Genomic DNA, 55,135 nt, shown 5'->3' on the forward strand with positions numbered 1-55,135 from the left:
CTAGGCCCTCCGCAGGAGGACTCCGTCCTCCGTCGATGACGCTCCGGTCTCATCCGGTCGTGTCGTCCCGCCTGCTTCGCGCTGCGCCCCGCCTCGACGCCCCTCCGGCGTGTTCCGGGGGGCATCTCGTGTCGCCGCAACCCGTTCGCCTCGGCGCGGGACGCGCCGTCCTTCCGCCATCTCCGCCACCCTCCGGGCACACCCTTCTCACGAAAGAGCATCACCATGCAGAACACGCTTCATCACCATCCGCCGCAACAGGCGCTGTCCGATGTGCAGGACGTGCGTCCGGCCATCGCCGCCGCGGAGCGCGGATCGGTCCTCGACCGGCTCTCGCTCCGGCTCGGCCTCTGGCTGCTCCTGCGCTCCTCGCGCCGGGCGCAGCAGCGGGCCCAACTGCGTGAGCGATACGCGGCCCGCGCGCATCGGGAGATCCGCGACCAGTACGAGCGGGAGGCCGCTCACGCACGGCTCCTGCTCGCGACCCGCTCGTGGCGCTGATCGCGCACGAGCTCACGGTGTGCGGGTCCGGCCCCGTCCGGACCCGCACACCGCACCTGAACTGAACTGCACCGCACCGCACCTCACGCCTCGAACGAAGGACACCGTCATGTCGAACACCGCGCCGACCGCACCGCGCGGAGTGGAGTTCCGGCTCCTCACCATCCCCCCGACCATGGACGGCAGCGATGCCGCCCGCGACTTCGCCGACCATGTGGCGGTCCGCAACGCCGTGTACCGCGAGATCTCCGGCCACGATGACAACTCGCTGCCGCCCGACGAGCTGCTGCCCATGTACCAGCCCGATGACTACCAGCGCCGCCACCTGTGGCTGGTGCTCGAGGAGGGCCGGCCCATCGGGCGGGTCGGCTGCGACATCCCGCTCGAGGAGGGCTCGAAGGTGTCGTTCTGGCTGATCGAGCTGCTGCGCGAGACGTGGGGTCGCGGCATCGGCAGCGCCGGTCACGACCTCGTGGAGCAGACGGCCCGCTCATTCGGACGCACCGTCCTGCAGGCGTGGGCGGAGCACCCGGACGCACCGGGCAGACGGCTGCAGCCGCCGACCGGGTTCGGCAGCATCCCGGAGGACCACGGTGCCCGCTTCTTCCTGCGTCACGGACACACCCTGGAGCAGATCGAGCGCTGCAGCGTCTTCGACCTGACCGGCTCGTTCGACCGGGTGGACGCCCTGGCCGCCGACGCGCGCGCCGCGGCCGACGGCTATCGCACCGTGCACTGGATCGCCCCGACGCCGGAGGAGTTCGTCTCGGGCTACGGCTGGATGAAGTCGCGCATGATCACCGACGCGCCCTCGGCGGGCATCGAGTTCGACGACGAGGTGTGGGACGCGGCTCGCGTCGCGGCCCATGACGCCAAGTACACGCAGGCCGGACGCAGGCTGCAGGTCACCGCGGCGCAGCACATCGCCACCGGCGAGCTGTGCGCGTTCAACGAGCTCGTCATCGGCAAGGACCGCACGGCCGCCACGCAGCAGGAGGACACCCTCGTGCTGTCCGAGCACCGCGGGCACCGGCTCGGCATGCTCGTGAAGACCGAGAACCTCCGAGCCTGGCGCGACGTGGCCCCCGCCTCGCCGCGCGTCATCACCTACAACGCAGAGGAGAACCGTCCCATGCTCGACATCAACGAAGCCATCGGCTTCGTCCCCCTCACCTACGAGGGCGCCTGGAAGAAGGTGCTCGCATGACCCGCCCCGCCACCGCACTCGCCCTCACCAGGATCCCCGTCCCGCAGACGCTGGACGGCGACGACGCTCGCCTCTTCCGCGCGATCGCCGAGATCGGCACCGCGGTCTGCCGGCACGACGCCGGACACGACCACCTCGACCACACGGCCCAGGAGCTCCTCCCGTCGTGGCAGGAGCAGGTCGACCGCACGCAGGTCGGCTACGCCGTCGAGGCCGGGGACGAGGTGCTCGGCATCGTGACGACCGTCCACCAGAACGGCGACGCGCCCCGCAGTCTCGAGTTCGACCTTCTGGTCTCGCCCGACCGGTGGGGCGAGGGCATCGAGGAGATGCTGCTCGCGGCCGCCGAGGACGAAGCACGTCGTCACGGCATCCCCGTCGTGCAGACCTACTCCCTCCACCGGGCGGACACGCCCGGCGAGAAGCTGGTGCCGGGGACGGGGTGGGGTTCGGTGCCCGCCGACGACCGGCAGACCCGGCTGATGGTCGCGCACGGCTACGCGCTCGAGCAGGTGGAGCGCAACAGCGTCCTCGACCTGCGGGAGCCCCTCCCCCTCGTGGAGGCGATGCTCGCCGAGGCCCTCGCCGCGGCCGGACCGGACTACCGCCCGATCGCGTGGACACTGCCGACGCCCGACGAGTGGGTCGAGAAGATCGCCTACCCGATCTCGCGGATGTCGACGGACGTTCCGGCGGGTGATCTCGTCTGGGACGAGGAGGTGTGGGATGCCGCGCGCGTGCGTCGTCGGGACGCACGCCTCCAGGCGGCCGGCACCACCGTGTCGGTGTCCGCCGTGCTGCACGAGCCGTCGGGCACGATCGTCGCCTACAACGAGCTGGCCCTCGCCGGTCCCGCCGATTCCGCGACGAGCCAGTGGGGCACCCTCGTGCTGCGCGAGCACCGGGGTCACCGCCTCGGCACGGTCGTCAAGTGCGCGAACCTCCTCCGCTGGCGCGACATCGCGCCCGAGTCGCCCTTCGTGTCGACCTTCAACGCGGAGGAGAACCGGCCGATGCTCGACATCAACGAGGCCATCGGCTTCGTCGGCGTCTCGGTGGCCGGAGCGTGGCAGAAGACGCTGTGATGACCGGATGCCGCGGGCCGGTCGTCACGCGACGGCCGGCACCCGCGGCATCCGCTGGCATCTCGGGCAGTAGTGGCTCGAGCGGTTCATGAAGGAGACGCGGGTGATCGGCCGCCCGCAGCGCGGGCAGGGCTGTCCGGTGCGACCGTATGCGTTCAGCGAGTGGGCGAAGTACCCCGCCTGGCCGTTCACGTTGACGTACTGCGCGTCGAAGCTGGTGCCGCCCTCGGCAAGCGCACGCTCGAGCACGGCGCGGATCTCCGCGAGGAGGCGCGTGACGGCACGGGGCGCGAGGTCACGGGCGGGCGTCTCGGGATGGATCCGCGCCGCCCACAGTGCCTCGTCGGCGTAGATGTTGCCGATGCCGCTCACCGTGGTCTGGTCCAGCAGCACGCGCTTGATCGCCGAGCCCTTGCCCCGGAGCGCCGATCGGAACACCGTGTCGCGGAATGCGGGGTCGAGCGGGTCGCGCGCGATGTGCGCGACCTGCCGCGGAACCGCGGCGACGTCGGTGCCGCGGCCGCCGGCCGCCCCGTCCGGCGTGGCGGTGAGCGTGTCGAGCGCGAGCGAGCCGAAGGTGCGCTGGTCGGCGAAGACGACCGCGAGTTCGCCGTGCTGGGGATGCTCGACGTCGAGCCGGATGCGCTCGTGCCGCTCGGGCGCGGCGCCGGCCGGCCGCAGCAGCAGCTGTCCGCTCATCCCGAGGTGCGCCACCAGCGCGGTCTGCACCTCCTGCTCTGCCAGCGGCATCCAGAGGAACTTGCCGCGCCGCGCCGCGCCCGCCAGACGACGGCCGGTCAGGGCGCTCTCGAAGTCGAGCGCTCCGGCGGTGTGTCGCGTCAGCGCACGCTCATCCACGACGGTGACGGCCAGGACGGTCGCGCCCGTCACGGCGGGCTCCAGCCCGGCGCGGACGACCTCGACCTCGGGGAGTTCGGGCACCGACGCTCAGACCGCGTCGCTCATGGTGCGCCACGCGAGCAGCGCGGCGGCCATCTCGGCCTGCTTCTTGCTGGATCCCACACCCATGGCCGAGACTCCGCCCACCTTCACGGTCGCGGCGAAGCGTCGGTCGTGGTCGGGACCGGACGACTCGATGGCGTAGGTCGGGGGCGCCACGCCGGCGCGGGCCGCCAGCTCCTGCAGGCTGGTCTTCGGGTCCATCGCGGCGCCGTGCCGCTCGGGGTCGGCGAGCAGCGGCTCGACCAGACGCAGCACGAGGGCGGTGGCCGCATCGGGTCCGGCCGACAGATAGGCGGCGCCGAGGACGGCCTCCATGGTGTCGGCGAGGATCGAGTCCTTGTCGCGACCGCCGGTCTGGTCCTCACCCCGGCCGAGCAGCACATGCTGCCCGAGACCGATGCCGCGGGCGACCTCTGCGAGCGCGACGGTCGAGACGACGCTGGCGCGGCGCTTGGCCAGCGAGCCCTCGTCGAGCTCCGGGTGCGCGGTGAAGAGGCGCACCGTCACGGCCTGGCCGAGGATGGAGTCGCCGAGGAACTCGAGCCGCTCATTGTGGGGCACCTGGCCGTGCTCGTAGGCCCACGACCGATGCGTGAGGGCAAGCGACAGAAGCTCGGGGTCGATGATGACCCCGAGCTTGTCGGTGAGCGCCGAGCGCTCGGTGGTGACGTCGGTCACAGTCTGCCGCGCGAGCGGATCAGACGTCGGCGACCTTGCGGCCCTTGTACTCCAGGAAGAGTTCGGTGCCCTGCGAGTCGGTGACGACCTTGGCCTGGTGGGGACGGCTGTAGACGACCTTGCCGTTCTCGACGGTCTTCACCAGGGGGGTGGGCTCCGCCTTCCACTGCGCGCGGCGCGAACGGGTGTTCGAGCGCGAGACTTTCCGCTTCGGGGGGTTACCTGCCATTATCAGCTCTCTTCTGTGTTCCGGACGGCGGTGTCCCCGGGCGCGGAGCGCGGGGAGTCGTCGTCGTGGTCTCGGGTGTAGTCCTGGAGCGCGGCCCACCGGGGATCCGGGGCGCCGGTCTGCTCTGAGACGGGGCTGGTGGCCAGACGCTCGCCCGTGGCCGGATCGAGGCCGGGGCAATCCGGCTGACACACCGGCTGAAACGGAAGCGACAGGACTATCGCATCTCTGACCAGACTTTCAAGATCCACGTGGTCGTCTTGAACTTCGAAATCAGCTGTCTCGTGTCCAGGATACGTGAAAAGCTCCTGGATCTCGACTTCGACAGGCTGGACGATGTCGGTGAGGCATCGTCCGCAGATGCCGGAGTACTCGCTGTCGATGGTGCCGGAGACGAGCATGCCCTCATGCACGGACTCGACGCGGACGTCGATGTCGACGGGCTCGCCCTGCTTCACGGAGACGAGGCCCTCGCCCCATTTCTCGGGCGCGGGCACCGAGAACGCGAACTCGCGCATCTCGCCCGGAGCGCGCACGATGTCGCGCACATGCAGCGCGAATGGTCCTGGTCGATACCTGCTCACGACAGACAATCGTACCGTCCGGTCGGAGAAGCCGGATCAGCGGGCGGCGGCCTCGGGGTCGAGGAAGCGGGCCACGGCCGGCGGGACGAACGGTGACACGTCGCCGCCTAGGCCGGCCACCTGGCGCACGAGCGAGCTCGACACCATCGCATGCGCCGGATCGGGCAGGAGGAACACCGTCTCGACGTGGGCGAGGTGACGGTTCACGATCGCCATGGGCGTCTCGTACGCGACATCGACCTGCGAGCGGATGCCTTTCACCAGCACACCGGCATCGACGTCGGTCGCGTAGTCCACCAGCAGGCCCATCGACCAGGAGGCGACGACGACGTCGCCCTCGACGTCGCCCTCCGCGATCGACTGCTCCAGCAGCGCCAGACGCTGGGCGATGGGAAGCATCGCCTCCTTGCCCGGGTTGTGCACGACGAGCACGTGCAGCCGGTCGTAGAGCGCCGCCGCCCGGCGGATCACGTCGAGGTGTCCGAGCGTCGGCGGGTCGAACGACCCCGGGACGACGGCGATCCGGCTGTTCATGGACTCAGCCTACCCAGGCCGTCTGTCAGTTCTTCGCGAGGGCGGCGCGTTCCTGCGACCCCACGCGCCGCTCGATCGCCGCCGCCAGCTCGCGGTGCCGCTGCAGGGCGGGGTCCTCGTCGAGCACCTGCTCCGCCTCCGCGCGCGCCTCGGCGATGATGTCGGCGTCGGCCACCACCCGCAGCAGGCGCAGGGACGACCGCACGCCGGACTGACGGTCGCCGAGCACGTCGCCCTCGCCGCGCAGGGTGAGGTCGACCTCGGCGAGCTCGAACCCGTCGGTCGTCGCGGCGACGGCCTCCACGCGCTCGCGCGCCGGGGTGCCGAGGGGCGCCTCGGTCACGAGCAGGCAGAGGCCGGGCACGCCGCCACGGCCGACGCGACCGCGGAGCTGGTGGAGCTGCGAGACGCCGAAGCGGTCGGCCTCGAGGATGGCCATCGTCGAGGCGTTGGCCACGTCGACGCCGACCTCGACCACGGTCGTGGCCACGAGCACGTCGATGTCGCCGCGGGCGAAGGCCTGCATGACCGCGTCCTTCTGGTCCGAAGGCATCTTGCCGTGCAGGATCTCCACGCGGATCGACGAGAACGCCGGATGCCGCGACAGCACGTCCGCGGCCTGCACGACGCCCCAGCGCATGCGGGTGGGCTCGCCATCGTCCTCGTCCTCCGGCGCCGCGGGCTCGTCGGCGCCGTCCTTCGCGGCCGTGTCGGAGTCGATCGCCGGGCACACCACGAACGCCTGGTGGCCCTTGCCCACCTCCTCCGCGATGCGGTCCCAGACGCGCCCGAACCACGCCGGCTTCTCGGCGAGGGGGGCCACGAAGCTCTGGATGCCGGCGCGTCCGGCCGGCAGCGTGCGGATGGTCGAGACGTCCAGGTCGCCGAAGACCGTCATGGCGACGGTGCGCGGGATCGGCGTGGCGGTCAGCACGAGCGCGTGCGGAGCCATCCCCTTGGCGCGGAGCACCTCGCGCTGCTCGACGCCGAAGCGGTGCTGCTCGTCCACGACGACCAGTCCGAGGTCGGCGAACGTCGTCGACTCGCTGAGGAGCGCGTGGGTGCCGACGACGATGAGCGCCTGCCCGGACGCGGCGCGCAGGGCGGCCTTGCGGCGCTCGGCGGCCGGCTGCTGGCCGGTGAGCAGCGTGGGCATGAGCAGCGGGGCCAGCTGCGGCCCCAGCATCCGGGCGATGGATCGGACATGCTGCGCGGCGAGCACCTCGGTGGGGGCGATCAGCGCCGACTGACCGCCGCTCTCGGCCACCTGCAGCATGGCGCGGAGGGCGACGAGCGTCTTGCCGGAGCCGACCTCGCCCTGCACCAGCCGGTTCATCGGCCAGTCGCCCACCAGGTCGCGGGCGATGCGGTCGCCGACCGACTCCTGGTCGGGCGTGCGGGAGAAGGGCAGCGCCGCGTCGAAGCGCTCGAGGAGACCGCCCTCGGCCGCCGCGCGGCGGGTCGCGGACATCGCCCGCACGAACTGCCGCTGCTGCAGCAGCGCCGCCTGCAGCACGAACGCCTCGTGCATGCGCAGCGTCGCCCGAGCTGGCTCGATCTCGTCCTCGAAGCCGGGACGGTGGATCTTCTCGATGGCCGTGCGCGCCGGCAGCAGGCCGCGGTGCCGGCGGAACTCGTCGGGGAGCGGGTCGGGAACGGGCCCGAGGCCGTCGAGCACGAGCTGCACGATCTTCGCGATCTGCCAGCTGGCCACGGTGCCCGTGGCGGGGTAGATCGGGATGGGGAGGTTCGCGTTGGCCTCCGCGGTCATCTGCGCGGTGGCCTCGTCGTCGAACAGCTCGTAGTCGGGGTTGGTCAGCTGCAGGGAGCTGCGGTACTCCCCCACCTTTCCCGAGAAGATGCCGCGGCGGCCCGGGCGCAGATCCTTGATCCGCCAGGCCTGATTGAAGAACGTCAGCGACAGCTCCCCCTGCCCGTCGCTGATGACGACCTCCAGCAGGGAGCCCTTGCGGTTCTGCATGCGCCGTTCCGAGGAGCGCCTCACCTCGGCGACGATCGTCACCGGCTCGCCCACCGGAAGCGACGTGATGGCGGTCAGCTCGCCGCGGCGGGCGTAGCGGCGCGGGTAGTGCGCGAGGAGATCGCCCACGGTGTGCATCCCGAAGGCCCGTTCGAGGGCGCCGGCCGTCTTGCCGCCGACCGCGCCGTCGAGGCGCGATTCGAGGGCGAAGTCCGGCATGCACACGAGCATAGATCGGGCGTCCGACCCGGCCGGCCCGTTCGACCCGGCCGACCGCCGGCTGACGGACGCGGGCGCCGACCCTCAGTGCGGGCTCATCCCCACAGCTGGGTGGAGATGTTCGAGAGGTAGCCCCGCCCGTTGCGGTTCGACGTCGACATGTAAAGCCAGACGTCGTCACGGGCGACGATCATCTCCTCGGTGTCGGCCGACGTACCCGGCTTGCTGCAGAACTGCGCGCCGAAGTCGTCGGAGAACTGGCACTGGTAGCCGAGACCCGCCAACGTGCCCACCGCCGTCGTCACGGCGTCCGCGGGAGCAGTGCTGAGGAGCACGAGGATGCCGGTCGCGTCGCCGATGATCCAGTCGCATCCCAGCGCGAGGGTGGCCCCCTCCGGTGCCGGGCGCACGAAGCCGACGCCGTCGCCCTGGAGCCGCAGGTCGCCGACCGCCTCCTGGCGCTCGGGACCGCTGCCGAGGGCGTCGCAGCTGGTCGGGATGTTCGCCGGCACGACGGTGGGTGTCGGCGTGGACGTCGGGGTCGCGGAGGGCGAGGGCGTGGGCGAGGGGGTCTTCGTCGGCGTGACCGTCTGCGCCGACGTCGTCGGAGCGGCTGAGGGGTCGCCCGCGCATCCCGCGAGGCTCAGGGTGAGCACGACGGCGACGGCTGCGGCGGCGAGGTGGGCGGTGCGGTGCACGTCGGTCTCCTTCCGACGGCGGCCCTGGGCGCCGGCGAGCGGATGCCGCGACGACGAGCCTGAGGCTGAGCATAGGGATCGCGCCGATATCGTGGGAGGGGTGACGCGCATCATCTCGGGCCGTGCCGGCGGCATCACGCTGGACGTGCCCGGCAGCGGCACCCGGCCGACCAGCGATCGGGTGCGCGAGTCGCTCTTCGGGTCGCTCGAATCGGCCGACGCCCTCGACGGCGCGCGGGTGCTCGACCTCTACGCCGGGTCCGGCGCCCTCGGCCTCGAGGCGGTCAGCCGCGGCGCGGCGTCGGCCGACCTCGTCGAGCGCGACGCCGCTGCGGCGGACGTCGCGCGGCGCAACGCACGCAAGGTCACGGCCCCGGGAGCCGCGGCATCCGCGTCCGTCTCGGTCCACCGCGCGGCGGTCGCGGCCTTCCTGCGCACCGCGCGCGGGCCGTACGACCTGGTGTTCCTCGATCCCCCCTACGACGTGACCGATGCCGCTCTCGACGAGGTCCTCGCGGCCCTCGCCCCCCTGCTCTCCCCCGACGCGGTGGTCGTCGTCGAGCGCGGACGCCGCTCCCCGCGCCCGGATTGGGAGGCCGCGGGTCTGCGCGCGGAGCGCGACCGCTCGTACGGCGACACCACGATGTGGTGGGGCGGACCCTGACGCAGGCCGCTGCTCAGCCCCGGGCGGCGTCCCAGTCGCGGTAGGGGTCCCAGCCGCCGCGGCCGGACGGCGCGGTGCCGTCGACGAGCACCCGGTCGGCCCCCCCGGCGATGACGTCGCCGACGACGCGGAAACCCTCCGGCAGCGCCGCTCCCGCCGGGAAGACGGCGAGCAGCGCGTGGTCCTCACCGCCGCGCAGAGCGAGGTCGGGATCGTCTCCCAGCGTGTCGGCTCGGAGGGCGAGCGTGACACCGGATGCCGCGGCCAGCCGTCGCGCGTCGAGCAGGAGTCCGTCCGACACGTCCATCATGGCCTTCGCGCCCGCCGCCGCCGCGGCGACGCCGAGCAGGATGGGCGGCGCGGGCCGGAGCTGAGCGCGGAGCGCCGCGCGCTCGTCGTCGCAGAGCAGCGACGGGTCGACCGCGACCGGGGTGCCCGCGGCATCCCGGAACCGCTCGAAGAGCACGTCGAGGCCCCGTGCCGCTCGGCCCAGGTCGCCGGCGATCGCGACCACATCGCCGGGCCGCGCGCCGGCGCGCGTCACCGGGGCCCGGCCGTCGAGGGAGCCGAGCGCCGTCACCGCGATCGTCAGCGTGTCGGAGGCAGTGAGGTCGCCGCCCTCCACCCGGCACCCGGGTGCGAGCGTGTCGCACGCGTCGCGGAGGCCCCGGGCGAGGTCGACGGCGAAGGAGAGACGCGTCCTGTCGGGCATCGCCAGCGCGACGAGGAGCGCCACCGGCCGCGCGCCCATCGCCGCGACGTCGGCGAGGTTCACGGCCGCGGACTTCCATCCCAGTTCGAGCGCGCTCGACCACGCCAGCCGGAAGTCGGGACCGTGCACGAGCGTGTCGGTGGTGGCGACGACCCTGCCGTCGGGCATCGCGATGACGGCGGCGTCGTCCCCCGGGCCGAGCTCGGCCGCGGAGGGTCCGAGCTGCGCCAGCACCGCGGCCAGCACCTCCGCCTCGCTCAGCTCGCCGACGGTCGGATCGGCGGCTGCGGCGGAGGTCATCCGACGACCCTAACGCGCGCGGCACCGAGGGCGTTCTCAGGGGGACGCGCGGCCCGCCGGGTAGCCTGGAGGGATGCTCCGACTCGCCCGTCCGCTCGTCGCCCTGCTGCTCGTGGTGACCGCGGCATCCGTGTCCGGGTGCGCATCGACGGTGTCGATGGCGGCGGCCCCGAGCGCGAACGAGACGGGATGCGCGGAGATGATGGTGCGCCTCCCGGACACGCTCTCGGGTCAGTCGCGCCGTTGGACGGATGCGCAGAGCACCGCCGCGTGGGGCGACCCCGCCACCGTGCTGTTCACCTGCGGTGTGACGCCTCCGGGACCGACCACGCTGCGGTGCGACACCGTCAGCGGTGTCGACTGGATCGTCGACGAGTCGCAGGCGCCCACCTACCGGGTGACGACCTTCGGTCGCACACCCGCGATCGAGCTCTTCCTCGACACCCAGAGCAACGACCGAGTGCAGGGCGTCTCGAGCCGTGAGGTGCTCGACGCGCTGTCGCCGATCGTCTCTCAGCTGCCGGTCGACGGGCAGTGCGTCGACCGGGAGGACGCGACGCTCGTGCCCGACCCGGAGACGACGCCGGCGCCCGCGGACACGTCGACGCCCGCACCGACTCCCGCGTCGTGAACGCTCAGCCGCGCTCGAGCGCGGTGTCGATCAGCTCGGAGATCAGCTCGGCGTAGGTCATGCCGGTGGCGATCCAGCACTTGGGGAACATCGAGACGGGCGTGAAGCCGGGCATGGTGTTGAGCTCGTTGACGACGGGTCCTGCGTCGGTGAGGAAGAAGTCGACGCGGGCGAGCCCCCGACCGTCCACCGCGTCGAAGGCGCGGAGCGCCATCTCGCGGCACGCGGCCGCATCGTCGTCCGACATCGTGGCCGGGCAGACGACGTCCACCCCGTCGCCGCCGAGGTACTTGCCCTCGAAGTCGTAGAACGAGCGTCCGGTGAGGACGATCTCGCCGGGGAGCGACGACCGTGCGGGTTTGCCGCCGCGCCCCTCGAGCACGCCGACCTCGATCTCGCGGCCGTGAAGGCCCTGCTCGACGAGCACCTTGTCGTCTTCGGCGAAGGCGATGTCGAGCGCCTCCGCGAGCTCGTCGACGGTGTCGACCTTCGAGACGCCGACGCTGGAGCCCGCGCGGGCGGGTTTGACGAACCACGGCAGCTCGAGGCCGGAAGCGCGCTCGGCGATGCGCGCGGCGCCTGCGCTCCGGTCGCCCGACCAGTCGGCGGCGCGCAGCGTGATCCACGGCGCCACGGGCACGCCCGCGGCCTGCAGCGCGATCTTCATGAAGTGCTTGTCCATGCAGAGGGCCGAATCCAGCACCCCGCCGCCGGCGTACGGCAGCTCGACCGTGTCGAGGAACCCCTGGATGGTGCCGTCCTCGCCGTGCGGACCGTGCAGGATCGGCAGCACGACGTCGACGCGTCCGAGGTCCTCCTCCCGGCCGTCCGCGCGGCGGACCCGCAGCGTGGACGATCCCGCGGCCTCCGGCCAGACGATGCGCGTGCCGTTGTCCTCGACCCGCGGCATCCGCTCCGGATCGAGCGCGAACTTGTCGGGGTCGTCGTCCTCGAGGATGAAGGCTCCCGCCGGGGTGATGCCGACGGGGATCACCCGGAAGCGGTCACGATTGATCGCGCGAAGGACGCCCCCCGCCGTGGCGGAACTGATCGAGTGTTCGCTGGAGCGACCTCCAAAGAGCACCACCACCACCGGCTTGTCCATTCTGCGTCCTCTCCCCCTTCGGGGTGTCGTCGTCCGTCGTGAGATGCGGCGCGATGTCCCGCGGCTTCATGGTCCCGTCCAGCACCCTCTTCACCTGCTCGACGATGGGCATCTCCACGCCGGCCTCGCGGGCGAGCTGGAGCACCGGCGCCACCGACGCCAGGCCCTCGGCCGTCTGGTTCATCTGCTTGACCACGTCCTGGAAGGAGTAGCCCTGGCCCAGCAGTCGGCCCGCGGTGTTGTTGCGGCTGAGGGGCGACTGGCACGTGGCGATCAGGTCGCCGAGTCCGGCCAGACCCTGCAGCGTCTCGGGGTGCGCGCCCTGGGCGACGGCGAAGTCGGTCATCTCCACCAGTCCGCGGGTGATGATCGACGCCTTCGTGTTCTCGCCGTAGCCGACGCCGTCGACGATGCCGATCGCCACGGCGATGAGGTTCTTGAGCACGCCGCCGAACTCGGTGCCGATGACATCCGTGTTGACGAACGTGCGGAAGTAGCTGTTGCGTGCGCGACGCGCGACCGCATCGGCCGTCTCCTGGCTGACGGAGGAGATGACCGCGGCGGTGGGCTGCTCGCGGGCGATCTCGAGCGCGAGGTTCGGCCCGGATGCGACGGCGATGCGGGCCGGATCGCAGGCCAGCTCCTGCTCGATGACCTGGCTCATCCGCAGTCCGGTGCGCTTCTCGACGCCCTTCATGAGCGAGACGAGCGGGGCGTCCGTGCCCTCGACGAGTGAGCGCAGCGCCGTGAGGTTCTCGCGCAGCGCCTGGCTCGGGATGGAGAGGTAGACCTGCTCGGCGCCGTCGAGCGCCTCGGACAGCCGTGCCGTGGCCGTCATGGAGCGCGGCAGGTTGATGCCGGGCAGATAGCCGCTGTTGCGCTTGGCCTCGTTGATCTCGGTGGCCAGCTCGGGGCGCCGCGCCCACATCGTCACGTGCGCGCCGCCGTCGGCCAGGATCTTGCCGAAGGTCGTGCCCCAGCTGCCGGCTCCGATGACGGCGACGCGGGGAAGGACCGCGGATTCCGCTCTACGGCTCAAGGCGCCCCGTCTCCCTCTGCCCGTGCGCCGACGGGTTCCAGCGCTCGGCGGGAGCCTTCTCGTCGCGCAGCTCCTCGAGCAGGACGGTGATGGCGTTCATCAGGCGCGTCGTGGCCTCGTTGAGGACGGCGGGAGACATGTGCCGGCCCTGCAGGTCGGAGAGGTCGACGGGAGCGCCGACGGCGACGGTCACGGGCTTGCGCGGCGGCCAGAGGCTCACCTTCTTGCCGTAGCGGGCCATGACGGCCTGAGCTCCCCAGTGGGCCATCGGGATGAGCGGGATGCCGGCCTCGAGCGCCAGGCGGACGGCACCGGTCTTGCCGCGCATGGGCCACATGTCGGGGTCGCGGGTGAGCGTGCCCTCGGGGTAGACGATCACGCCGCGGCCGTGGCGCACCAGCGACTCGGAGGCCTGCAGCGTCTGCTTCGCCGACGCGCTCGAGCTCGATCGCGCGACGGGCACCATGCCGGTGGCCTTCAGCGCCCAGCCGAGCACGGGAGCGCGGAAGAGGCTCTCCTTCGCGAGGAAGCGGGGCGGGCGGCCCAGGCGCCAGACCGCGACCGCCACGATCAGCGGGTCGATCTCGGTGTAGTGGTTGGGGGCGAGCACGTAGGCGCCGGTGCGCGGCATCTCGTCGCCGGGCCGGACGCGGATCCTGGCCAGCACCGACACCAGCGGCACCACGATGGCGGCCAGGAAGCGGAAGACGAAAGGACGGGGCTCGCGGGCGTCGCTCTGTTCGGTCCGGGCCATGGCTCAGCCGATGACGTCGAAGTCGGCACCGAGCGCGTCGAGCTTGGCGAAGAACTTCTCGTACCCGCGGCGGATGATGCCCATGTTCGACACGACCGACTCGCCCTGCGCGGCGAGGGCGGCGATCACGTAGCTGTAGCCGCCGCGGAGGTCGGGGACGACGACCTCGGCGCCGTGGAGCGGCGTCGGGCCGGTGACCACGGCGGCCTGCTCGAGTGCGCGCCGCGGCACCCGCCGCTCGGGGCTGTCGATGCCCTGCGGATGCACGACGATGTCGGCGCCCATCTGGACGAGCGCCTCGGTGAAGCCGAGACGGTTCTCGTAGACCGTCTCGTGCACGACGGAGGTGCCCTGGGCCTGCGTCAGCGCGACAATCAGCGGCTGCTGCCAGTCGGTCATGAATCCGGGGTGCACGTCCGTCTCGACGACGACGGGCGTCAGGCGATCGCCGCGGCGGAACTGGATGCCGTCCTCGCGGACGTCGAACCAGCCACCGGCCTTGCGGAAGACGTTGAGGAAGGTGAGCATCTCCTGCTGGCGCGCTCCGCCGACGAAGATGTCGCCGTCGGTGGCCAGCGCGGCGCAGGCCCACGAGGCCGCCTCGTTGCGATCGAAGATCGCGCGGTGGTCGTAGCCGCGTAGCGAGTCGACGCCCTCGATGAGGAGCACGCGGTTCGGCTCGTAGGAGATGATGGCGCCCATCTTCTGCAGCACGGCGATCAGGTCCATGATCTCGGGCTCGATGGCCGCGTTGCGCAGCTCGGTGGTGCCCTTTGCGCGCACGGCGGTCAGCAGCACCTGCTCGGTCGCCCCGACGCTCGGGTACGGCAGCTCGATGTTCGCGCCGTGCAGGCCGTCGGGGGCGGTGATGCGGATGCCCTCGTAGCTCTTGTCGACGATGGCGCCGAACGCGCGGAGCGCGTCCATGTGGAAGTTGATCGGACGGTCGCCGATGCGGCAGCCGCCGAGATCGGGGATGAGCGCCTCGCCGAGGAGGTGCAGCAGCGGGCCGCAGAAGAGGATCGGAATACGGGATGCGCCGGCGTGCGCATCGATCTCCTCGAAGTGCGCGGCGACCGCACCGCTCGGGTCGAAGTGGAGCGTGCCCTCCTCGGCGCCGGACTCGACGCGCACGCCGTGCACCTCGAGGAGCGAGCGCACGACCTTGACGTCGCTGATGTCGGGGACGTCGCGCAGCGTGCTGGGCGTGTCTCCGAGGAGGGCGGCCACCATCGCCTTCGTGACCAGGTTCTTCGCGCCCTTGACCTCGACACGCCCGCGCAGCGGCCGACCGCCGCGGATGCGGATGGTCTCCCCCGACAGCGCCGCCTCGGGTCCTCCTGCGGAGTCGGCGTCGTTGAGCAGTGTCTTCATAGGAGGAACCTCATCTGTGTGGTCGAGGGCGGAGCGGAGGGGTGGAGCGCTCTCGTGGAGCGGACCCCGGGTCAGGGAACGGGCAGCGTCCGAGGCCGCCACGCCTCCCGGCGCGCTTCGAACTGCGCGATCCTGTCCTCGTTGCGCAGGGTGAGCCCGATGTCGTCGAGCCCTTCGAGAAGCCGCCACCTAGTGTAATCGTCGATGTCGAAGGGCACCTGGAGGTCGCCCAGGGTGGCCACGCGCTGCTCGAGGTCGACGGTCATCCGCACGCCGGGCGCAGCATCCACCGCCTCCCAGATCCGGTGCACGTCCTCCTCGGAGATGACGCCGGCCAGCAGACCCTGCTTGCCGGAGTTGCCGCGGAAGATGTCGGCGAACTTCGGGCTGAGCACCACGGCGAAGCCGAAGTCGCGGAGCGCCCAGACGGCGTGCTCGCGGCTGGAGCCGGTGCCGAAGTCGGGACCGGCGACGAGCACGGATGCTCCGGCGAAGGCCGGCTGGTTCAGCACGAACTCGGGGTCCTGCCGCCAGTTGGCGAAGAGCGCGTCCTCGAAGCCCGTCTTGGTGACGCGCTTGAGGTAGACGGCGGGGATGATCTGGTCGGTGTCGACGTTCGATCGCTTCAGCGGGGCGACGACGCCGGTGTGGGTCAGGAACTTCTCCATGCTCAGGCCTCGACCTTCTCGCGCACCAGATCGCTCGGACTCGACAGCGTGCCGCGGATCGCGGTCGCCGCGGCGACGAGGGGCGAGACGAGGTGGGTGCGACCGCCCTTTCCCTGCCGGCCCTCGAAGTTGCGGTTGCTCGTGGAGGCGCAGCGCTCCCCCGGGGCGAGCTGGTCGGGGTTCATCCCCAGGCACATCGAGCAGCCGGCGAAGCGCCACTCGGCGCCGAAGTCGGTGACGATCTTGTCGATGCCCTCGGCCTCGGCCTCCAGGCGCACGCGCGCGGATCCGGGCACGACCATGACGCGGACGCCCGGCGCCTTGGTGCGGCCCTGGATGATCGACGCGAAGGCGCGGAGGTCCTCGATGCGGCTGTTGGTGCAGGAGCCCATGAACACCGCGTCGACGGCGACGTCCTTCAGCGGCGTGCCGGGGACGAGGTCCATGTACTCGAGGGCACGCTCGGCGGCGGCCCGCTCATTGGGGTCGGCGATGTCGGCGGGCGTGGGCACGACGTCGGACAGCGAGACGCCCTGGCCGGGGTTGGTGCCCCAGGTGACGAAAGGCTCGAGCTCGGCGGCATCCAGGAACACCTCGGCGTCGTAGACGGCGCCCTCGTCGCTCGGAAGGGTGCGCCAGTAGGCGACGGCGTCGTCCCAGTCCTGCCCGGTGGGCGCGTGCGGACGCCCCTTCACATAGGCGAACGTCGTCTCGTCGGGCGCGACCATGCCGGCGCGGGCGCCGGCCTCGATCGACATGTTGCAGATCGTCATGCGGCCCTCCATCGAGAGGGAGCGGATCGCGCTGCCGCGGTACTCGAGCACGTAGCCCTGCCCGCCGCCCGTGCCGATCTTCGCGATGACCGCCAGGATGATGTCCTTCGCCGTGACGCCCTCGCGGAGTTCGCCCTCCACGGTGATCGCCATCGTCTTGAACGGCGTGAGCGGCAGCGTCTGGGTGGCCATGACGTGCTCGACCTCGCTGGTGCCGATGCCGAACGCCATCGCGCCGAACGCGCCGTGCGTGGAGGTGTGCGAGTCGCCGCAGACGACGGTGATGCCCGGCATCGTGAGGCCCAGCTGAGGACCGACGACGTGGACGATGCCCTGTTCCTTGTCGCCGAGCGAGTGCAGGCGCACGCCGAACTCCGCGGCGTTGCGCCGCAGCGTCTCGATCTGGGTGCGGCTGGTGAGGTCGGCGATCGGCTTGTCGATCTCGAGCGTCGGGGTGTTGTGGTCCTCGGTGGCGATGGTGAGGTCGAGGCGGCGCAGCGGCCGGCCCTCGGAGCGGAGGCCGTCGAAGGCCTGCGGGCTCGTGACCTCGTGGACCAGGTGGAGGTCGATGTAGATGAGGTCGGGCTGGCCGTCCTCGCCCTTGACGACCAGGTGGTCGTCCCAGACCTTCTCCGCCAGCGTGCGGGGGCGATCCGAGATGACGGATGCCGCGGGGGTGGGGGTGCTCATTGTTCTGGTGCTCTCCTCAGAAGGGATCAAGCCCGCGAAAGAACTCCGCGACGAGGGAGGCCTGGAAACTAGGACTCGTCGCGGCCGCTAAGAAGAAGTCGGGCGATGTGCACCCGGTCACATTACCACCGTGTTACGCCGCGCCCGGGTCGTCACGCGCGGTGGAGCCGCGCGTTGCCCTCCCCGCGAAACGTCGCAACACGCCGTCGCCTCCGCGTTGCGCGCGGCGTGTTGCGACGTCTCGCCTGGGTTGTGACATCCGCGCGAGACCCGTGCGGCGAGGCGCGCGTTGCTTCGGCGTTCGGGCGTCTCCCGGCGGCCGCGCAGACGGCCGCGACCGTCGCTCGAGAAGTCGCAACACGCCGTCTGCGCGGCTTTCGGAACGGCGTGTTGCGACTTCTCGTTCTTGCGGAGGTTCCTCCACAGTCGCCGGGGAGATGAATCGATCCCTGAATGCGTGAGGTGAGCCTGGTGGCAGCTCGGCGACGCAGCAGGCTCGGGTCGTGACAGCACCCCGGCCGCTCCCCCGCGAGCTGGGAGGACGAGCCTTCAGCGTGTGGGAAGCGCGCCACCTCGGTGTCGCCTCGCAGAGGCTCCGACGACGGGATGTCGTCGCCCCGTTCTTCGGCGTGCGCGCGCCGAAGGACGGGGTGGTCGATCTGATCGACCTCTGCAGGGCCTACGCAGTTGTTGAGCGACGCGACTTCCTGTTCTCTCATGTGACGGCGGCGCGGCTGTGGGGCGTGCCGCTCCCCCGATTCCTCGAAGTCGACGCGCGCCTCCATGTGCTGCTGCCGGGCGGATCGAACCGCCCGCGAGCCGACGGCGTCGTCGGACACACCACGCTGATGACGGTGACAGCCGCGCGACTGCACGGGCTGCAGCTCACCGGTCCGGCGACCACCTGGTCGGCGCTCTCGAGCACACTGTCACTCGATGCGCTCGTCGTGGCCGGCGACCGGCTTCTGCACTGGCGGCAGCCGCTCTGTTCGGTGGACGACCTGCACGAAGCGGTGTGGGCTCTCTCCGGCCGCCGAGGAGCGCGCACCGCGAGAGCGGCCCTGGAGGAAATCCGCCCCCGTTCCCGATCTCCGCGCGAGACGCGGTGCCGACTGGCGCTGACCCGCGCCGGACTTCCCGAGCCGGAGCTGAACGCCTCCATCGAGATGGTCGGCGGCACGGTGATCTTCGGAGACCTGGTCTACCGTCGCGATCGGGTGCTCATCGAGTACGAAGGCACGCAGCACCGCACGGACGACGATCAGTGGTCGAGGGACCTGCGGCGCTACAACGCCCTGAGCCTCGCAGGCTGGAGGGTGGTGCGCGTGACGAACGCCATGAGCGACGGGGAGATCGTCGCCCTCGTGCGCCGGGCCTTCCAGCCTCGCTGACGAGCGCAGCCGATCAGGGCTCACCTTCGTCCCACGCGAGACGTCGCAACACGCCGTTCGAGCGAGGCAGCGCGCGGCGTGTTGCGACGTCTCGCGAAGAGGCGGGAGGTCAGACGGCGGCGACGGTAGCGCGACGGCGGCGCGCGGCGGCGGCGAGCGACGGGAGCCGCGTCAGATGGTGGGTGGGGTCCGCTTCTCCTCGGCGACGACGGATGCCGCGGCATCCGGTGTGGTAGCCGTGCGCGAGTCGCGCGACGAGGCCACCAGGCTTGCGATCGTCGCCACCGCCATCGAGGCCACGATCACGCCGAGGGAGACCCACGTGGAGATCTCCGGAGCCCACTCGATCGGCTCACCGCCGTTGACGAACGGGAGCTCGTTGACGTGCATGGCGTGCAGCACGAGCTTCACGCCGATGAAGGCGAGGATGAACGCGATGCCGTAGTGGAGGTAGCGCAGTCGGTCCAGCAGGTCGCCGAGGAGGAAGTACAGCTGGCGGAGGCCCATGAGGGCGAAGAGGTTCGCCGTGAACACGATGAACGGGCTCTCGGTGATGCCGAAGATCGCCGGGATGGAGTCGATCGCGAACAGCAGGTCGGTGACGCCGATCGCGGCGAAGACGATGATCATCGGCGTGAAGATCTTCTTGCCGTCGACGACGGTGCGCAGCTTCTTGCCGTCGTAGTGGTCGCTGATGTCGACCATCCGGCGGAGGGTGCGCACGATGAAGCTCTCGCGCTGCACGTCGTCGGAGTGGTCGTCGCCGGGGAAGGCCTGGCGGAACGCCGTCCACACCAGGAACGCGCCGAAGACGTAGAAGATCGGGCTGAAGTTCTCGATGACGGTCGCGCCGACCAGGATGAACGCGCCGCGCAGCACGAGGGCGATGATGATGCCGACCATCAGCACCTCCTGCTGAAAGCGGCGCGGCACGGCGAACTGGCTCATGATCAGCACGAAGACGAAGAGGTTGTCGATCGAGAGGCTGTACTCGGTCAGCCAGCCGGCCACGAACTGCCCGGCGTACTCCCCGCCGACGAACGCCCACATGATCCCCGCGAACACCAGTGCGAGGGTGACGTAGAAGATGACCCAGAGGGTCGACTCCTTCGTGGAGGGGATGTGGGGGCGCTTCAGGATCAGCAGCAGGTCGGCGGCGAGGATCAGCACGAGCACGACGAGCGAGCCGATCTCGAACCAGGCGGGAAGTTCCACAGCGGCTCACGGCCTTTCGAGGAGGGGATGACGGATGCCCGAAAGTCTCTCCCCGCGGCACCCGTCGAACCGGATGCGGCGTCGCGACCCGGGCGGCCGTCTGCGGCCTCCGTGATGACGGGCGCGCGATGACGGGATACTCCCTCTCGCGGGTCCAGGATACAGCCGCACGGGATCTGAGACGATCGGACCGGTGCCGACACTGGTGTGGTGAGAGACGAATGCGAGACAGTGGTCACCGCCCGGTGACCACCCCGATCGGACGGACGACATGACCGAGCAGCATCCGCGCGACGACGCCGCGCTCGTGGCCCTGGCCGCGGGCGGCAGCGAGCGTGCGTTCCGCTCCCTCTACCGCGCGTACGTCCGCCCGGTGTACTGGACGGCGCACGCCCTGGTCGGCGACCCCGCCGACGCGGAGGACGTGACCCAGGAGACCTTCCTGGTGGCGTGGCGGAAGCTGGGGGGCCTCGAGCTCGCCGGCGACTCGCTGCTCCCGTGGCTGGCGACCATCTGCCGGTTCCAGGCGGCCAACCGGGTACGACGCCGGCGACGCGACCGCGCCCACACCACCGCCCTGGTGGAGGATGCGCTGCCGGCGACGGTGGACGTGGCGCAGCAGGTCGTGGACGCGGAGACGACCGCGGCGATCCTGCGCGAGGTCGACGGGCTTGGAGACCTCGATCGGGAGATCTTCCGTCTGTGCGCCGCCGAGGGTTACGCCTACCAGGCCGCCGCCGACGAGCTCGGCGTCGGCCACGGCGTCGTGCGCAACCGTCTCTCCCGGATCCGCACGCGCGTGCGGACGGCGATGACCGAAACGGAGAGCACACCATGACCACTCCCACCCCGCCGTCCGCCCCCGGCGCGCTCCCCGTCCTCAGCGACGAGCGCGTCGACGCGATGGAGGACGCGCTCTTCGCCGACATCGCCGCCGAGCGCTCGACGTCGCAGCACCGCCGCGCGCGTCGCGGGCGTGTCTGGTGGGGGGCGGGTGCCGCGGCCGCCGTGGTGGTCGTCGCCGCCCTTATCGCCCCTGCCGTCGGCGGCATCGTCGCGCCGGTGCGTGAGGAGAGCGCGGTGGCTCCGGCATCCGGGTTCGATTCCGGGTCCGCCGGCTCCGACTCCGCCGGTTCCGGATCCGCCGGGAGCGTGGCGACGGACGGTGTGGCCCCCGAGGCCGCCGCTCCGGATGCCGCGCGGGGATCCGCAGGCGCCGAATCCTCCGCCGGCCTGTCCGGTCAGTCCGCGGTCGGCCAGGCGGGCGATGCCACGCGCGAGATCATCGCGTCGGGCTCGGCCACCGTCGTGGTCGACGACGTGCGGGCGGCGCTGCGCCAGGTCAGCGATGCGGCCGTGGCCGCCGGGGGCTTCGTCGAGTCGTCCACGCTCGGCCGGTCCGGTGCAGCCGTTCCCTACGAGGGCGGCATCGCCGACACCACGTACGCGCCGACGCCGACCGACGGCGGCTGGGTCACGGTGCGGGTGCCGTCCGACCAGCTCGCCGGCGTGATGGATCGGCTCGCGGACGTCGGGGAGGTCACCGAGTCCTCCACGAGCAGACAGGACGTCACGGACCAGTCGATCGACCTCGACGCCCGGATCGACGCCGCGCAGGCCTCCGTCGATCGCCTCACGGCCCTCATGGCCGAGGCGGGCAGCGTCGGCGACCTGATCGCGGCCGAGTCGGCGCTCTCCGAGCGTCAGGCCACCCTCGAGTCACTGCAGCAGCAGCTCCAATACCTCGACGCGCAGGTGGACATGTCCTCCCTGTCGGTGTCCGTCCTGCCACGCACGGTGGCGGTGGCCGCCGATCCCGCCGGCTTCGGCGACGGTCTGGCCGCCGGCTGGAACGGCCTGATCGCCGCGCTGAACGGACTGGTGGTCGCGCTCGGGTTCCTGATCCCCTGGGTGGTCGTGATCGCCGTCATCGGACTCGCCGTGTGGGGCGTCGTGAGGCTGATCCGGCGACGCCGCACCGACAGCGCCGGCGGCCCGGATCTCGCCGGCCGCGCGCCGGCCGGCGAGGACGCGTCGCGCTCAGTCGGCGAGTGACGCGAAGACGACGAGGTTGTCGGTGTAGTGCCCGATGGACGTGTCGAAGGCTCCCGCGCAGGTGATGAGCCGGAGCTCGGGGGTCGGCACGTTGCTGTAGACCGCGTCCGTCGGGAACTCCGACTTGGCCGACTGGGTCGTGCCCGTCACGATGAAGCGGTGCTCCGAGCCGTCCGCGGCCACCGTGAGCACCTCGTCACCCGGGGCGAGCTCGCCGATGCGCGCGAAGACGGCCGGCGCGGTGGGCGAGTCGACGTGCCCGGCGATGATGGCGGGGCCGATGTCTCCGGGCCGCACTCCCCCGGCGTACCAGCCGGCCAGGTCGTAGTCGACGGGCGCGGCGAGCCGGCCGTCCGCGTCGATGCCGAGATCCTCGAGCGCCGAGTCCACCCCGAGAGCGGGGATCACGACGCGCACGGGAATCTCCGCCGGGGCGAATGCCGCGGCATCCCGTTCCCGCGGATCCTGCAATCCTCCGGCGGCGAGGGGATTCGCCGACGCGGTCGGCGTCGGCGTGGAGACGGGCGCCGGCACGCTTCCGGCGGTCGAGGCGCAGCCGGCCGCCGTGAGCGCGATCGCGGCCGCGAGGACGACCGCGGCGAGGCGCGGTCGTCCTGCGGTCGGCGACGGCATCAGGAGAGCAGCGCGTGCAGACCGGCGCCGCCGACGCCTCGCGCCTGCGCGGAGGCGAGGAAGCCGCCGCCGGTCTGCACACCGCCGACCGGGGTCAGTCCCACATCGGCGCTGTCGAGGATCGGGACGATCGTCAGTCCGCCCTGCGCGTTGTCGAGCACGAAGAGCGTGGTGACGCTCCCGTCGGCGACGTTCACGTCGACGCGGTCGGTCTTGCCCCCCGCGGCGGTGAGGTCGAGAGTCCACGGACCGGCCGGCACCTCGGCATAGGTCGTCGCCGTACCCGACTTCGCTCCGGTCGCGACGGCGAGGCCGGTCGAGGTCTTGACGTCGACGCTCGGCGACAGCGTCGAGGCCTGCACGACGCGGATGCGCGCGTTGCCGGGGGTCGGCGTGGTGAGGTCGTCCTCGAAGGCACGCACCTGCAGCGCCGAGTTCGGTCCGTAGGCGGCGACGGTGGTGGCGTCGGCGGAGGCGACGGACACCGTCGCGGAGATGGCCACCTTGCTCCAGTCGCCGGAACCCGCCGAGATCATGCTGACGGTGTAGGTGCCCGCGGGCAGAACGCGGTAGTCGGACACGTCGCCGTAGCCCACGGAGTTCAACTCGAGCACGGGGTCGCCGCCGCTGATCGAGGCGACGCGCACGTCGACCTGCTTCGTGTCGGGCGAGAAGTGCCCGAGCCGGAGCCAGCCCGGCTGCTCGACCGCGGACGGGGCGGCTGCGGTGGAGGGCGAGGCCGCGGAGGCGGGCGCGGCGATGGAGACGGTGACAGCGAGAGCGGTGAGAGCGGCGACGATGCCCGCACGCACGATTCGGGTGGTGCTCATGTGCTTCTTCTTCCTGTGTTGTGGGCGGTCATTCGATCGTGGTGCCGATCGAGACGGGGTAGCGGAGGATGAGGTCTTCGCCGTCGGCGGCGACGAGGGACGGCGTGAAGGTGCCCCGGAATCCGTCGACGAGTGCGCGCGCGTCGGCCGTGGGCTGTCCGTCGGACACGAGGGCGACGCCGCCGAGGCTGCGCACGGCCACCGTGCGGATCACCCCGTCGGTCTCGCCGTCGACCAGCGGGAAGCCGCTGACCCGGACGTCGGCGGCGGACGCCATCGTCGCGAGGATGACGACGATGCGGTCATCGACTCGACCGGATGCCACGACTGCGCGCTCTGCGTCGGACATCCGGACCGCGGGGTTCGCCAGGAGCTCTCGGCCGACGCGCAGTCGCACGTCGGAGGCGTGCTGCTGGTCGGAGGCGGCGAGGACGGTGCCCTGGGGTGCGACGGCGCGGATGTCGGCGCCGTCGAAGGCGGCGACGGGAACGGACGAGTCCAGCGCCTGCTGCGCACCGACGCCCGGCTCGAGCTGGGCGCGGAGGGACTCGGTGTCGACGAGGTAGCCGATGGAGCGCCAGTCCGCATCGGCGGCCGCCGCGCTGGACGCGTCGACGATCCGCGCGGAGGCGATGCCGGCGAGGAACAGCTGCTCAGCGACGTCGCCGTCGACCAGCACGGTGGCGGAGGTGCCGAGGTTGTCGCGCAGCCAGGTCGTCACCGATGCCATCGTGGCGTCCTGCAGGGCCGTACCGGCGGGCTCCTCTGCTGCGGGTGCTTCTGCAGCCGGTGCCTCTGCCGCGGGAGGAGCGACGGCGGAATCAGCCGGGCGGGCGGTGGAGAGCGAGAGCACGAGACCGCCGGCCAGCAGCACCACGAGGACGGCGAGGGGCGCGAGGCTCACCAGGAGGGCGCGTTCGCGGACCCACGCACCGACGCGCTGCGTCGTCGAGGGCTCGGGCGCCTTCTGGGCCGGGAACGGCGCTGCGACCGGAGCAGCGGCGGCGGCCGCCCGCGCGGTCTTCGACGTGGCGACGTAGGCCGGCTTCGTGATGGGCGGGGTGGTGCGCGGGGCGGGCAGTCCGCTCGTCGGCCGCGGCGGGGGCGTGCTGACCGGTGCCCGTCCGAGTGACGCGGGCTGCCTCCAGTCCGTCGATGCCGCGGCAGTGGCCGACGTGGGCCTCGGCGCCGTCTTCTTCTCCCCCGCAGGCTTCTTGTCCCCCGAAGGCTTCTTCGCCGCGGTGGGCTTCTTCGCCGAGGCAGGCTTGTCCGCCGAGGCAGGCTTGTTCGCCGGTGCGGGCCGATTCGAGTCGGCTCCGTTCAGCGTGACGGGAGCCTGAGGGTCGGTCACCGGCTTCGGCGATCCGACGCCGGCCTCCGGCGCGATTCCGGGACTCTGCGGGGCGATCGCCGGCCTGTCGGCACGTCCGGGAGTCTTCGCATCGGCCGGTTTCTGCACGCCCGCGGGCCTGCTGGCCGTCGCGGGCTTCTTCCCCGCGGCAGGCTTCTGCGCCGCGGGAGGCTTCTTTCCCACGGGAGGCTTCTTCCCCACCGCAGGCTTCTTGGAGGTGGTCGGCTTCTTCGAGCCGAGCGGGGTCCGCGCGCCGGTCGGCTTCGTCGTGCCGTCCTGAGCAGCGGTGGGGGTTGCGGCGCCGGCGCCCCCCGGTGTCGTCGCCGCAGAACCGAGACCGCCGGCATCCGTCGTCGACGCGCGGTCCGCGCTGCTCGCGGGGCGCTTCCCACCCTTCGACGTCGCGCGCGGCGTGGGGCGGGCGGGCTTCTTCGACGGCCGCACGCCGGGCGGCGTGGTGGCCGGCCGGGACGCGCCAGGGTCCGGCCGCGGAGTCATGACTGCACTCCGCGGTGTCGGTTCCTGCGTCGGGGGGTCAGGACGCGGGTCATACGCGCTATTCGTCGCTCTCTCCCTATCGGATGGGGGGTGCGACGGGATCGACGGTCAGCGCTTCCCCGCGCCGCCCTCCCCCAGTGCCTCCCCTTGGCGACTCGAGGCTATACCCGGAGCGACACCTGCGGGGTCGGAAACGTGCTCGGGATCGGTCGCGCCCCCCGGAGCGACACCTGCGGGGTCGGACGCGGCTCGAGATCGGTCGCGCCGCCCGGTTCCTGCGTCCCCCTGTCGACGTGCATGCCGGAAAGCTACTCCGCGCCGCCGCCGGGCGACAAGGGCGCCGGTGCGCAGCCGGCTCGTGTCACGGCAGCGGCAGAGGCAGGACGCGCTCCCGGTCCCAGGGCTCCGTCCAGCCGAGACGATCGAACAGGGCGTCGAGGATCAACCCGGTGAAGCCCCACACGATGTGCCGGCCCACGGGGGTCCGCACCGTGAAGCCCGGGCCGCGGAACACCTCTCCCCCGCGCCGCAGCACGGTCACGCCGCGATGCGCGGGATCGAGGAGGTCGGCGACGGGCACCCGGAACACGTCGGCCGACTCGGCCGTGTCGACCACGCGGACGGGGGATGGATGCCGCCACCAGGCCAGCACGGGGGTGACGAGGTGCCGGGAGTACTCGAGGGGCAGTGCGGCGAGCGGGCCGAGGATCTCGACGCCGGAGGGATCCAGCCCGGTCTCCTCGACGGCCTCGCGCAGAGCGGCGGCGACGGCGTCGTCGTCTTCGGGATCGACGCGACCGCCCGGGAAGGCGACCTGCCCGGGATGCGCGCGCAGCGTGTCCGCCCGGGCGAGCAGCAGCACGTCGAGGTCGCTCGACACGGCGCTCGCCTGCGCGTCGTGGTCGGCGGGCAGCCCGTCGAGCACCCCGAAGAGGATCAGGACGGCGGCGGGGCGGGCCTCCGGAGGCTCGGGGAGCGCCTCGAAGACGCCCAGACGAGGACCGGGGTCATCGGATGCCGCGACATCGGCCAGCTCCCTCAGCTGCGCCCGTGCGCTGGAGGCGGAGGAGAGATCGGTCACCCCGTCAGGCTACGCCGCTCCGGCGACACGGCCCGCGCGCCCTGCGCGTATCGATCCGGTCGTCCGGTGTCAACGGCCCCGGCCCCTCCGCGGCCCGCGGCTACGGTGGCCGGACCCGAACCTGGAGGAGCGACGTGCCCGACGACGTCCCCCGATCGACCGTGTCGGTGGTGATCCCCGTCAAGGACGACGCCGACGACCTGCGCCGCTGCCTGCGCGCGCTGGCGCTGCAGTCGCGCCTTCCCGACGAGATCGTGGTGGTCGACAACGGCTCGACAGACGGCTCGGCCCAGACCGCACGCGACGCCGGGGCACGGGTGGTGCCGTGCGGCACGCCCGGCATCCCCGCGGCCAGCGCGACCGGCTACGATGCCGCGACCGGCGACCTGATCCTGCGACTGGACGCGGACTGCACGCCGGCGCGCACGTGGGTGGAGTCGGTCGAGCGCACCTTCGCCGAGCGCCCCGATGTGGGCGCCGTCACCGGCGGCGCCCGCTTCACCGACGGCCCGCGGCCCCTGCGGCGTCCGTTGGCGGCGGTGTACCTCACGTCCTACGCCGCATCGACCGCTCCCGCCCTCGGCCACCGGCCCCTGTTCGGATCGAACCTCGCGCTGCGCCGGAGCGCGTGGCGCAGCATCCGCTCGCAGGTCCACCGATCCGATCCCGGAGTGCACGACGACCTCGACCTCGCCTTCCACATCGGCGAGCGGTACGCGATCGGGTATCTGCGGGACTCGCCGATGGGGATCTCGATGCGGCCGTTCACGCAGCCGCGGGGCTTCGCGAAGCGGATCGATCGCGGGTTCCGCACGGTCGTCCGCCACTGGCCCGCCGACTTCCCGCCCATCCGCTGGACCAGGAGAGCACTGCGTCTCGCCCGGCAGACCCCCCCGAGGCGGCCGCGGCGATGAGCCGAGGCCCTCTCGTCGGAGCCGTTCCCGCACCCGCCCTGCATGTGATGACGCTCAACGTCCGGCGACGCATCACCCCCACCCGACGCGTCGACGACTGGGCCCGGCGTGCGCCGCTGCTCGGGCGGATGCTGCGGCACGAGCTCCCCGCCGTCATCGGGGTGCAGGAGGCGCTCCCCGACCAGGCGTCGTCCCTCGGCGACGCGCTCGGCGAGGGCTACCGTCGCGTCGGACGGGGGCGGGGCCGGGACGGTCGCGGCGAGGGCTGCCCCGTCTTCTTCGACACCGGGCGCCTCGAACTCCTGTCGTGGACGCAGTCCGCCCTCTCGGACACGCCCGACGAGCCGGGATCGATGTCGTGGGGCAACCTCCTGCCGAGGACCGTCGTCGACGTCCTGCTGCGCGACAGGGCGACGGGTCGGGACCTCCGCGTGCTGAACACCCACCTCGATCCGTTCTCCGCGCGCTCCCGCGTGCGGTCGGCCGAGCACCTCCGGCGCCTCGCCGCCGACACCGCCACCGCCGCCGTCGTGCTCGGCGACATGAACAGCCTTCCGGCCTCTCCGGTCGCCGCCGAGCTGTACGCGGAGGGGATGCTGCGCGACGCGTGGGAGGCGGCCGACGAGCGTCTCACGCCCGCCTGGGACACGTTCGGCGGGTATCGGCCGCCCCGCGCGCGGGGACGCCGCATCGACTGGATCGCCGTCACCCGCGACATCGCCGTCGAGCGCGTCGGCGTGAACGCGGCGTCGGTGGAAGGCCTCTGGCCCTCCGATCATCTTCCCGTCCAGGCCGTCGTGCGACTGACGGAGGTGCCCGCATGATCGAGGAGTTCCTGCGCCGCCCGCACGGACCCGGCGCGTGGAGCGCGGATGGCCTGCGGGTGCTCGGACTCGTCAGCGTCGTCGTGGCCGCGATCGGCTTCAGCTGGACGGATGCCGGGATCCTCGCCTTCGCGCTGCCGGCGCTGCTCATCCCGCGCTTCGTCGGCGCGCGGCCCGCCTTCGACATCGTCTTCTGCGTGTGCGTGCTCATCGCCGCCTGGAGCAACGTCCTGGACCTCTACACCTCGATCTGGTGGTGGGACATCGCCGTCCACTTCGTGGCGACGGGGGTCATCGCCGCGATGGTGTTCGTCCTCTTCGGCTGGTGGGGCGTGCTGCCTCGCTCGATCGACGCCTCACAGCGGCCGCGCTCGGCCCTCGTCCTGGTCCCCGTCATCGGTCTCGCGCTCAGCGCGGTGTGGGAGATGGTCGAGTGGGCCGGGTTCACCTGGATCAGCGACCAGATCTACGTCGCGTACGACGACACGATCGGCGACATGGCCGTCGGCGGACTGGGCTCCGCGATCGCCGGGCTGGTGGTCGCCCGCGTGCGCCTCGAACGGCGACGCGCCGCCGAGGCCGAGTCGCCGCGAGAGGGTCTCAGCGGCGACCGCTGAGGATGCCGCCGAACAGCACGTGCAGCAGGGGCAGCACCGAGACGCCCATCAGCACGGAGCCGAAGACGAGATCGTCGGGTCGCAGCACCGCGCCGCCGATGAGGAGCGCCGCGAAGATCACCCCCGACAGGATGCGACGCCCGAGCCGGTCCAGAGCCGCCACCCGGCGGTCGAGTCCCGGCGTCTGCACGGCGATGCGGCCGTCCTCCACGCGCAGCATGAAGGCGTCGAGCCGCTTCGGGAGCCGGGCCGCGACCTGGAGCGTCGACAGCGCCTCCTTCGCGAACGCCTGCACGACGTTGCCGCTCTCCTCGCGTATGAGGCGGTTCGCGTAGGGCTCGACGGCGTCCCAGATGTTGAACTTCGGATCCAGCGTGCTCGACATGCCCGACGTCAGCGACATCGCGCGGATGATCAGCAGGAAGTTCTCCGGCAGCTGGAACGGCAGCGACCGTACGATGTCGCCGAACTCGATCGCGAACGCACGGAACTCGCGCGGATCGACCTCCTGCAGCTCCGCGAATCCCATCCCGCCGAAGCGGGCGAAGAGCTGCGTCATCGCCCTCTCCAGCTCAGCCGTGTCGGCGTTCGGGAGCAGCACGCCGACATCGCGGATGCCGTCGACGAGACCCTTGCCGTCACGGGATGCTGCGGCGATGAGCAGCCGGCGGAGTCCTCGTCGGAGCCCTTCGGGCACCTCCCCCATCATCCCGAAGTCGATGAAGGTGAATCGCCAGGTGCGGGCCGCGGCATCCGTCCCCGCTCTCTCCTCGACGGGGATCGGCGTGATGAAGACGTTGCCGGGGTGCGGGTCGGCGTGGAAGAAGCCGTCCGCGAAGAGCTGGTCGAACATCACCGCGGCGAACTCCTGGGCCACGACCGCGGGCTCGATTCCCGCCGCGCGCAGTCCGTCGGTGTCGCTGATCTTGATAGCGGTGACGTCCTGGAGGGTGAGGACGCGGCGGGTGGTCCGCTCCCAGACGACCTCCGGGACGGCGACCCGGGTATCGTCGCTGAACATCGCGGCGAAGCGCTCCGAGTTCGCCCCCTCCTGCAGGTAGTCGATCTCCTCCAGGCTCGTGACGGCGAACTCCTCGACGAGCGAGAACATGTCGACGCGGTCCGACACGAGCCGCACGCGGCTGAGCCAGCCCGCGACCTTCCGCAGGGCGCGCAGGTCGACCTCGACGATCTGGTCGATCCCCGGGCGCTGCACCTTCAGCACGACGTCGCGGAGACCGGACTGCGCCGCATCGGCGTCGGAGAGACGGGCGCGATGCGCCTGACCCAGTGATGCCGCGGCGAGAGGGACCTCGTCGACGAAGGAGAAGGCCACCTCGAGCGGCACGCCGAGCTCGCGCGACGCGAGCTCGCGGATGGCGGAGAACTCCACCGCCGGCACCTCGTCCTGCAGCCCCTCCAGCTCCTTGGTGATCTCGGGGGGCAGCACGTCCAGCCGCGAGGACATGTACTGCCCCACCTTGATCATCAGACCGCCGAGCTCGACCGCGAGACCATGGAAGTTGCGAGCGATCCGCAGCAGCCGCGCGGTGCGGTTGCGCGCCGACAGGCGGCTGAGGCCGAACCGCGGCAGCGTGAGCTCGAACCACCACGCCTCGACGAGGTAGCGCGCCGCGAAGCGCAGGATCCTGCGGTAGCGCGCGCGCATCTCGCGGTCGGTCATCGGTTCTCCAGATCGCCGGCGACCGGCGGGGTCGCGGTCAATCCTGGGCGAGGATCGAGAAGATCTTACGACGGGCCTCATCCAGCACGTCGACGGCCTTCTTGATCTGCTCGGGGTTGCCCGAGCGGCTCACCTGAGCCACGGCCTGCGCGAGGTCGATGCCCGCCTTCGGGAGGCCACCCGTGCGTCCGCCGTCGCGTCCGCCGGTCTGCGTCCACGGGGCGGAGCGGTCGCTCTCGGCGCCGGCCACGGCGCGGCCCTCGTCGGTCAGGGAGTACGTCTTGCGACCGTCGGACTCGGTCGCGCTCACGAGACCCTCGTCGGTCAGGAGCTGGAGCGTCGGGTACACCGAGCCGGGGCTCGGCTTCCAGGAGCCGCCGCTGCGCTCCTCGATCTCGCGGATGATCTGGTAGCCGTGCATCGGCTTCTCGGCGAGGAGGGCGAGCACCGAGGTGCGGACATCGCCGCGGTTGACGCGGGTGCTGCTGCCGCCGGTGCCGCCGACCTTCTGCTCGAACTGGCCGCGCAGCTGCTCGACCGCTTCGAGGATGTTGTTCATCGGCCAGCCCGGGGACCCGGCGCTGCCGCCGCGTCCGGGGAATCCGTCGCCGAGGAATGAGTTGCTCATGGTCATCTCCTTCTGTGCCGGCCTGGTGGTCAGCGATACATAACGATATATCGTCCAACCTGTGACGGTGCCGGGAAAGACAGCGATTTTCGGCTTATCGACGTCGTGGCGACAGATCGGGCGACACGGCTTCGCGACCGTCGAAGACGAAGCAGTCCCCGTCCCAGTGCTCGCCGCCGACCTTCTCGAACCAGCCGAGGATGCCGCCGTCGAGCTGGTACGCCTCGACGCCCAGGTCGCGCAGGTGCAGGGCGGCCTTCTCGCAGCGGATCCCGCCGGTGCAGTAGCTCACCACCGTCTTGCCGGAGAGATCGGCGAGGGCGGTGGCCGCGGCATCCGGGAACTGGGTGAACCTCTCGATGCGCCAGTCGAGGGCATCGCGGAATGCGCCGTAGTCGACCTCGAACGCATTCCGGGTGTCGAGCATGACGACCTCGCGACCGGCGTCGTCCGTGCCGCGGTCGAGCCACGTGCGCAGCGTCACCGGGTCGACCGCCGGCGCGCGACGGTCCGCGGGCGACACCTCGGGGCGATCCATGCGGATGATCTCGCGCTTGACCCTCACCCGCATCCGCCCGAACGGCTGCTCCTCGGACCAGCTCTCCTTCGCGCGGAGGCCCGCCAGACGGGGGTCGGCGGTCATCTGCGCAAGGAGCCCGCGCACCGCATCCTCCGCGCCGGCGAGGAACACGTTGACGCCCTCCCCCGCGACGATGATCGTGCCCTTCACTCCCGCGGCGTCCGCATCGCTCTGAAGACGATCGCGCAGCGCCGCCGGCTCATCGATGGGCGTGAAGAGATACGCCGAGACGTTCAGGACGGATGCCACGCCTCCAGCCTACGGAGGCCGCGCTGCCGCCTGCGTCCGGAAACCAGAAAACCCCCGGCATGACCGGGGGTTTTCGTTGGTGACCCCAGCGGGATTCGAACCCGCGTTACCGCCGTGAGAGGGCGGCGTACTAGGCCGCTATACGATGGGGCCGTATCGCGACAACCGTTCGATTATGCCATGCCGGCGACGCGTCGGCCAAATCGGGCGGCCGTCGGGCCGGGGCCTTGCTCCTCGGGCCGCCCGAGGGTTGACTCCCCTCATGCGAGTCACCAAATACGAGCACGCCACCCTGCGTGCGGACGAAGCCGGCAAGACCCTCCTCATCGATCCGGGCGTGTTCACCAGCCCGCTGGACGATCTCGGCGGGCTCGTCGCGATCGTGCTCACGCACGAGCACCCCGATCACTGGACGCCCGACCAGCTGGACCGCATCCTCAAGGCTGCGCCCGGCACCCCCATCTACGGACCGCAGGGCGTCGCGGCCGCGGCCGCCGGCTACGACATCACCGTCGTGAACCCCGGCGACACCGTCACCGTCGAGCCCTTCACGCTGCGGTTCTTCGGCGGCAGACACGAGATCATCCACTCTTCGATGCCTACCATGGACAACGTGGGCGTGCTCGTCAACGACGCGTTGTACTACCCCGGAGACTCCTACAGCGTGCCCAAGGGCGTCGACGTGACGCTGCTCGCCGCTCCGATCGGCGCTCCGTGGCTGAAGATCGGCGAAGCGATGGACTTCGTGCTCGCCGTGAAGCCGAAGCGCGCCTTCGGGACGCACGACATGACCCTGTCGGTGGCCGGTCGCGACATGCACCGCGCGCGCCTGTCCTGGGCGACCGAGCAGAACGGCGGCACGTTCCTCGCGCTGGAACCCGGCGACTCCGACGACATCTGAGCACGAACGGGAACAGGATGCCGCGACCTCGGGTCGCGGCATCCTGTTCTCTGTTCGCGGGTGACCTACTCGGCGTCGAGGTCGGTCTCCAGCAGGGTGACGAGCTCGTCGAGCGCCTGATCGGCACCCTCGCCGTCCGCCTTCAAGGTGACGACCGTGCCGTGTGCGGCTCCCAGCCCCATCAGCGACAGGATGCTGCCGGCGTTGAGGTCGGCGCCGCCGTCGACGGCGATGGTCACGGGGATCTTCTTCTCCTGCACCGCCTGCACGAAGAGCTTCGCGGGGCGGGCGTGCAGCCCCGAGCTGCTGGCGATGGTGGCCTGGCGTTCTGCCATGTCGTTCTCCTCGATCGGTACGGTGTGTCAGGCCATCGCGGGCTGCGAGGCATCGGTGGCCGAGGCCTCCGCGGACGCCAGCTCCTTCGGAGCGACGAACTTCTTCAATCCCACCACGACGAGAGCGGTGACGACCACTCCCGCGACGAGTGCGACCAGGAATCCCCAGATGGGCGAGATCGCGAAGAAGACGAAGATGCCGCCGTGCGGCGCCCGCGACTCGACGGCGAAGGCCATCGTGAGGGCACCGGTGACGGCGCCGCCCAGGAGGTTGGCCGGGATGACGCGCAGCGGATCGGCGGCGGCGAACGGGATCGCACCCTCCGAGATGAAGGAGGCGCCCAGCAGCCAGGCGGCGACGCCGTTCTCGCGCTCCACCGCTGTGAACCCCTTGCGGTACAGGACGGTCGAGGCGAGCGCCATGCCGAGCGGCGGCACCATTCCGGCGGCCATGACGGTCGCCATGATCTGCAGGTTGCCGGTGGTGGCCGAGGCGCCGAGGCCGGCGACGGCGAACGAGTACGCGACCTTGTTGATCGGACCGCCGAGGTCGAAGCACATCATCAGGCCGAGCACGATGCCCAGGAGCACCGCGGCGCTGCCGGTCATGCCGGTCAGGGCGTTGTTGAGCCCGATCGTGAGGGCGGCGATGGGTCCGCCCAGGATGAGGATCATCAGACCCGACGCGATGATCGACGCGCCGAGGGGGATGATCACGACCGGCATCAGACCGCGCAGCCAGCGGGGCACCGCGGGCTTGCCGATGAGCTTGGCCGCGTAGCCTGCGAGCAGACCGCCGACGATGCCGCCGATGAAGCCGGCGCCGAGGTAGCCGGAGACGGCGCCCACGACGAATCCGGGCGCGATGCCCGGGCGGTCGGCGATCGCGAAGGCGATGTAGCCGGCGAGGGCGGGGACGAGGAAGCCGAGGCTCAGCTGGCCGATCTTGACTGCGGCCGCACCGAGGTAGAACGACAGGCCCTGCGGCGGCAGGTCGAACAGGTTGTAGTTCGCGAGCGCCCAGTCGTTGTAGGCGGCGCCGTCGGTGCCGTCACCGGGCAGGACGATCTGGTAGCCGTCGATGCCCGAGCCGATGCCGGCCAGCAGGAAGCCGATGGCGATGAGCAGACCGCCGCCGGCGACGAAGGGGATCATGTAGCTGACGCCGGTCAGGAGGATGCGCTGGATGTTCGCGCCCCACGACAGGTTCTTCGCGGCGGCGGCGCCGGACGCGGCCCCGCCCGCCGCCGTGGCGACGCGGGCACCGCGCGGGTTCTTCGCCTCGGCGACGGCCTCGGCGATGAGCTGCGCGGGCTGCTCGATGCCGCGCTTGACGCCGGAGCGCACGACGGGCTTGCCGGCGAAGCGGTTCTGCTCGCGCACGTCGACGTCGTTGGCGAAGATGACCGCGTCGGCGTCGTCGATGATGCGCTGGTCGATCGCCTGGTAGCCGCTGGAGCCCTGGGGCTCGACGACGAGGTCGATGCCGGCCTTCTTGCCTGCGGCGGTGAGCGCGTCGGCGGCCATGAACGTGTGGGCGATGCCGGTGGCGCAGGACGTGACAGCGACGATGCGCACGGGACGCCCGTCGATGGAGAGGGCGTCGGATGCTGCGGCCGCGGGCGCGGCGGCGGCCGTCGTGGACGCGGCGGCAGCGGGAGCGGCGACCGGGGCGGACGAGGCGTCGCCCTCGCCGATCGCGGTGCGGACGATCGCGACGACCTCGTCGGCGGTCGTGGCCGCACGCAGACCCGCGGTGAAGTCGTCCTGCATGAGGCTGCGTGCGAGCTTGGACAGCACCGCGAGGTGGGCCTCGGCGGCGCCGTCGGGCGCGGCGATGAGGAACACCAGGTCGGCAGGGCCGTCCGGTGCGCCGAAGTCGACGCCGGGGGTCAGGCGCGCGAAGGCGAGGGAGGGCTCCGTGACCGCCGCGCTCTTGGCATGCGGGATGGCGATGCCGCCGGGCAGGCCGGTCTCGTCCTTCTGCTCGCGCGCCCACGCGTCGGCGTACAGCGCGGCGCCGTCGGTGGCGCGTCCCTGTGCGACGACACGGTCGGCGAGGGCGCGGATCACCGCCGACTTGTCGGCACCGAGTCCGGTGTCGAGCGACACCAGCTCCGCAGTGATGGTCTGGGACATGTTGTGACCTCCATGGTCGTCGGCACGGGCGTGCCTGTTCGTGTGTTCAGCGGGGGGTGAGCGCAGTGACGACGATGTCCCAGTGCGGGACGTCGGCGGGTGTCGGGATCTGGGTTCCGGGAAGGGATGCTGCCGCCGCCCCGTACACGACGGCCGAGCGCAGGCACTGCGCGGGGTCTCCCCCGGCGTCGGCGGCGATGAGGTAGCCGGCGAGCGAGCTGTCACCGGCGCCGACGGTGCTGGCCACGGTGATGCGCGGGGCGGCGGCGCGGAGCGCCTCGTCCGCGGTCACGAGCAGCGCCCCGTCCGCTCCCAGCGTGACGAGTACGGCGCCGACGCGGTCCGCGACGAGCGTCTGAGCCTGGCGGACGGCCGCGTCGAGCACCTCGGCGGCGGGGGCGGGCCCCTCGCCGACGAGCTCGGCGAGCTCGTCTTCGTTCGGCTTGATCAGGTCGGGGCGGGCGTGGGCGACGACGTGTGCGAGTGCCGCGCCGGAAGTGTCGACCGCGATCCGCGGAGCGGAGCCCCGGGATGCGCCGCGGACGGCCTCCACGACCTCGGTGTAGAACCCGTCACCGGCGCCCGGCGGCAGGGAGCCGGCCAGCACCACCCAGTCGGCGCCGCGCGAGGCGGTCACGATGCCGTCGATGAGAGCGGCCTTCTCGTTCCGGTCGAGCTGCGCGCCGGGGAGGTTGATCTTGGTCGTGGTGCCGTCGGGGTCGGCGACGGTCAGGTTCGCGCGCACGCGCCCGGCGACGTCGATGCGGCGGATGTCGACGCCGGTGCGCTCGACGAGCGCCAGATACGGGTCGTCGGCCGCGGACGGCAGCACGGCGACGGTCGCGACGCCCGCGGCGGAGAGCGCGCGGGAGACGTTGACGCCCTTGCCGCCGGCGTCCTCGCGGGAGTCCGCGGCGCGCTGCACCTCGCCGTGTGTGAGCGGCGCCGTCAGACGTACGGCGCGGTCGAGCGACGGATTGGCGGTGACGGTGACGATCATGCCGTCCACACCTCCACGTCGGCCTCGTCGAGCGCGGTGCGCAGGACGGCGGGCGGCTCGGCGTCGGTGACGAGGATGTCGAGGTCGGAGAGCGCGGCGAAGGAGACCAGCCGCTCGGTCTCGAACTTGCTCTGATCGGCCACCAGGACGATGCGGCGCGCGCTGCGGACGATCGCGGCCTTGACGGCCGCCTCCTCGGGATCGGGCGTGCTCGCGCCGAAACCGGCCGACAGGGCGTTGGTGGCGACGAACGCGATGTCGGGACGCAGCCCGGAGATGGCGCGAACCGTCTCGGCGCCGACCGCGGCCGCGGTGACACCGCGCACGCGGCCGCCGATCAGCGAGAGCGAGACGGTCTCGACGGAGGCGAGCGTGTGCGCCAGGTAAAGGGAGTGGGTGACCACTTCGGCCGTGCCGCGGGTCGCGAGGAGGCGGGCGGCGAGCTGATCGGCCACCGCGTTCGTCGTGGTGCCGGCATCGAAGAAGATCGAGCCGCGGAAGTCCTCGCCCAGCACGTCGAGCGCACGATGGGCGATGGAGCGCTTCGAGTCGCTGTGCCGCGCGACGCGGTCGGCCACGGACGGCTCGACGAGGCTCGCCCGGTCGAGGGGCACGGCGCCGCCGTGCACGCGCCGCAGGGCGCCGGAGCGCTCGAGGGCATCCAGGTCACGGCGGACGGTCTCGGTGGTGACGTCGAAGTGCGTGGCGAGCTCGAGCACGCCGACGCGCCCGGACTGCAGCAGCATCCGCTCGATGACCTCTTGTCGCTCCGTCGCGTACACCCAGACTCCCTTGTTCCGTGTCCACACGATACAACACAGAACCACACAGGGGAAGAGTCAATACAACAGAAAACAACACGAGGCGGCACGGGAACGAACCCGCCATCAGGGCGGGCGCGCGGAGGGGGTCAGTGCTCGATGACGCCCTGGAGCTCGACAGCGACCTGGATCGAGGCGATGGTCTCGCGCTTGTGCAGGTTCTCGACCTTCGCCGCACCGCCTAGCGAGAGCAGCGGGACGAAGATGAACGACTCGTCGAAGGCGAGCTCGCCGTGCGCCGCCACGGCCTCCGGGAAGAGATCCCAGTGCAGGCTGTCGGACAGCTCTTCGGGACCGTCGAGCTTCACGAGGAAGAGGAACTTCCCCAGGGTGGTGTTGAGTCCCACCGTGCGCCCCTCGCGATAGAGGATGCCGATGACCCCCACGCTGGGCTCCCAGGTGATCAGGTCGCCGAGACCGGTGACCATGATCGGGACGGCGATGCCGTCGCCCTGCGTCTTCCCGATGCAGTCGCCGACCTTCTCCTCGTAGAGCTTCGGGTCGATGATGCGCAGGAAGCCGTGCGCGAAGGTGCCGTACCCGTACTTCTCCCAGATCTCCACGAGCTCGTCGGGCACGCGGCCGCGATACTCCTCGACGATCTCCGGCGGAACCGGCGCGTGCGCTGCGAAATCGGAGATGTCCACCATGGCTTCCAAACTATCGGAGGATGACATTGATGCTGACGTCGTCCAGGTTCACGCCGGGGTTGTTGTTCACGAAGTCGATGATCGCCCTGTCGATGTCGCCCACCCGCGATCGCCACTGCGAGCCGAGCGAGGAGTTCACGCCGGCGTCGCCGACTCCGGAGATGTCGGTCGCATCTCCCCCCGCGATCCCGTCCAGGCGGTGCAGGGCGGCCTGGGTCTTCATCCACTCCCTGGCCTGCGCCTCGGCTCCCCGTCGACTCAGGCTCGGGTCCGCCTCACGGAGTCTGACGATCTCGTCTCTCAGCGCGACCTCGCGCACGTTCTGCTGCGCCCGGACCGAAGCGGGCGTGCGACCATGCTCGAGGTAGTCGATGCGGTTGCGCAGCCAATCGCCGGCCGATGTGCGCTGCAGGGTGTCCATCTGCTCGTTGTACTGGGTGTTGAACGCCTGCGAGCTGTGATTCGGATTCTGCGTGAAGGGACGGATGTTGACGTCGACCGTGTCGTCATATCGGTCGAGGTCGCGCACCTGCCTCACGACGTTGTCGAGGTGGTCGTTCATGTTGTCGGTGACCTGGTGCAGCTTGTCCTTCGCGTGCACGCCGCCCCTGAGCGCCGCCTGCTTGAGTTCGCGCAGGATGGGCTTGATCGCGCTCATCAGTCGTCCCCTCCGAAGTCGAGCGCCGAGAACTCGGAGAAGAACGTCGACGTGATCGTCTGGATGTCCGAGCCGTGCAGCTTGAGCGTCGACTGCGCCTCCTCGAGCGCCGCGAGGTCGGCCTGGAACTCGTCCGAGTCCCCCGCCGTCGCCTCCACCATGGGAGCGTCGAGGATCGCGTCGATCACCGCCGGCAGCTTCTCGGCCAGTGGCTCGATCGCCATCGGCGCCAGCTGATTGAGCAGCTGCTCGACCGCGATGTCGACCGCCGCGTTCAGCAGCTTCTTCTTGATCAGCAGCATGGGGCCGGCGCCGAGCGCGGTGAAGGGATTCGTCAGCATGGCGACGAGCGTGATCATCGTCGACGTCACATCGACGATGACCTTCATCTTGAGGGCGAAGATCGCCTCGGCGCCCACGTCCATCGCCGTCGCCGCGGGCGGCATCAGGTCGATGAGCTGCTGGAGGTTCTGGGAGCGGTTCGTGTTCCAGGCGCCCATCGTCGCCGGACCGGTCTGGCCGCGCAGGGCGCCCGCGAGGTCGCCGTTGACCTTGGTGTCCACGGCCTGGATGACGCTCTCGAGATCGGTGCCCAGATTGCGAACGAGCGTCGCGCCCGTGCGCACCTCGTCCTCGTCGACGTCCGGCCATTCGAACCCGAGCTTCTCCATGATCCACACGAGCTCGTTCGGCAGCATCATCCCCACAGCGACCACCTCCGACACCGAACCTACGGATGCCTCGTCCCGGCCGCCATGGGCAGGACTCCCCGTGCGCGTGCCGACCGTTCGCTGCGGCCGTGAGGACACTCCACGCGAGCCGACGGCGCGGTACCGTCGAGCGGTGTCCGCCGTTCCCGCCGCCGAGGTCGTCATCACCGCGGAGCTGGTGCGGTCGCTGCTGCAGAGTCAGGCCGCGCACCTGGGGCCTGCGGCATCCGCTCCTCTCCGGCACGCGGGCAGCGGATGGGACTGCGAGCTCTGGCGGCTCGGCGATGACCTCGCGGTGCGGATGCCGCGGCGAGCCCTCGCCGCGCCGCTCGTACTCCACGAGCAGCGGGTGCTGCCGGTGCTCGGTCCGCGGCTGCGCGCTGCGGGGGTCGAGGTGCCCGAGCCCCTCTTCGCCGGTGCGCCCGGGCATGGGTATCCGTGGGTGTGGAGCGTCGTCCCGTGGTTCGACGGCACCACGTCCTCGATGACGGGTCGGGCCGAGCGTTCACGCTGGGCGGGCGCCCTCGGGCGGGCCGTCTCGGTTCTGCACTCCCCCGCCCCCGCTGACCATCCGCGGAATCCCTTCCGGGGCGGACCGCTGTCCGGCCGGGCGGATGCCGTCGCGGCGCGGTTCGAGGGGGCGTCGCCCGCGCTGCCCGTCGAGGTGCGACGCGTCGCGGAGATCGCCTGGGCTGACGGGATATCCGCATCCGGGTGGGAGGCGGCACCCGTGTGGATCCACGGCGATCTGCATCCCGGCAATCTGATCGTGCAGGGCGACCGGCTCGGCGCGCTGATCGACTTCGGAGACGTCACCGCGGGCGACCCCGCCTACGACCTCGCGATCGCCTGGCTCGCCTTCGACGCGACGGGACGCACGTCGTTCCGCGCCGCGTACGGGTCGCGCGCCGATCAGTACCTCTGGACGCGTGCGCGTGCGTGGGCCGTCGCGATGGCGCTCCTGCTCATCGCCCACGGCGACGACGATCCGGCGGCGCATCGCGAAGGACGCGCCGCGCTGCGGGAGATCATCGGCGACGAGCCGCGGCTCAGCTGAACTGGGTGCCGATCGCCTCGTCGACGCGGATAGCGCCGTCGCGGTAGGTCAAGCGCGCGACGCTCCCGACGGGCAGGCCCTCCACCACCTGGGGCACCATGCCCGGATAGACCATCAGGTCGAACATCGGATCCATGCCGCGCGGCACGCAGGCCCCGCCGTAGGTGCCCGCGGCGTCGGTGGTGACGACGAGGCAGGATCCGCCGGTCCGTGTCGGGGCGACCCACACCGTCACACCCCGGTATGTCTCGAATCGCTGGGCATCACCCTCCTCGATGCCGAACGACTGGGCGTAGCCGTCGTCGAAAGCAGACAGCCGCTCCTCCGGGGTGCTGGACACGGCCTGGAGCGTGGCGGCGGGTTGCGGGGTCAATAGGGTCATGCCGCCCCAGATCGCCGCGGCGCCCACCGCCGCGCCGGCCAGTGCCGCGACCCAGACCGACCGCCGCCGCCACCACGAGACGGCGGGGCTCGGAGCAGGGTCCGTCGTCGGCCCGGCACTTCCGGGGGAACTTGTACGGGGCGCCGGGCCGGGCGAGGCGGCCGCATCGACGGTCGTCGTCGTCACGGGCGACGTCTCGGCTCCCACCGACGACGCGACGTGCGCCACGACCGCGCGATCCACGACGGCGCGGTCGGTCGCCCGGGCGCGGACCACCTCTTCCAAGGCGTGCAGACGACGGAGGGCGTCCGGATCACGCGCGATGTCGGCTGCCGGGCCGTACGCCCGCCGGCGCAGCTGTTCGAGCTCCCGCTCGTCGGCGTCCTCGTCGGTGGCCATCAGTCCGGCATCCATCGGATCATTATCGCCGGGCGCACGGACGCCGTGGTCGGGATGACTGCTGGAACCAGAAAAACCCCCGCTGAGCGGGGGTTTCACACTGGCTGGGGTACCTGGACTCGAACCAAGAACAAAGGTACCAGAAACCTCCGTGTTGCCAATTACACCATACCCCAAGGCGGCGGAAGCAAGTCCGTGCCGAGGATCAACTCTACGCGACGAGAGCGCCTCCGCCAAACCGGAGGGTCAGCCGCGCTCGACCAGAGCACCCAATCGGCGCAGCGACTCGGCCTTCCCGAGCAGCTCCATCGACTCGAACAGCGGCGGGGAGATGCGACGACCGCTGACGGCAACCCGGAGCGGACCGTAGGCGACACGCGGCTTGAGCCCCAGGCCCTCGATGAGGGCGCCGGACAGCGCCTCCTGGATCGCCGCAGCCGCGAACTCCGATTCCGGCACCAGCTCGAGGGCGCCGACCGAGGCGACGAGGACCTCGCGGGCGTCGGCGGGCAGTGCCGTCACGGCCTCCTCGTCGTAGGCGACCTCGTCGACGAACAGGAAGCCGAGCAGAGCCGGAACCTCCCCCATCAGCTGCACCCGTTCCTGCACCAGCGGTGCGGATACGGCGATCAGCGCCCGCTGCTCCGGCGTGGGCTCGGGCGCGACGAATCCCGCCTGGGCGAGATAGGGGACGATACGCTCCGCGAAGTCCTCGGGCGCCAGCATCCGGATGTGGTCTCCGTTGATGGACTCCGCCTTCTTCTGGTCGAAGCGCGCCGGGTTCGGGTTCACCTTCTCGATGTCGAAGGCCGCCGTGAACTCGTCGAGCGAGAACACGTCGCGGTCCGGTCCGATCGACCAGCCCAGCAGTGCCAGGTAGTTCAGCAGACCCTCGTGGATGAAGCCCTTGTCGCGCTGGAGGAAGAGGTCGGCGCGCGGGTCGCGCTTGGAGAGCTTCTTCGTGCCGTCGCCCAGCACCAGCGGCATGTGGGCGAAGCGCGGGATGTAAGTCGTCACTCCGGCGTCGATCAGGGCGCTGTAGAGCGCGAGCTGACGGGCGGTGGACGGCATCAGGTCTTCGCCGCGGAGCACGTGCGTGATGCCCATCAGCGCGTCGTCGACGGGGTTCACGAACGTGTAGAGCGGGATGCCGCCGGCGCGCACGATCACGAAGTCGGGGAACGAGCCGGCGGGGAAGGTGACCTCGCCGCGGATCAGGTCGACGTAGGTGAGGTCGTGATCGGGCACGCGCAGGCGCCACGCGGGCTCGCGACCCTCCGCGCGGAACGCCGCACGCTGCTCGTCGGTGAGATCGCGGTCGAAGTTGTCGTAGCCCAGCTGCTTCGCGCGGCCGGCGGCGGTGTTGCGGGCGTCGATCTCCTCGGCGGTCGAGTAGCTCTCGTAGACGGCGCCGCTCGCGATGAGCTTCGCGAGCACGTCGCGATAGAGGTCGTGGCGCTGCGACTGCCGGTAGGGGGCGTGCGGCCCGCCGACCTCGACGCCCTCGTCCCAGTCGATGTGCAGCCAGCGCAGGGCATCCAGCAGCTGGAGGTAGCTCTCCTCGCTGTCGCGCGCCGCGTCGGTGTCCTCGATGCGGAAGACGAGTTTTCCGCCGTGGTGGCGGGCGTACGCCCAGTTGAACAGCGCCGTGCGGACGAGTCCGACGTGCGGGAGGCCGGTCGGCGAGGGGCAGAAGCGCACGCGCACCTCGGAGCCGGTGGCGGTCGTGGTGCGGGGATCCGGTGCAGAAGACATCCGCTCCAGTTTAGCCGCGGGCGCGCCCGTCCCCTCGAGCGTCCGAGCTCTCGACGACCCGGACGAGGGCGGCGAGGGTCGTGCGCACCGACGGCACCCGGTCGGCTCCGTGCGCGGTGACCGTGTGGAGCGTGCGCTCGTCGCCCGCGGGCAGCACGGCGGTGACGATCCCGGGCAGAAGGGGGAAGGATGCCACGCCCAGCCGCGGCAGCGTCGCCACCCCGATCCCCTGCGCCACGAGGCCCTCGACCGCCACGACGTTGTCGGTCTCGAAGGTGATGCGCGGGACGAACCCCGCGCGGCCGCAGACCTCGAGCAGGTGTCCGCGGCACTGCGGGCACCCCGCGATCCAGTCCTCCTCCGCCAGCGCACGCAGCTCCACGCGCCCCTCGCGCACCGCCGGATGGCCGACCGGCAGCACCGCCACCAGCTCGTCCACCCCGACCGTGCGCACCGAGAGTCCGCGCGCGCTGGTGCGGTGCGGATCCTCCCGGTCGCCGGGATAGCTGAAGGTCAGCGCGATGTCGGCGCGGTCCTCGCGGACGGCGGCCACAGCCTCGGCCGGCTCGGCCTCGACGTACGTGAGCGTCACTCCCGGGTGCGACGCGGCGAGGTCGGCGAGCAGGCGCGGCACCAGGGTGGGCGAGGCGGACGGGAACCCGACGAGACGCACTGTGCCAGCGCGGAGGCCGCGCAGGGCGTCGAGCTCCTCCGCCGCGGCATCGAGCGCCGTCGTGACGGCAGGGGCGTGCCGGGCGAGGATGCGGCCCGCCTCCGTCAGGCGCACGGCGCGGCCCGCCCGCTCGAGCACGGCCACGCCGAGCCGGCGCTCCAGCCGCTTCATCTGCTGCGAGACCGCGGGCTGGCTGTAGCCGAGAGCGGCGGCGGCCGACGTGATCGAGCCGCCGTCGGCGATGGCCTTGACGACGCGCAGCGCCTGCACGTCGATGTCGGCGTCGGCCGGCTCGCTCTCGGTCACCCGCCGAGCATAACAAGACGGCATGCATCGCATGAGAAACCGGCCGTAGACGAATGCGACCGGGCTGGGGATGCTGGTTCCATGCCTCCCGCACCCGTCGCCGATGTCGTCCTCGACGTAGGACGGGCAGCATTCTCGGGTGGCCGCGACTACCTCGCGGCCTGCACGCTGGGTCTGCCGCCGACCACGGCCGTCGAGGAGATGCGCGTCCACCTCGACGACTGGGCGGCGGGCCGGCCCGATGCGGGGGCCTACACCGCGGCCGTCGAGCGCTCGCGCGGCCTCTACGCCGGCCTGGTGCATGTCGACCGCTCCCGTGTGGCGATCGGCTCCCAGACCTCCGTCTTCGCGGCGCTCGTCGCGGCCTCCCTCCCCGACGACGCCGAGGTGCTGTGCGCCGAGGGCGACTTCTCGTCGCTCGTCGTGCCGTTCGTGCGGGCGGGGCGCGGGATCACGGTGCGGACGGCTCCTCTGGCCGACCTGGCGGCGTCCGTGCGCGCGGACACCGCCCTGGTCGCCTTCTCCCTCGTGCAGTCCGCGACCGGCGACGTGGCCGATGCCGACGCGATCGTGCGGGCCGCGGCAGCCGTCGGCGCACCGACCTTCTGCGACGTCACGCAGGCCGTCGGATGGATGCCGGTGGATGCGGGGATGTTCGACATGACCGTGTGCCACGCCTACAAGTGGCTCTGCGCCCCGCGCGGCGTCGCCTTCTTCACCGCGTCGCCGCAGGTGGTGGACTCCACCCGGCCGATCTTCGCCGGCTGGTACGCCGGCGCCGATCCGTGGACCTCCTGCTACGGCGGCGACATCGAGCTGGCGCCGGACGCGCGCCGTTTCGACGTCTCGCCCGCATGGCAGGCCTTCCTCGGAGCCGAGCCCGCACTGGCGCTGTTCGCCTCGCTCGACGCGCAGGCCGTCCTCGCGCACACGACCGGCCTCGCGGAGCGCTTCCGCCGAGGGCGGGGCATGGATGCTGCAGCCCGTCCGTCCGCCATCGTGACGTGGACGGATCCGACCGGCTGCGACCTCGCGCGCCTGGCCGGCGCCGGCATCACGGCGTCGGGGCGGGCGGGTCGCGCGCGCGTCGCCTTCCACGTGTTCAACGACGCCGACGACGTCGACCGGGCGCTGCGGGCCCTCGGGGTCTGACTCAGCGTCGTCGCGCGAGCGGCGAGAGCGCCACGACGACGGCGACGATGATGAGCGCGACCAGCGCCAGACCGCCGTACCCGATCAGGCCGAGCACGACGCCCGCGAGGATCGCACCGGCGGCTCCCACCAGGCTCATCGTCAGGTCGCTGCGGCCCTGGCGACGGGTGCGGAGCGCGACCGAGGACGCCTCGGTGAGCAGCGCGGAGCCCGCCACGGTGGACGCGCTCCAGCCGAGACCGAGCACCACGAGCGCCACGGTGACCGCCGCCGTGCTGTCCTGACCGAGCGCCGCGGTGAGCAGCGACACGAGCAGCAGGCCCTGTCCGATGAGGATGACGGGCACGCGGCCGATCCGGTCGGCGAGGATGCCGAAGACAGGCGACAGGGCGTACATGCCGGCGATGTGCAGACTGATGGTGAAGCCGATGACGGTGATGGATGCCGCGTCGCCCTCGCCGTGCATGAGGTGGAGCAGATGCACCGGGGTCATCGCCATGACGGCGACCATGACACCGTGGGCGCCCGCGACGGCGAAGATCGCGTAGCGGGCGGCGACCGGCCGGTCGGGTCGCGGCGCCGCACCGCCCGCCGAGGCGGCCGCCGCCGACACCCGCGCCGCCAGCAGGAGCGGGTCGGGGCGGAGCGCGGCGAGGTACAGGATGACGGCGAGCACCTGTGCGACGACGGTGAAGGCGAACGGGCCTGTGAGCGGTGGCATGCCCAGGAGGTCGCCGACGACGGCACCCGGACCGACGAGGTTCGGCCCGAGGACCGCCCCCAGCGTGGTCGCCCAGACGACCACCGACAGATCCCGGCCGCGCGTGGCATCCGTCGCCAGGTCGGTCGCAGCGAAGCGGGACTGCAGGTTCGCTGCCTGACCCGACCCGATCAGGCCGAAGCCGACGAGGAGCAGGGGGAAGGACGCCGCCCGCACCGCGGTGACGACGATGATCACGCCGACGAGGGCGATCAGCATGCCGACGCTGAGGGCGAGCCGCCGTCCTCGGGCGCGGGCGAGCCGCGCGAGCGGGATCGCGAGGATCGCCGTTCCGAGCGTCACCCCCGCGGTCGCGAGTCCCGACAGGGCGTCCTGTCCGGAGAGCTGCTGCGCCAGCACCGCTCCGAGGGAGACGGTGGCGCCGAACGCGAGCCCGCCGAGCACCTGACCCGCCGCGAGCACCGTGACGGTGCGACGCTGGATGCCCGCGACGGCCACCGCATCACGCCCGTCGATCATCCCGCGATCGGCGGCGGTGCCCGTCATGGCTGTGCGTCCGGGTCTCAGGCGTCGCGGACCGTGTTGCGGAGCGTTCCGAGCCCGGCGATCTCCACCTCGACCACGTCGCCGGCCGTGAACGGGCCGACGCCCGCGGGCGTGCCGGTGAGCACGACGTCGCCGGGCAGGAGGGTGAAGGCGGCGGAGGCGTAGGCGATGATGTCGGCGACGGTGTGGACCATCTCCGACAGGTCGCCGCGCTGGCGCACCTCGCCGTTCACGCGCGACTCGATGGCCCCCGACGACGGGTCGAACTCCGTCTCGATGACGGGACCGAGCGGGCAGAACGTGTCGAAGCCCTTCGCCCGCGCCCACTGGCCGTCGCTGCGCTGCAGGTCGCGGGCGGTGACGTCGTTGGCGATCGTGTAGCCGAAGATCACCTCGTGCGCGCGCTCGGCGGCGACGTCCTTCGCGATGGAGCCGATGACCACGGCCAGCTCGCCCTCGAGATCGGTCTGCGAACTCTGCCGGGGGCGGACGATGGTGTCGCCCGGCCCGATCACCGCGGTGTTCGGCTTGAGGAAGAGCAGGGGCTCGGCCGGAGCCTCTCCCCCCATCTCGGCGGCGTGGTCGCGGTAGTTCTTGCCGACGCACACCACCTTCGACCGCGGAATCACGGGCGCGAGCAGCACGGCGTCGCCGACGGGCACGCGCTCGCCCGTCGTGTCGAACCCCGCGAAGAGCGGATCGCCTGCGAGGACGACGAACTCGCCGTCGTCGAGGATGCCGTAGCGGATGCTGTCCCGGTGACTGAAGCGTGCGATCTTCACCGCTTCACCCTATCGAGACCGCACCGCGGCGACGGCGACCTCACGCGTCGAGGCGCAGGAGCCAGCCGTGCTTGTCCTCGGCGCGCCCGTACTGGATGTCGGTGAGCTCCTGGCGCAGCTCGAGGGCGAGCGTGCCCGTGGGCTGCTCGTCGAAGAAGCCACGGCCCTTCAGCAGCCCGATGGGCGTCACCACGGCGGCCGTGCCGCACGCGAACACCTCGACGATGTCGCCGGATGCCACGCCCTCGCGCCACTCGGTGAGGGAGACGTCGCGGCCCTCGACCTTGTGGCCGCGGTCGACCGCGAGCTGGAGGATCGAGTCGCGCGTGATGCCCTCGAGGATCGAGTCGGACTGCGGGGTGACGAGCGTGCCGTCCTTGTGGACGAACACGATGTTCATGCCGCCGAGCTCCTCGACGTTGCGATCGGCGTCGAGGAAGACCACCTGATCGCACTCGTTCTCGTACGCCTCGGACTGCGGCAGCAGGCTGGCGGCGTAGTTGCCGCCCGTCTTCGCCGCTCCGGTGCCGCCCTTACCGGCGCGGGCGTAGTCCTCGCTGAGCCAGATCGACACCGGCTGCACTCCGCCCTTGAAGTAGGCGCCCGCGGGCGAGGCGATCACGTAGAACGCGACCTTGTGGGCGGGGCGGACGCCGAGGAAGGCCTCCTTGGCGAACATGAAGGGCCGGAGGTAGAGGCTCTGGTCCTCCCCCGATGGCACCCAGGCGCCGTCGGCCGCGATGAGCTCCGTGAGAGCCTGGATGAAGTACGGCGCCGGAAGCTCCGGGAGCGCCAGCCGGCGTGCGCTGCGCTGCAGTCGGCGGGCGTTCTGGTCGGGACGGAAGGTGTGCACCGAGCCGTCGGCGTGCCGGTAGGCCTTGATGCCCTCGAAGATCTCCTGGCCGTAGTGCAGCACCGCCGCCGCCGGGTCGAGCGAGATCGGACCGTAGGGCGAGACGCGCGGACGGTGCCAGCCCCCGCGGACCGACCAGCAGATGTCGACCATGTGGTCGGTGAAGTGCACGCCGAAGCCGGGGGCGGCGAGGATCTCCTCGCGCTGCGCGGGGGACTTCGCGGCGAGGTTGCGGGTGACGGCGAACTCGAGCGGGGCGAGATCGGAGTCCGGGTTGGAGTCGATGAGTGTCATGTCGTGTCCTGAGAGTCGATCGGTGTGTGAAGGCTACGCCTGAAGCCGCGCGGCGACGGCGTCGCCGATCTGCGCGGTGGAACGCGAGGAGCCGTCCCGGGCGGCGATGTCGTCCTCGGCGGCGCGGGTCACGCTGGCCGCCTCGTCTCGCAGCCCGAGGTGGTCGAGCAGCAGGGCGACGGAGAGGATCGCAGCCGTGGGGTCGGCGATCCCCTGACCCGCGATGTCCGGCGCCGAGCCGTGGACGGGCTCGAACATCGATGGGAAGGCGCCGTCCGGGTTGATGTTCCCGGAGGCGGCGAGGCCGATGCCGCCGGTGACGGCGCCTGCCAGATCCGTGAGGATGTCGCCGAAGAGGTTGTCGGTGACGATGACGTCGAAGCGATCGGGGTTCGTGACCAGGAAGATGGTGGCCGCGTCGACGTGCAGGTAGTCTACGGCGACTCCCGGGTGCTCCGCCGCCACGGCGTCGACGATCCGCTGCCACATGCCGCCCGCGTGCACGAGCACGTTCGTCTTGTGCACCAGCGTCAGCTTGTTGCGGCGCCGCTCGGCGAGATCGAAGGCGTAGCGCACGACGCGCTCGATGCCGAAGGCGGTGTTCACCGAGGTCTCGTTGGCGACCTCGTGCGGCGTGCCGCGGCGGATCGAGCCGCCGTTGCCCACGTACGGCCCCTCGGTGCCCTCGCGCACGACGACGAAATCGATCGCGCCGGGCTCCGCCAGCGGTCCCGGCGCACCGGGGTAGAGCTTCGACGGACGCAGATTGACGTAGTGGTCGAGCTCGAACCGCAGCTTCAGCAGCAGCCCGCGCTCGATGTTGGCGTCCTTCAGACGGGGGTCGCCGGGCACGCCGCCGACGGCGCCCAGCAGGATGGCGTCGTGCCCCCGGATGGCCTCGAGATCCTCATCGGTGAGCGTCTCCCCCGTCTCGAGGTAGCGTGCGGCTCCGAGCGAGAAGCGCGTCTTGTCGAAGCGGATGCCGCGGCCCGCGGTCGCAGCATCCAGCACCTTCTCCGCCTCGGCCACCACCTCCGGACCGATCCCGTCGCCGGCGATGACCGCCAGGCGGATGGTCGTGGGGGTCTCGGGGGTCGACATCGCTCTCCTCGGTGGGGCGGGAGCGCGCTCAGGGGGTGACGCGCTCCTTTTTCGGGCGTCCCCCCAGGGTAGTGGCCGCGATGATCGCCGCCACGACGATGAGGCCCGCACCGATGAGCGCGGTCACGCCGACGCCGGCGTCGAAGGCGTGCGCCGCGGCATCCCGCAGCGCCTGCCCCATCGCGCCGTCGAGTCCGTCCGCCGCTGCGACGGCGCCGCCGAGCGTCTCGCGGGCCGCATCGGCTGCCTCGGCGGGGAGTCCGGCCGGCAGCGAGAGGTTCGCGCGGTACAGCGCCGTGAGGAGGCCGCCGAGCACCGCAGTGCCGAGCACCGCGCCCAGTTCGTAGGCCGTCTCCGACACCGCGCTGGCGGCACCGGCCTTCGCGGGCGGCGCGTTGGCGAGGATCAGCTCGTTGGAGACCGTCTCGGCCGACCCGATGCCGATGCCGAGCGCCACGAACGCCGCGATCAGCAGCGGCAGCGCGTTGTCGGCGGCGGTGAGGGCGACGATGACGTAGCCGACCACCGAGAACACCAGGGCGGCGGGTACGACGATGCGGGGCGCGACGCGGCGGGCGATCGGCACGACGAGCAGGCCGGCGGCGATCATGGCCAGGAGACCCGGCAGCAGGGCGAGGCCCGCGTTGAGCGGCGACAGGCCGACGACGAGCTGCAGGTGCTGGGCGACGAAGTACAGGAAGCCGACGAGCCCGACGACGCTGAGCAGGTTCACCATGATGGCGCCGCTGAAGGCCGGCCGGCGGAAGAGCTCCATGTCGAGCATGGGCGTCTCCAGCCGCAGCTGGCGCCGGACGAAGAGCGCCGCGAAGACGAGTCCCACGGCGAACAGCACCGGCGCGACGCTCGCGAGCCCCTCGACGGCGACCTCCTTGATCGCGTAGACGATCGGCACCATGGCGCCCAGCGACAGGGCGATGCTCGCGAGGTCGATGCGGCCCGGCTTCGGATCGCGCGTCTCGGGGACGAGCACGGGCACCAGCACGAGCAGCGGGATCAGCACCGGCACGGCGAGGAGGAAGACCGCGCCCCACGCGAAGTGCTCGAGCAGGATGCCGCCCACGATCGGTCCGAGGGCGGAGCCCGCGGAGAAGCCGGCGGCCCAGACCGCGATGGCGAGGCGACGCTGCTCGCGGTCCGTGAAGATCGTGCGCAGCAGCGACAGCGTGGAAGGCATCAGCATCGCGCCGAAGACGCCCATGAGCGCGCGGGCGGCGATGAGAAGCTCGGCGGACGGCGCGAAGGCCGCGGCCGCGGAGACGGTGCCGAATCCGAGCGCGCCGATGAGCAGCATCCGGCGTCGTCCGAACCGGTCGCCCATGGTGCCCATCGTCACGAGCAGGGCCGCCAGGACGAGCGGGTAGGCGTCGACGATCCAGAGCTGCTGGATGCTGGTGGGCTCCAGGTCCACGGCGATGGCGGGCAGCGCGAAGCTGAGGACGGTGTTGTCGACCGACACCAGCAGCACGGGCAGCATGAGCACCGCGAGGGCCGCCCAGCCGCGCCAGCCCACTCGCTCCTGGCGCTCCGCGCGAATGGCCGCCGTGATCGTGCCGGTCATGTCCTGCTCCATTTCTATACCGTCCAGCCGGTACACTATCAGAATGAGCATGCCCCCGTCGATACGATCGAGCCCATGAGCAGACCTCCCCTCGCCCGAGAGAAGGTGCTCGACGCGTTCGAGGCGCTCCTCGTCGAGGAGGGCGCCCGCGCAGCGACCATGGATGCCACGGCCAAGGCGGCCGGCGTCTCCAAGGGCGGACTTCTCTATCACTTCGCCTCGAAGGACGCGCTGGCGGCCGGCATCATGGAGCGTCTCGTCCGGCTCGTCGACGAGGACGTCGCCGGGATGGCATCCGCGCCCGACGGTCCCGTGGCGCACTTCCTGCGCACGTCCGTGATGGAGAACGACCCGCTCGACCGGGTGATCCTCGCCACGGCGCGACTCGCACAGGGCGGCAGTGCGCAGGCCGCCGACGCGCTGCGCGACATCCGCGAGCGGTGGGCGGCCGCCATCCGCCCTTCGGCGCCCGAGGGCGCCGCGCTCGACCTCGTCATGCTGGTGAGCGACGGGCTCTACTTCAACAACTCGCTCGCCGGGGGGAACATCCCGGGGCCTGTGCCCCGCGGGCCGGCGATGGAGGCGCTCATCGCGCTGGTCGAGCGGGCGATCCGCTCCTGAGGCCGGGCGCTGCGGCCTGCTGCGTTCAGGACGGCGTGATCTCGATCTGGCGGAAGAGGTCGGCCGAGATCGCCGAGCGCACCTCGTCGAGCAGCTCGTCGGGCACCGGCGAATCGACGGTCAGCACGGACAGCGCCTGTCCGCCCGCGTTCCGGCGCGCGATCTGCATGCCCGCGATGTTGATGCCCGCTTCGCCCAGCTTCTGACCGTAGACGGCCACGATGCCCGGCCGGTCGGTGTACAGCATGACGATGTGGTGCTTCTCGATCGGGAGCTCCACGGCGTAGCCGTTGATGTCGACGATCTTCTCGGTCTGCTTCGTGCCGGTCAGCGTTCCCGACACCGACAGCTGCGAGCCGTCGGACAGCGCGCCGCGAAGGGTGATGACGTTGCGGTACTCGTCGCTCACGTCGTCCACCAGCAGTCGCACCTCGACCCCGCGCTGCTCGGCGAGCAGCGGCGCGTTCACGTACGAGACCGTCTCGCTGACGATGTTCGTGAAGACGCCCTTGAGCGCCGCGAGCTTCAGCACGCTGACGTCGTAGCCCTGCAGCTCGCCGTGCACCTCGACGTCGAGGCTCGTCAGCGGCGAGTGGGCGAGGGCGGCGAAGATCTGCCCGAGCTTCTCGACCAGCGGGATGCCGGGCCGCACGTAGGGGTCGATGGCGCCGCCCGCGACGTTCACCGCGTCGGGCACGAGGTCGCCGCCGAGGGCGAGGCGCACGGAGTTCGCGACCGAGACGCCGGCCTTCTCCTGGGCCTCGTCGGTGGAGGCGCCGAGGTGCGGGGTGACGACGACGTTCGGCAGATCGAGCAGCCGAACGGCCGTGCCGCCCTCGACCGGGGGCTCCGACGTGAAGACGTCCAGCCCCGCGCCGGCGATCTCGCCGGTCGTGAGGGCGTCGTACAGCGCGCTCTCGTCGATGAGGCCGCCGCGCGCGACGTTGACCACGTAGGCGGTCGGCTTCATGCGGCGGAACTGCGCCGCGCCGATCATGCCGGTGGTCTCGGGCGTCTTCGGCATGTGGATGGTGACGAAGTCGCTCTGCTCGATCAGCGCATCGAGCTCGACGAGCTGCACGCCGAGCTGCTGGGCGCGCGCGCTCGTGACGTACGGGTCGTAGGCGATGACGCGCATGTCGAACGCCTGCAGGCGTGCGGCGATGAGGGCGCCGATGCGCCCGAGGCCGATGATGCCGACCGTCTTCTCGAACAGCTCGGTGCCGGTGTAGGCGCTGCGCTTCCACAGGCCGTCCTGCAGCGAGGAGTGCGCGGCGGGGATGTGGCGGGCGAGGCTGAGGATGTGGCCCACGGTGAGCTCGGCGGCCGAGATGATGTTCGAGGTCGGGGCGTTGACGACCATGACGCCCGCTGCCGTCGCGGCGGCGATGTCGACGTTGTCGAGCCCCACCCCGGCGCGGGCGACGACCTGCAGCGCGGGAGCCGCGGCGATCGCCTCGGCGTCGATCTTCGTGGCGGAGCGCACCAGCACGGCGGCGGCATCGGCCAGCGCGGCCAGCAGAGCGGGCCGGTCCGTGCCGTCGACGGAGCGGACGTCGAAGTCCGGACCGAGCGCGTCGATGGTGGCGGGAGAGAGTTCTTCGGCGATCAGCACGACGGGCTTGGGCACGAGGGTCCTTCGGGATGCGGTCGGCACGAGCCGACGGGCAGACGGAGAGGAGGCCGTGTCCGACGAGCTCGGGACGGCCGTTTCACCTTATCGCGGGCCGCCCGCGGCCCCCGACCGTATGACGCCGTCAGCCGCCCAGCAGCGAGCCGCCGTACGCGTAGGCGTACGCGAGGATGTTCGTCCAGAACACGGCGACGATGGCGAGCCCGGTCAGCATGATCGCGCAGAACCGGAGCACCCCGCGTCGACGTGCCAGCGCGAACGCGATGCCGAAGGCGACCATCGGGAAGACGACCGCGATCAGCAGCACGATCCAGCCGAGACCGTTGATGCCGAGGGCCCCGGAGGCCTGGTAGATCAGCAGGGTGACGGCGTTCCACACCACGAAGGCGTAGAAGAGCCCGAAGAAGCCGGCGATGGTGGCGACCGCCCAGGTGGGCAGCGCCGACCGGCGCGCCGGAGTGGGCGTGTTCGACGTGACGGCGCTCATGATCCGGCGGCTCCCACCATGACGAAGGGCCAGGGCACCAGCAGGATGACGCCGAGCGCGAGCAGCGCCCAGCGGACCCAGGCGCGGCTCGACCTGGTGAGCCGGTACACGGTGCCGAACCAGATCACCGGGGCCAGCACGGCGAGCCAGAGGGCGACGAGGTTGCCGCCGGTCCACAGCGGCGGGGCGACCCCCGACGGGTCGACCAGGAAGCCGGCCACGCCCTGCAGGCGCGAGCCGCCGATGAGCCAGCCGATCGCGAACAGCAGGTAGACGCCGCCGATGACGCCCAGGGCGAGCAGTGCCGGACTGCTCATCGAGGCGGGGGCCGCAGCATCCTCCGCCGTGACGTCCGCCGTATCGACGGCCGTGGGCGTGGTCTCGGCCGGCACCGGCGCGCCGTCCTTGGTGCCGCGGCCGACGGCGGTGTACCCGCCCGGCAGCGGCTCCGCGCGCGGAGCCGCATCGACGTGCGAGGCCTCGTCGCGGGCGGAGACGCCCGTGTCGAGCGTGGGGTCTTCATCGCCCCAGCTGAGCGCGTCGTCGTCGCGGTCGCGCGGCGTGCGGTCCGATGCCATGGCTTCAGAGTAGCGGTGCACGACGGAGGGCCGGGCCCGTGACGGACCCGGCCCTCCGGTGCGATCGGATGCCGCGGCTCAGCGCGCGGCGGAACCCTCGGTGTAGTCGGAGTCCTGCTGCTTCCAGGCGAAGAGCCCGCGCAGCTCGCGGCCGGTCGCCTCGATCGGGTGGCCCTGCTCCTTCTCGCGGAGCTCGAGGAACTCGGGCGCTCCGGCATCCTGGTCCTTGATGAAGCGCTCGGCGAACGCGCCGGACTGGATGTCGGCCAGCACGCCCTTCATGCTCTCCTTGACGTCGGACGAGATGACGCGCGGGCCGGAGACGTAGTCGCCGTACTCGGCGGTGTCGGAGATCGACCAGCGCTGCTTGGCGATGCCGCCCTCCCACATGAGGTCGACGATGAGCTTCAGCTCGTGCAGCACCTCGAAGTAGGCGATCTCGGGCTGGTAGCCGGCCTCGGTCAGCGTCTCGAACCCGGCCTGCACGAGGTGGCTCATGCCGCCGCACAGCACGGCCTGCTCGCCGAAGAGGTCGGTCTCGGTCTCCTCGGTGAAGGTGGTCTTGATGACGCCGGCGCGGGTGCCGCCGATGGCCTTCGCGTACGAGAGGGCCGTGGCCCAGGCGCTGCCCGAGGCGTCGCGCTCGACGGCGATGATGTCGGGGATGCCGCGACCGGCGACGAACTCGCGGCGCACGGTGTGACCGGGGGCCTTCGGGGCGACGAGGATGACGTCGACCCCGTCGGGCGCGTCGATGTATCCGAAGCGGATGTTGAAGCCGTGGGCGAAGGCGAGCGTCTTGCCCGCGGTCAGCTTGTCCTTGATGGAGTCGCTGAAGATCGAGCGCTGGTGCTGGTCGGGCGCCAGGATCATGATGAGGTCGGCCCACTCGGTCGCGTCGGCGACGGACTTGACCTCGAAGCCGTCCTCCTGCGCCTTCGCGGCGGACTTCGAGCCGTCCTTCAGCGCGATGACGACCTGGACGCCGGAGTCGCGGAGGTTCTGCGCGTGGGCGTGGCCCTGCGAGCCGTAGCCGACGATCGCGACCTTCTTGCCCTGGATG

Annotated in this window: 56 protein-coding genes and 2 tRNA genes (1 of these 58 only partly in view); 15 read left to right on the top strand and 43 right to left on the bottom strand. The window is 71.5% G+C overall.

What is annotated here, in order from left to right; translation table 11 throughout:
- Positions 1 to 225: 225 nt before the first annotated feature.
- The 3 genes from CVS47_RS08255 to CVS47_RS08265 all read left to right on the top strand — a co-directional run bounded on the left by CVS47_RS08255 (position 226) and on the right by CVS47_RS08265 (position 2,793).
- A complete protein-coding gene (locus tag CVS47_RS08255) occupies positions 226 to 501 on the top strand; it encodes a hypothetical protein (RefSeq protein WP_127095655.1) in 276 nt (91 codons plus the stop codon).
- 109 nt (positions 502 to 610) lie between these two features.
- Positions 611 to 1,708: a GNAT family N-acetyltransferase gene (locus CVS47_RS08260; protein WP_127095656.1), complete on the top strand. Its 1,098-nt coding sequence runs from the start codon at positions 611 to 613 to the stop codon at positions 1,706 to 1,708.
- Positions 1,705 to 2,793, top strand: coding sequence for a GNAT family N-acetyltransferase (locus CVS47_RS08265; RefSeq protein ID WP_127095657.1), 1,089 nt, complete (start codon positions 1,705 to 1,707; stop codon positions 2,791 to 2,793). The genes CVS47_RS08260 and CVS47_RS08265 overlap by 4 nt, the downstream gene beginning before the upstream one ends.
- A 24-nt stretch (positions 2,794 to 2,817) precedes the next feature.
- Here CVS47_RS08265 and mutM read toward each other — a convergent pair whose 3' ends face one another.
- The 7 genes from mutM to CVS47_RS08300 all read right to left on the bottom strand — a co-directional run bounded on the left by mutM (position 2,818) and on the right by CVS47_RS08300 (position 8,679).
- Complete coding sequence (gene mutM / locus CVS47_RS08270; RefSeq protein WP_127095658.1) at positions 2,818 to 3,735, bottom strand: bifunctional DNA-formamidopyrimidine glycosylase/DNA-(apurinic or apyrimidinic site) lyase; 918 nt, start codon at positions 3,733 to 3,735, stop codon at positions 2,818 to 2,820.
- Positions 3,736 to 3,741: 6 nt separating this feature from the next.
- Positions 3,742 to 4,434 carry a ribonuclease III gene (gene rnc / locus CVS47_RS08275; protein ID WP_127095659.1) on the bottom strand — a complete coding sequence of 231 codons (693 nt, stop codon included), beginning with the start codon at positions 4,432 to 4,434 and terminating at the stop codon, positions 3,742 to 3,744.
- Between the two features lie 19 nt (positions 4,435 to 4,453).
- The gene (gene rpmF / locus CVS47_RS08280; RefSeq protein WP_127095660.1) at positions 4,454 to 4,663 is read right to left on the bottom strand and encodes a 50S ribosomal protein L32; all 210 of its coding nucleotides are present in this window, start codon (positions 4,661 to 4,663) and stop codon (positions 4,454 to 4,456) included.
- Positions 4,664 to 4,665: 2 nt separating this feature from the next.
- Positions 4,666 to 5,181, bottom strand: a complete 516-nt coding sequence (locus CVS47_RS08285; RefSeq protein ID WP_127097258.1) for a YceD family protein — start codon at positions 5,179 to 5,181, stop codon at positions 4,666 to 4,668.
- Between the two features lie 102 nt (positions 5,182 to 5,283).
- Positions 5,284 to 5,781 (bottom strand): pantetheine-phosphate adenylyltransferase, encoded by a 498-nt coding sequence (gene coaD, locus CVS47_RS08290; protein WP_127095661.1) that lies wholly within the window; start codon positions 5,779 to 5,781, stop codon positions 5,284 to 5,286.
- 25 nt (positions 5,782 to 5,806) lie between these two features.
- Positions 5,807 to 7,981 (bottom strand): ATP-dependent DNA helicase RecG, encoded by a 2,175-nt coding sequence (locus CVS47_RS08295; protein WP_127095662.1) that lies wholly within the window; start codon positions 7,979 to 7,981, stop codon positions 5,807 to 5,809.
- Positions 7,982 to 8,076: 95 nt separating this feature from the next.
- Positions 8,077 to 8,679, bottom strand: a complete 603-nt coding sequence (locus tag CVS47_RS08300) for a hypothetical protein (protein WP_127095663.1) — start codon at positions 8,677 to 8,679, stop codon at positions 8,077 to 8,079.
- A 100-nt stretch (positions 8,680 to 8,779) separates the two neighbouring features.
- Here CVS47_RS08300 and rsmD point away from each other — a divergent pair, with 100 nt between their 5' ends.
- Positions 8,780 to 9,343, top strand: a complete 564-nt coding sequence (gene rsmD, locus CVS47_RS08305) for a 16S rRNA (guanine(966)-N(2))-methyltransferase RsmD (protein ID WP_127095664.1) — start codon at positions 8,780 to 8,782, stop codon at positions 9,341 to 9,343.
- 13 nt (positions 9,344 to 9,356) lie between these two features.
- On the opposite strand, the gene thiL is transcribed toward rsmD, so the two are convergent.
- Positions 9,357 to 10,355, bottom strand: a complete 999-nt coding sequence (gene thiL, locus CVS47_RS08310; RefSeq protein WP_127095665.1) for a thiamine-phosphate kinase — start codon at positions 10,353 to 10,355, stop codon at positions 9,357 to 9,359.
- 73 nt (positions 10,356 to 10,428) lie between these two features.
- On the opposite strand from thiL, the gene CVS47_RS08315 reads away from it, so the two are divergent.
- Positions 10,429 to 10,986: a DUF3515 family protein gene (locus CVS47_RS08315; protein ID WP_127095666.1), complete on the top strand. Its 558-nt coding sequence runs from the start codon at positions 10,429 to 10,431 to the stop codon at positions 10,984 to 10,986.
- A 4-nt stretch (positions 10,987 to 10,990) separates the two neighbouring features.
- On the opposite strand, the gene CVS47_RS08320 is transcribed toward CVS47_RS08315, so the two are convergent.
- From CVS47_RS08320 to leuC, 6 genes are all read right to left on the bottom strand, one after another.
- A complete protein-coding gene (locus CVS47_RS08320; RefSeq protein WP_127095667.1) occupies positions 10,991 to 12,091 on the bottom strand; it encodes a D-alanine--D-alanine ligase family protein in 1,101 nt (366 codons plus the stop codon).
- Positions 11,991 to 13,130 carry an NAD(P)H-dependent glycerol-3-phosphate dehydrogenase gene (locus CVS47_RS08325; protein WP_127095668.1) on the bottom strand — a complete coding sequence of 380 codons (1,140 nt, stop codon included), beginning with the start codon at positions 13,128 to 13,130 and terminating at the stop codon, positions 11,991 to 11,993. Before CVS47_RS08325 ends, CVS47_RS08320 begins: the two co-directional genes overlap by 101 nt.
- A complete protein-coding gene (locus tag CVS47_RS08330) occupies positions 13,120 to 13,884 on the bottom strand; it encodes a lysophospholipid acyltransferase family protein (protein ID WP_127095669.1) in 765 nt (254 codons plus the stop codon). The genes CVS47_RS08325 and CVS47_RS08330 overlap by 11 nt, the downstream gene beginning before the upstream one ends.
- A 3-nt stretch (positions 13,885 to 13,887) precedes the next feature.
- Positions 13,888 to 15,258: a UDP-N-acetylglucosamine 1-carboxyvinyltransferase gene (gene murA, locus CVS47_RS08335; protein WP_127095670.1), complete on the bottom strand. Its 1,371-nt coding sequence runs from the start codon at positions 15,256 to 15,258 to the stop codon at positions 13,888 to 13,890.
- Between the two features lie 71 nt (positions 15,259 to 15,329).
- Positions 15,330 to 15,926, bottom strand: coding sequence for a 3-isopropylmalate dehydratase small subunit (gene leuD / locus CVS47_RS08340; protein ID WP_127095671.1), 597 nt, complete (start codon positions 15,924 to 15,926; stop codon positions 15,330 to 15,332).
- 2 nt (positions 15,927 to 15,928) lie between these two features.
- The gene (gene leuC, locus CVS47_RS08345) at positions 15,929 to 17,389 is read right to left on the bottom strand and encodes a 3-isopropylmalate dehydratase large subunit (protein ID WP_127095672.1); all 1,461 of its coding nucleotides are present in this window, start codon (positions 17,387 to 17,389) and stop codon (positions 15,929 to 15,931) included.
- Positions 17,390 to 17,892: 503 nt separating this feature from the next.
- Here leuC and CVS47_RS08350 point away from each other — a divergent pair.
- On the top strand, positions 17,893 to 18,780 hold the full coding sequence (locus tag CVS47_RS08350) for a DUF559 domain-containing protein (RefSeq protein ID WP_127095673.1): 888 nt from the start codon (positions 17,893 to 17,895) through the stop codon (positions 18,778 to 18,780).
- Positions 18,781 to 18,951: 171 nt separating this feature from the next.
- On the opposite strand, the gene CVS47_RS08355 is transcribed toward CVS47_RS08350, so the two are convergent.
- Positions 18,952 to 19,995: a TerC family protein gene (locus CVS47_RS08355; protein WP_127095674.1), complete on the bottom strand. Its 1,044-nt coding sequence runs from the start codon at positions 19,993 to 19,995 to the stop codon at positions 18,952 to 18,954.
- A gap of 271 nt (positions 19,996 to 20,266) precedes the next feature.
- Here CVS47_RS08355 and CVS47_RS08360 point away from each other — a divergent pair, with 271 nt between their 5' ends.
- Together CVS47_RS08360 and CVS47_RS08365 are read left to right on the top strand one after the other, a co-directional pair.
- Complete coding sequence (locus CVS47_RS08360; RefSeq protein ID WP_127095675.1) at positions 20,267 to 20,833, top strand: RNA polymerase sigma factor; 567 nt, start codon at positions 20,267 to 20,269, stop codon at positions 20,831 to 20,833.
- Positions 20,830 to 22,050: a DUF4349 domain-containing protein gene (locus CVS47_RS08365; protein WP_127095676.1), complete on the top strand. Its 1,221-nt coding sequence runs from the start codon at positions 20,830 to 20,832 to the stop codon at positions 22,048 to 22,050. Before CVS47_RS08360 ends, CVS47_RS08365 begins: the two co-directional genes overlap by 4 nt.
- Here CVS47_RS08365 and CVS47_RS08370 read toward each other — a convergent pair.
- From CVS47_RS08370 to CVS47_RS08385, 4 genes are all read right to left on the bottom strand, one after another.
- Positions 22,036 to 22,683: a class F sortase gene (locus tag CVS47_RS08370; protein ID WP_127095677.1), complete on the bottom strand. Its 648-nt coding sequence runs from the start codon at positions 22,681 to 22,683 to the stop codon at positions 22,036 to 22,038. The genes CVS47_RS08365 and CVS47_RS08370 overlap by 15 nt on opposite strands.
- Positions 22,683 to 23,513, bottom strand: coding sequence for a DUF4397 domain-containing protein (locus tag CVS47_RS08375; protein WP_127095678.1), 831 nt, complete (start codon positions 23,511 to 23,513; stop codon positions 22,683 to 22,685). The genes CVS47_RS08370 and CVS47_RS08375 overlap by 1 nt, the downstream gene beginning before the upstream one ends.
- Before the next feature lie 28 nt (positions 23,514 to 23,541).
- A complete protein-coding gene (locus CVS47_RS08380; RefSeq protein ID WP_127095679.1) occupies positions 23,542 to 25,047 on the bottom strand; it encodes a hypothetical protein in 1,506 nt (501 codons plus the stop codon).
- Positions 25,048 to 25,723: 676 nt separating this feature from the next.
- The gene (locus tag CVS47_RS08385; protein WP_378790554.1) at positions 25,724 to 26,443 is read right to left on the bottom strand and encodes an NUDIX hydrolase; all 720 of its coding nucleotides are present in this window, start codon (positions 26,441 to 26,443) and stop codon (positions 25,724 to 25,726) included.
- Between the two features lie 134 nt (positions 26,444 to 26,577).
- Here CVS47_RS08385 and CVS47_RS08390 point away from each other — a divergent pair, with 134 nt between their 5' ends.
- Genes CVS47_RS08390 through CVS47_RS08400 form a run of 3 tightly spaced genes read left to right on the top strand, consistent with a single transcriptional unit; the run spans position 26,578 to position 28,798 of the window.
- Complete coding sequence (locus CVS47_RS08390) at positions 26,578 to 27,357, top strand: glycosyltransferase family 2 protein (RefSeq protein WP_241240077.1); 780 nt, start codon at positions 26,578 to 26,580, stop codon at positions 27,355 to 27,357.
- Complete coding sequence (locus tag CVS47_RS08395; protein ID WP_127095681.1) at positions 27,354 to 28,181, top strand: endonuclease/exonuclease/phosphatase family protein; 828 nt, start codon at positions 27,354 to 27,356, stop codon at positions 28,179 to 28,181. Before CVS47_RS08390 ends, CVS47_RS08395 begins: the two co-directional genes overlap by 4 nt.
- Positions 28,178 to 28,798, top strand: a complete 621-nt coding sequence (locus CVS47_RS08400; RefSeq protein WP_127095682.1) for a DUF2238 domain-containing protein — start codon at positions 28,178 to 28,180, stop codon at positions 28,796 to 28,798. The genes CVS47_RS08395 and CVS47_RS08400 overlap by 4 nt, the downstream gene beginning before the upstream one ends.
- Here the strand turns inward: CVS47_RS08400 and CVS47_RS08405 are convergent.
- From CVS47_RS08405 to CVS47_RS08420, 4 genes are all read right to left on the bottom strand, one after another.
- Complete coding sequence (locus tag CVS47_RS08405; RefSeq protein WP_127095683.1) at positions 28,782 to 30,482, bottom strand: ABC1 kinase family protein; 1,701 nt, start codon at positions 30,480 to 30,482, stop codon at positions 28,782 to 28,784. The genes CVS47_RS08400 and CVS47_RS08405 overlap by 17 nt on opposite strands.
- 37 nt (positions 30,483 to 30,519) lie before the next feature.
- The gene (locus CVS47_RS08410; protein ID WP_127095684.1) at positions 30,520 to 31,110 is read right to left on the bottom strand and encodes a PadR family transcriptional regulator; all 591 of its coding nucleotides are present in this window, start codon (positions 31,108 to 31,110) and stop codon (positions 30,520 to 30,522) included.
- Positions 31,111 to 31,204: 94 nt separating this feature from the next.
- Entirely contained in the window at positions 31,205 to 31,939 is a 735-nt protein-coding gene (locus CVS47_RS08415; RefSeq protein ID WP_127095685.1) for a sulfurtransferase, read from the bottom strand.
- Positions 31,940 to 32,016: 77 nt separating this feature from the next.
- Positions 32,017 to 32,092: transfer RNA gene (locus CVS47_RS08420), tRNA-Glu, on the bottom strand.
- Positions 32,093 to 32,201: 109 nt separating this feature from the next.
- Here CVS47_RS08420 and CVS47_RS08425 point away from each other — a divergent pair.
- Positions 32,202 to 32,840: an MBL fold metallo-hydrolase gene (locus CVS47_RS08425; protein ID WP_127095686.1), complete on the top strand. Its 639-nt coding sequence runs from the start codon at positions 32,202 to 32,204 to the stop codon at positions 32,838 to 32,840.
- A 65-nt stretch (positions 32,841 to 32,905) separates the two neighbouring features.
- Here the strand turns inward: CVS47_RS08425 and CVS47_RS08430 are convergent, their stop codons facing one another.
- The 7 genes from CVS47_RS08430 to CVS47_RS08460 all read right to left on the bottom strand — a co-directional run bounded on the left by CVS47_RS08430 (position 32,906) and on the right by CVS47_RS08460 (position 39,144).
- Positions 32,906 to 33,175 (bottom strand): HPr family phosphocarrier protein, encoded by a 270-nt coding sequence (locus tag CVS47_RS08430; protein WP_127095687.1) that lies wholly within the window; start codon positions 33,173 to 33,175, stop codon positions 32,906 to 32,908.
- A gap of 27 nt (positions 33,176 to 33,202) precedes the next feature.
- Positions 33,203 to 35,314, bottom strand: a complete 2,112-nt coding sequence (locus tag CVS47_RS08435) for a PTS fructose transporter subunit IIABC (protein ID WP_127095688.1) — start codon at positions 35,312 to 35,314, stop codon at positions 33,203 to 33,205.
- A 46-nt stretch (positions 35,315 to 35,360) separates the two neighbouring features.
- A complete protein-coding gene (gene pfkB / locus CVS47_RS08440) occupies positions 35,361 to 36,314 on the bottom strand; it encodes a 1-phosphofructokinase (RefSeq protein ID WP_164734618.1) in 954 nt (317 codons plus the stop codon).
- On the bottom strand, positions 36,311 to 37,096 hold the full coding sequence (locus CVS47_RS08445; RefSeq protein WP_127095690.1) for a DeoR/GlpR family DNA-binding transcription regulator: 786 nt from the start codon (positions 37,094 to 37,096) through the stop codon (positions 36,311 to 36,313). Before CVS47_RS08445 ends, pfkB begins: the two co-directional genes overlap by 4 nt.
- Before the next feature lie 128 nt (positions 37,097 to 37,224).
- A complete protein-coding gene (locus CVS47_RS08450; RefSeq protein ID WP_127095691.1) occupies positions 37,225 to 37,785 on the bottom strand; it encodes a GAD-like domain-containing protein in 561 nt (186 codons plus the stop codon).
- Positions 37,786 to 37,795: 10 nt separating this feature from the next.
- Positions 37,796 to 38,443 (bottom strand): polymorphic toxin type 15 domain-containing protein, encoded by a 648-nt coding sequence (locus tag CVS47_RS08455; RefSeq protein ID WP_127095692.1) that lies wholly within the window; start codon positions 38,441 to 38,443, stop codon positions 37,796 to 37,798.
- Positions 38,443 to 39,144, bottom strand: a complete 702-nt coding sequence (locus tag CVS47_RS08460) for a WXG100-like domain-containing protein (RefSeq protein WP_127095693.1) — start codon at positions 39,142 to 39,144, stop codon at positions 38,443 to 38,445. The genes CVS47_RS08455 and CVS47_RS08460 overlap by 1 nt, the downstream gene beginning before the upstream one ends.
- 142 nt (positions 39,145 to 39,286) lie before the next feature.
- On the opposite strand from CVS47_RS08460, the gene CVS47_RS08465 reads away from it, so the two are divergent.
- Complete coding sequence (locus CVS47_RS08465; RefSeq protein WP_127095694.1) at positions 39,287 to 40,210, top strand: aminoglycoside phosphotransferase family protein; 924 nt, start codon at positions 39,287 to 39,289, stop codon at positions 40,208 to 40,210.
- Here CVS47_RS08465 and CVS47_RS08470 read toward each other — a convergent pair.
- The 4 genes from CVS47_RS08470 to CVS47_RS08485 all read right to left on the bottom strand — a co-directional run bounded on the left by CVS47_RS08470 (position 40,203) and on the right by CVS47_RS08485 (position 43,725).
- Positions 40,203 to 41,006 (bottom strand): hypothetical protein, encoded by an 804-nt coding sequence (locus tag CVS47_RS08470; RefSeq protein ID WP_127095695.1) that lies wholly within the window; start codon positions 41,004 to 41,006, stop codon positions 40,203 to 40,205. The genes CVS47_RS08465 and CVS47_RS08470 overlap by 8 nt on opposite strands.
- Before the next feature lie 86 nt (positions 41,007 to 41,092).
- Positions 41,093 to 41,167, bottom strand: a tRNA-Gln gene (locus tag CVS47_RS08475).
- A 70-nt stretch (positions 41,168 to 41,237) separates the two neighbouring features.
- A complete protein-coding gene (gltX, locus tag CVS47_RS08480) occupies positions 41,238 to 42,746 on the bottom strand; it encodes a glutamate--tRNA ligase (protein WP_127095696.1) in 1,509 nt (502 codons plus the stop codon).
- A 10-nt stretch (positions 42,747 to 42,756) separates the two neighbouring features.
- Positions 42,757 to 43,725 carry a LysR family transcriptional regulator gene (locus CVS47_RS08485; protein ID WP_378790546.1) on the bottom strand — a complete coding sequence of 323 codons (969 nt, stop codon included), beginning with the start codon at positions 43,723 to 43,725 and terminating at the stop codon, positions 42,757 to 42,759.
- Positions 43,726 to 43,806: 81 nt separating this feature from the next.
- Here CVS47_RS08485 and CVS47_RS08490 point away from each other — a divergent pair, with 81 nt between their 5' ends.
- The gene (locus CVS47_RS08490; RefSeq protein ID WP_127095698.1) at positions 43,807 to 44,877 is read left to right on the top strand and encodes an aminotransferase class V-fold PLP-dependent enzyme; all 1,071 of its coding nucleotides are present in this window, start codon (positions 43,807 to 43,809) and stop codon (positions 44,875 to 44,877) included.
- 1 nt (position 44,878) lies between these two features.
- Here CVS47_RS08490 and CVS47_RS08495 read toward each other — a convergent pair whose 3' ends face one another.
- The 5 genes from CVS47_RS08495 to CVS47_RS08515 are packed head-to-tail and all read right to left on the bottom strand — an operon-like array spanning position 44,879 to position 50,753.
- Positions 44,879 to 46,144 carry an MFS transporter gene (locus tag CVS47_RS08495; protein ID WP_241240078.1) on the bottom strand — a complete coding sequence of 422 codons (1,266 nt, stop codon included), beginning with the start codon at positions 46,142 to 46,144 and terminating at the stop codon, positions 44,879 to 44,881.
- 17 nt (positions 46,145 to 46,161) lie between these two features.
- Positions 46,162 to 46,926, bottom strand: coding sequence for a fumarylacetoacetate hydrolase family protein (locus CVS47_RS08500; protein ID WP_127095699.1), 765 nt, complete (start codon positions 46,924 to 46,926; stop codon positions 46,162 to 46,164).
- A gap of 40 nt (positions 46,927 to 46,966) precedes the next feature.
- A complete protein-coding gene (locus tag CVS47_RS08505; RefSeq protein ID WP_127095700.1) occupies positions 46,967 to 48,073 on the bottom strand; it encodes a branched-chain amino acid aminotransferase in 1,107 nt (368 codons plus the stop codon).
- Positions 48,074 to 48,106: 33 nt separating this feature from the next.
- Entirely contained in the window at positions 48,107 to 49,174 is a 1,068-nt protein-coding gene (locus CVS47_RS08510; RefSeq protein ID WP_127095701.1) for a 3-isopropylmalate dehydrogenase, read from the bottom strand.
- A gap of 28 nt (positions 49,175 to 49,202) precedes the next feature.
- Positions 49,203 to 50,753, bottom strand: a complete 1,551-nt coding sequence (locus tag CVS47_RS08515; protein WP_206502861.1) for an MFS transporter — start codon at positions 50,751 to 50,753, stop codon at positions 49,203 to 49,205.
- A 75-nt stretch (positions 50,754 to 50,828) separates the two neighbouring features.
- Here CVS47_RS08515 and CVS47_RS08520 point away from each other — a divergent pair, with 75 nt between their 5' ends.
- Positions 50,829 to 51,374: a TetR/AcrR family transcriptional regulator gene (locus CVS47_RS08520; protein ID WP_127095702.1), complete on the top strand. Its 546-nt coding sequence runs from the start codon at positions 50,829 to 50,831 to the stop codon at positions 51,372 to 51,374.
- A gap of 25 nt (positions 51,375 to 51,399) precedes the next feature.
- Here CVS47_RS08520 and serA read toward each other — a convergent pair whose 3' ends face one another.
- The 4 genes from serA to ilvC all read right to left on the bottom strand — a co-directional run.
- Entirely contained in the window at positions 51,400 to 53,004 is a 1,605-nt protein-coding gene (gene serA / locus CVS47_RS08525) for a phosphoglycerate dehydrogenase (protein WP_127095703.1), read from the bottom strand.
- Between the two features lie 127 nt (positions 53,005 to 53,131).
- Positions 53,132 to 53,494: a bacitracin resistance protein gene (locus tag CVS47_RS08530; RefSeq protein ID WP_127095704.1), complete on the bottom strand. Its 363-nt coding sequence runs from the start codon at positions 53,492 to 53,494 to the stop codon at positions 53,132 to 53,134.
- Positions 53,491 to 54,072 carry a DNA polymerase III subunit gamma/tau gene (locus tag CVS47_RS08535; protein ID WP_127095705.1) on the bottom strand — a complete coding sequence of 194 codons (582 nt, stop codon included), beginning with the start codon at positions 54,070 to 54,072 and terminating at the stop codon, positions 53,491 to 53,493. Before CVS47_RS08535 ends, CVS47_RS08530 begins: the two co-directional genes overlap by 4 nt.
- A 78-nt stretch (positions 54,073 to 54,150) precedes the next feature.
- Positions 54,151 to 55,135, bottom strand: the 3' portion of a protein-coding gene (gene ilvC / locus CVS47_RS08540) for a ketol-acid reductoisomerase (RefSeq protein ID WP_127095706.1). The gene runs 41 nt beyond the window's last position; the window shows 985 of its 1,026 coding nt (coding positions 42–1,026); its start codon lies off the right edge, out of view — the gene reads right to left on this strand; it ends in the stop codon at positions 54,151 to 54,153.

It is taken from the genome of Microbacterium lemovicicum (assembly GCF_003991875.1).
Classification (GTDB): Bacteria; Actinomycetota; Actinomycetes; order Actinomycetales; family Microbacteriaceae; genus Microbacterium; species Microbacterium lemovicicum.

Bases quoted from the DNA above. Each gene is read 5' to 3' on its own strand.
- CVS47_RS08530 (WP_127095704.1), bottom strand. From the start codon at position 53,494: ATGAGCGCCGTCACGTCGAACACGCCCACTCCGGCGCGCCGGTCGGCG.
- CVS47_RS08510 (WP_127095701.1), bottom strand. From the start codon at position 49,174: ATGTCGACCCCCGAGACCCCCACGACCATCCGCCTGGCGGTCATCGCC.
- CVS47_RS08330 (WP_127095669.1), bottom strand. From the start codon at position 13,884: ATGGCCCGGACCGAACAGAGCGACGCCCGCGAGCCCCGTCCTTTCGTC.
- CVS47_RS08260 (WP_127095656.1), top strand. From the start codon at position 611: ATGTCGAACACCGCGCCGACCGCACCGCGCGGAGTGGAGTTCCGGCTC.
- CVS47_RS08435 (WP_127095688.1), bottom strand. From the start codon at position 35,314: ATGTCCCAGACCATCACTGCGGAGCTGGTGTCGCTCGACACCGGACTC.
- rpmF (WP_127095660.1), bottom strand. From the start codon at position 4,663: ATGGCAGGTAACCCCCCGAAGCGGAAAGTCTCGCGCTCGAACACCCGT.
- coaD (WP_127095661.1), bottom strand. From the start codon at position 5,781: ATGAACAGCCGGATCGCCGTCGTCCCGGGGTCGTTCGACCCGCCGACG.
- CVS47_RS08370 (WP_127095677.1), bottom strand. From the start codon at position 22,683: ATGCCGTCGCCGACCGCAGGACGACCGCGCCTCGCCGCGGTCGTCCTC.
- CVS47_RS08395 (WP_127095681.1), top strand. From the start codon at position 27,354: ATGAGCCGAGGCCCTCTCGTCGGAGCCGTTCCCGCACCCGCCCTGCAT.
- gltX (WP_127095696.1), bottom strand. From the start codon at position 42,746: ATGTCTTCTGCACCGGATCCCCGCACCACGACCGCCACCGGCTCCGAG.
- CVS47_RS08470 (WP_127095695.1), bottom strand. From the start codon at position 41,006: ATGGATGCCGGACTGATGGCCACCGACGAGGACGCCGACGAGCGGGAG.
- CVS47_RS08365 (WP_127095676.1), top strand. From the start codon at position 20,830: ATGACCACTCCCACCCCGCCGTCCGCCCCCGGCGCGCTCCCCGTCCTC.
- CVS47_RS08410 (WP_127095684.1), bottom strand. From the start codon at position 31,110: ATGAGCAACTCATTCCTCGGCGACGGATTCCCCGGACGCGGCGGCAGC.
- thiL (WP_127095665.1), bottom strand. From the start codon at position 10,355: ATGACCTCCGCCGCAGCCGCCGATCCGACCGTCGGCGAGCTGAGCGAG.
- CVS47_RS08295 (WP_127095662.1), bottom strand. From the start codon at position 7,981: ATGCCGGACTTCGCCCTCGAATCGCGCCTCGACGGCGCGGTCGGCGGC.
- CVS47_RS08520 (WP_127095702.1), top strand. From the start codon at position 50,829: ATGAGCAGACCTCCCCTCGCCCGAGAGAAGGTGCTCGACGCGTTCGAG.
- pfkB (WP_164734618.1), bottom strand. From the start codon at position 36,314: ATGATCGTCACCGTCACCGCCAATCCGTCGCTCGACCGCGCCGTACGT.
- CVS47_RS08425 (WP_127095686.1), top strand. From the start codon at position 32,202: ATGCGAGTCACCAAATACGAGCACGCCACCCTGCGTGCGGACGAAGCC.
- murA (WP_127095670.1), bottom strand. From the start codon at position 15,258: ATGAAGACACTGCTCAACGACGCCGACTCCGCAGGAGGACCCGAGGCG.
- CVS47_RS08455 (WP_127095692.1), bottom strand. From the start codon at position 38,443: ATGAGCGCGATCAAGCCCATCCTGCGCGAACTCAAGCAGGCGGCGCTC.
- CVS47_RS08400 (WP_127095682.1), top strand. From the start codon at position 28,178: ATGATCGAGGAGTTCCTGCGCCGCCCGCACGGACCCGGCGCGTGGAGC.
- CVS47_RS08255 (WP_127095655.1), top strand. From the start codon at position 226: ATGCAGAACACGCTTCATCACCATCCGCCGCAACAGGCGCTGTCCGAT.
- CVS47_RS08430 (WP_127095687.1), bottom strand. From the start codon at position 33,175: ATGGCAGAACGCCAGGCCACCATCGCCAGCAGCTCGGGGCTGCACGCC.
- CVS47_RS08460 (WP_127095693.1), bottom strand. From the start codon at position 39,144: ATGATGCTGCCGAACGAGCTCGTGTGGATCATGGAGAAGCTCGGGTTC.
- CVS47_RS08315 (WP_127095666.1), top strand. From the start codon at position 10,429: ATGCTCCGACTCGCCCGTCCGCTCGTCGCCCTGCTGCTCGTGGTGACC.
- CVS47_RS08515 (WP_206502861.1), bottom strand. From the start codon at position 50,753: ATGACCGGCACGATCACGGCGGCCATTCGCGCGGAGCGCCAGGAGCGA.
- CVS47_RS08375 (WP_127095678.1), bottom strand. From the start codon at position 23,513: ATGAGCACCACCCGAATCGTGCGTGCGGGCATCGTCGCCGCTCTCACC.
- CVS47_RS08490 (WP_127095698.1), top strand. From the start codon at position 43,807: ATGCCTCCCGCACCCGTCGCCGATGTCGTCCTCGACGTAGGACGGGCA.
- CVS47_RS08360 (WP_127095675.1), top strand. From the start codon at position 20,267: ATGACCGAGCAGCATCCGCGCGACGACGCCGCGCTCGTGGCCCTGGCC.
- CVS47_RS08450 (WP_127095691.1), bottom strand. From the start codon at position 37,785: ATGGTGGACATCTCCGATTTCGCAGCGCACGCGCCGGTTCCGCCGGAG.
- CVS47_RS08505 (WP_127095700.1), bottom strand. From the start codon at position 48,073: ATGACACTCATCGACTCCAACCCGGACTCCGATCTCGCCCCGCTCGAG.
- CVS47_RS08320 (WP_127095667.1), bottom strand. From the start codon at position 12,091: ATGGACAAGCCGGTGGTGGTGGTGCTCTTTGGAGGTCGCTCCAGCGAA.
- CVS47_RS08405 (WP_127095683.1), bottom strand. From the start codon at position 30,482: ATGACCGACCGCGAGATGCGCGCGCGCTACCGCAGGATCCTGCGCTTC.
- CVS47_RS08285 (WP_127097258.1), bottom strand. From the start codon at position 5,181: ATGCGCGAGTTCGCGTTCTCGGTGCCCGCGCCCGAGAAATGGGGCGAG.
- CVS47_RS08535 (WP_127095705.1), bottom strand. From the start codon at position 54,072: ATGGCATCGGACCGCACGCCGCGCGACCGCGACGACGACGCGCTCAGC.
- leuD (WP_127095671.1), bottom strand. From the start codon at position 15,926: ATGGAGAAGTTCCTGACCCACACCGGCGTCGTCGCCCCGCTGAAGCGA.
- CVS47_RS08265 (WP_127095657.1), top strand. From the start codon at position 1,705: ATGACCCGCCCCGCCACCGCACTCGCCCTCACCAGGATCCCCGTCCCG.
- leuC (WP_127095672.1), bottom strand. From the start codon at position 17,389: ATGAGCACCCCCACCCCCGCGGCATCCGTCATCTCGGATCGCCCCCGC.
- CVS47_RS08495 (WP_241240078.1), bottom strand. From the start codon at position 46,144: ATGACGGGCACCGCCGCCGATCGCGGGATGATCGACGGGCGTGATGCG.